This is a genomic window from Pseudomonas sp. GV047, from assembly GCF_003058245.1.
GTDB classification, from domain to species: Bacteria; Pseudomonadota; Gammaproteobacteria; order Pseudomonadales; family Pseudomonadaceae; genus Aquipseudomonas; species Aquipseudomonas marginalis.
In genome coordinates this window covers 1-56,431 of sequence record NZ_QCWA01000013.1, presented here as the reverse complement: position 1 = coordinate 56,431, position 56,431 = coordinate 1, and the positions used below count along the sequence as shown (strand labels likewise).

The 56,431-nt window shown below is 61.6% G+C and carries 49 protein-coding genes and 3 pseudogenes (1 of these 52 cut by a window edge); 22 read left to right on the top strand and 30 right to left on the bottom strand.

What is annotated here, in order from left to right; translation table 11 throughout:
• The 3 genes in view from C8K58_RS26525 to C8K58_RS26515 are tightly spaced (at most 4 nt apart) and all read left to right on the top strand, a layout consistent with a single transcriptional unit that may run on beyond the window.
• Window positions 1-362: the 3' portion of a class I SAM-dependent methyltransferase gene (locus C8K58_RS26525; protein WP_027605484.1), read on the top strand. Its footprint begins 319 nt before the window's first position; the window shows 362 of its 681 coding nt (coding positions 320-681); its start codon lies off the left edge, out of view; the stop codon is at window positions 360-362.
• 4 nt (window positions 363-366) lie between these two features.
• Window positions 367-1,086 (top strand): lipopolysaccharide kinase InaA family protein, encoded by a 720-nt coding sequence (locus C8K58_RS26520; protein WP_027605485.1) that lies wholly within the window; start codon window positions 367-369, stop codon window positions 1,084-1,086.
• Window positions 1,083-1,310, top strand: a complete 228-nt coding sequence (locus C8K58_RS26515) for a hypothetical protein (protein ID WP_027605486.1) — start codon at window positions 1,083-1,085, stop codon at window positions 1,308-1,310. Before C8K58_RS26520 ends, C8K58_RS26515 begins: the two co-directional genes overlap by 4 nt.
• Before the next feature lie 121 nt (window positions 1,311-1,431).
• Here C8K58_RS26515 and C8K58_RS26510 read toward each other — a convergent pair whose 3' ends face one another.
• Genes C8K58_RS26510 through C8K58_RS26500 form a run of 3 tightly spaced genes read right to left on the bottom strand, consistent with a single transcriptional unit; the run spans window position 1,432 to window position 5,067 of the window.
• Complete coding sequence (locus C8K58_RS26510; protein ID WP_027605487.1) at window positions 1,432-2,529, bottom strand: DUF1513 domain-containing protein; 1,098 nt, start codon at window positions 2,527-2,529, stop codon at window positions 1,432-1,434.
• A 2-nt stretch (window positions 2,530-2,531) separates the two neighbouring features.
• The gene (locus tag C8K58_RS26505; RefSeq protein ID WP_027605488.1) at window positions 2,532-3,596 is read right to left on the bottom strand and encodes an imelysin family protein; all 1,065 of its coding nucleotides are present in this window, start codon (window positions 3,594-3,596) and stop codon (window positions 2,532-2,534) included.
• A gap of 31 nt (window positions 3,597-3,627) precedes the next feature.
• Window positions 3,628-5,067 (bottom strand): di-heme oxidoredictase family protein, encoded by a 1,440-nt coding sequence (locus C8K58_RS26500; protein ID WP_027605489.1) that lies wholly within the window; start codon window positions 5,065-5,067, stop codon window positions 3,628-3,630.
• Between the two features lie 140 nt (window positions 5,068-5,207).
• Between C8K58_RS26500 and C8K58_RS26495 the strand changes: the two genes are divergently transcribed.
• Window positions 5,208-5,771 carry an NAD(P)H nitroreductase gene (locus C8K58_RS26495; protein ID WP_027605490.1) on the top strand — a complete coding sequence of 188 codons (564 nt, stop codon included), beginning with the start codon at window positions 5,208-5,210 and terminating at the stop codon, window positions 5,769-5,771.
• A 63-nt stretch (window positions 5,772-5,834) separates the two neighbouring features.
• Here C8K58_RS26495 and C8K58_RS33220 read toward each other — a convergent pair whose 3' ends face one another.
• The 8 genes and pseudogenes from C8K58_RS33220 to gap all read right to left on the bottom strand — a co-directional run bounded on the left by C8K58_RS33220 (window position 5,835) and on the right by gap (window position 14,812).
• Window positions 5,835-6,590: a methyl-accepting chemotaxis protein gene (locus C8K58_RS33220; protein ID WP_371263365.1), complete on the bottom strand. Its 756-nt coding sequence runs from the start codon at window positions 6,588-6,590 to the stop codon at window positions 5,835-5,837.
• 102 nt (window positions 6,591-6,692) lie between these two features.
• Window positions 6,693-7,700: pseudogene (locus C8K58_RS33215) on the bottom strand (HAMP domain-containing protein); the annotation flags it as partial.
• 412 nt (window positions 7,701-8,112) lie between these two features.
• The gene (locus tag C8K58_RS26485; RefSeq protein WP_027605492.1) at window positions 8,113-8,514 is read right to left on the bottom strand and encodes a YbaN family protein; all 402 of its coding nucleotides are present in this window, start codon (window positions 8,512-8,514) and stop codon (window positions 8,113-8,115) included.
• Window positions 8,515-8,682: 168 nt separating this feature from the next.
• Window positions 8,683-9,291, bottom strand: a complete 609-nt coding sequence (locus C8K58_RS26480; protein WP_027605493.1) for a biliverdin-producing heme oxygenase — start codon at window positions 9,289-9,291, stop codon at window positions 8,683-8,685.
• A 136-nt stretch (window positions 9,292-9,427) separates the two neighbouring features.
• The gene (locus C8K58_RS26475) at window positions 9,428-11,992 is read right to left on the bottom strand and encodes a TonB-dependent receptor (protein WP_108574626.1); all 2,565 of its coding nucleotides are present in this window, start codon (window positions 11,990-11,992) and stop codon (window positions 9,428-9,430) included.
• A 117-nt stretch (window positions 11,993-12,109) separates the two neighbouring features.
• Window positions 12,110-13,078, bottom strand: a complete 969-nt coding sequence (locus C8K58_RS26470; protein WP_098478837.1) for a FecR domain-containing protein — start codon at window positions 13,076-13,078, stop codon at window positions 12,110-12,112.
• A 74-nt stretch (window positions 13,079-13,152) separates the two neighbouring features.
• Entirely contained in the window at window positions 13,153-13,671 is a 519-nt protein-coding gene (locus tag C8K58_RS26465) for an RNA polymerase sigma factor (RefSeq protein WP_098478838.1), read from the bottom strand.
• A 139-nt stretch (window positions 13,672-13,810) separates the two neighbouring features.
• Window positions 13,811-14,812, bottom strand: coding sequence for a type I glyceraldehyde-3-phosphate dehydrogenase (gene gap, locus C8K58_RS26460; protein ID WP_065925864.1), 1,002 nt, complete (start codon window positions 14,810-14,812; stop codon window positions 13,811-13,813).
• A gap of 221 nt (window positions 14,813-15,033) precedes the next feature.
• Here gap and edd point away from each other — a divergent pair, with 221 nt between their 5' ends.
• The 4 genes from edd to C8K58_RS26440 are packed head-to-tail and all read left to right on the top strand — an operon-like array spanning window position 15,034 to window position 20,039.
• A complete protein-coding gene (gene edd / locus C8K58_RS26455; protein ID WP_027605498.1) occupies window positions 15,034-16,860 on the top strand; it encodes a phosphogluconate dehydratase in 1,827 nt (608 codons plus the stop codon).
• Window positions 16,857-17,813 (top strand): glucokinase, encoded by a 957-nt coding sequence (locus C8K58_RS26450; RefSeq protein WP_108574625.1) that lies wholly within the window; start codon window positions 16,857-16,859, stop codon window positions 17,811-17,813. The genes edd and C8K58_RS26450 overlap by 4 nt, the downstream gene beginning before the upstream one ends.
• A gap of 32 nt (window positions 17,814-17,845) precedes the next feature.
• Entirely contained in the window at window positions 17,846-18,580 is a 735-nt protein-coding gene (locus C8K58_RS26445) for a response regulator (RefSeq protein ID WP_024077192.1), read from the top strand.
• On the top strand, window positions 18,570-20,039 hold the full coding sequence (locus C8K58_RS26440; RefSeq protein WP_108574624.1) for an ATP-binding protein: 1,470 nt from the start codon (window positions 18,570-18,572) through the stop codon (window positions 20,037-20,039). The genes C8K58_RS26445 and C8K58_RS26440 overlap by 11 nt, the downstream gene beginning before the upstream one ends.
• Before the next feature lie 62 nt (window positions 20,040-20,101).
• Here the strand turns inward: C8K58_RS26440 and C8K58_RS26435 are convergent, their stop codons facing one another.
• Window positions 20,102-21,031 carry an AraC family transcriptional regulator gene (locus tag C8K58_RS26435; RefSeq protein ID WP_027605501.1) on the bottom strand — a complete coding sequence of 310 codons (930 nt, stop codon included), beginning with the start codon at window positions 21,029-21,031 and terminating at the stop codon, window positions 20,102-20,104.
• A gap of 328 nt (window positions 21,032-21,359) precedes the next feature.
• Between C8K58_RS26435 and C8K58_RS26430 the strand changes: the two genes are divergently transcribed.
• Window positions 21,360-21,701: an antibiotic biosynthesis monooxygenase family protein gene (locus tag C8K58_RS26430; RefSeq protein ID WP_065925866.1), complete on the top strand. Its 342-nt coding sequence runs from the start codon at window positions 21,360-21,362 to the stop codon at window positions 21,699-21,701.
• Window positions 21,702-21,743: 42 nt separating this feature from the next.
• Entirely contained in the window at window positions 21,744-21,989 is a 246-nt protein-coding gene (locus C8K58_RS26425) for a hypothetical protein (RefSeq protein WP_027605503.1), read from the top strand.
• A gap of 125 nt (window positions 21,990-22,114) precedes the next feature.
• Here the strand turns inward: C8K58_RS26425 and C8K58_RS26420 are convergent, their stop codons facing one another.
• Window positions 22,115-22,747 (bottom strand): flavin reductase family protein, encoded by a 633-nt coding sequence (locus tag C8K58_RS26420; RefSeq protein WP_027605504.1) that lies wholly within the window; start codon window positions 22,745-22,747, stop codon window positions 22,115-22,117.
• A 177-nt stretch (window positions 22,748-22,924) separates the two neighbouring features.
• On the opposite strand from C8K58_RS26420, the gene C8K58_RS26415 reads away from it, so the two are divergent.
• Window positions 22,925-23,680 (top strand): hypothetical protein, encoded by a 756-nt coding sequence (locus tag C8K58_RS26415; protein ID WP_108574623.1) that lies wholly within the window; start codon window positions 22,925-22,927, stop codon window positions 23,678-23,680.
• Between the two features lie 55 nt (window positions 23,681-23,735).
• Here the strand turns inward: C8K58_RS26415 and C8K58_RS26410 are convergent, their stop codons facing one another.
• The 4 genes from C8K58_RS26410 to C8K58_RS26395 all read right to left on the bottom strand — a co-directional run bounded on the left by C8K58_RS26410 (window position 23,736) and on the right by C8K58_RS26395 (window position 30,060).
• Complete coding sequence (locus C8K58_RS26410; protein WP_027605506.1) at window positions 23,736-25,055, bottom strand: MFS transporter; 1,320 nt, start codon at window positions 25,053-25,055, stop codon at window positions 23,736-23,738.
• Window positions 25,056-25,222: 167 nt separating this feature from the next.
• Window positions 25,223-26,557 (bottom strand): sigma-54 dependent transcriptional regulator, encoded by a 1,335-nt coding sequence (locus C8K58_RS26405; RefSeq protein WP_027605507.1) that lies wholly within the window; start codon window positions 26,555-26,557, stop codon window positions 25,223-25,225.
• Complete coding sequence (locus C8K58_RS26400; protein WP_108574622.1) at window positions 26,551-28,317, bottom strand: ATP-binding protein; 1,767 nt, start codon at window positions 28,315-28,317, stop codon at window positions 26,551-26,553. The genes C8K58_RS26405 and C8K58_RS26400 overlap by 7 nt, the downstream gene beginning before the upstream one ends.
• Window positions 28,318-28,536: 219 nt before the next feature.
• Window positions 28,537-30,060 (bottom strand): fumarate hydratase, encoded by a 1,524-nt coding sequence (locus C8K58_RS26395; protein WP_027605509.1) that lies wholly within the window; start codon window positions 30,058-30,060, stop codon window positions 28,537-28,539.
• 217 nt (window positions 30,061-30,277) lie between these two features.
• Between C8K58_RS26395 and C8K58_RS26390 the strand changes: the two genes are divergently transcribed.
• On the top strand, window positions 30,278-31,210 hold the full coding sequence (locus tag C8K58_RS26390) for an iron-sulfur-binding ferredoxin reductase (protein ID WP_108574621.1): 933 nt from the start codon (window positions 30,278-30,280) through the stop codon (window positions 31,208-31,210).
• A gap of 30 nt (window positions 31,211-31,240) precedes the next feature.
• Complete coding sequence (locus tag C8K58_RS26385) at window positions 31,241-31,990, top strand: enoyl-CoA hydratase-related protein (RefSeq protein ID WP_027605511.1); 750 nt, start codon at window positions 31,241-31,243, stop codon at window positions 31,988-31,990.
• Between the two features lie 98 nt (window positions 31,991-32,088).
• Here C8K58_RS26385 and pyk read toward each other — a convergent pair whose 3' ends face one another.
• Entirely contained in the window at window positions 32,089-33,540 is a 1,452-nt protein-coding gene (gene pyk / locus C8K58_RS26380) for a pyruvate kinase (protein ID WP_027605512.1), read from the bottom strand.
• A gap of 175 nt (window positions 33,541-33,715) precedes the next feature.
• Here pyk and C8K58_RS26375 point away from each other — a divergent pair, with 175 nt between their 5' ends.
• Together C8K58_RS26375 and C8K58_RS26370 are read left to right on the top strand one after the other, a co-directional pair.
• Complete coding sequence (locus C8K58_RS26375; RefSeq protein WP_025854787.1) at window positions 33,716-34,090, top strand: hypothetical protein; 375 nt, start codon at window positions 33,716-33,718, stop codon at window positions 34,088-34,090.
• Between the two features lie 225 nt (window positions 34,091-34,315).
• The gene (locus C8K58_RS26370; protein ID WP_098478843.1) at window positions 34,316-34,675 is read left to right on the top strand and encodes a PilZ domain-containing protein; all 360 of its coding nucleotides are present in this window, start codon (window positions 34,316-34,318) and stop codon (window positions 34,673-34,675) included.
• A 60-nt stretch (window positions 34,676-34,735) separates the two neighbouring features.
• On the opposite strand, the gene C8K58_RS26365 is transcribed toward C8K58_RS26370, so the two are convergent.
• From C8K58_RS26365 to C8K58_RS26340, 6 genes are read right to left on the bottom strand one after another with little or no spacing between them, the layout of a single operon-like run.
• On the bottom strand, window positions 34,736-36,067 hold the full coding sequence (locus C8K58_RS26365) for a DUF58 domain-containing protein (protein WP_027605514.1): 1,332 nt from the start codon (window positions 36,065-36,067) through the stop codon (window positions 34,736-34,738).
• A gap of 7 nt (window positions 36,068-36,074) precedes the next feature.
• Entirely contained in the window at window positions 36,075-37,070 is a 996-nt protein-coding gene (locus C8K58_RS26360) for a MoxR family ATPase (RefSeq protein WP_027605515.1), read from the bottom strand.
• The gene (locus tag C8K58_RS26355; RefSeq protein ID WP_108574620.1) at window positions 37,067-38,224 is read right to left on the bottom strand and encodes a DUF4350 domain-containing protein; all 1,158 of its coding nucleotides are present in this window, start codon (window positions 38,222-38,224) and stop codon (window positions 37,067-37,069) included. The genes C8K58_RS26360 and C8K58_RS26355 overlap by 4 nt, the downstream gene beginning before the upstream one ends.
• Window positions 38,221-39,741: a DUF4129 domain-containing protein gene (locus C8K58_RS26350; protein ID WP_092358378.1), complete on the bottom strand. Its 1,521-nt coding sequence runs from the start codon at window positions 39,739-39,741 to the stop codon at window positions 38,221-38,223. The genes C8K58_RS26355 and C8K58_RS26350 overlap by 4 nt, the downstream gene beginning before the upstream one ends.
• Window positions 39,728-40,708 (bottom strand): stage II sporulation protein M, encoded by a 981-nt coding sequence (locus C8K58_RS26345; RefSeq protein ID WP_027605518.1) that lies wholly within the window; start codon window positions 40,706-40,708, stop codon window positions 39,728-39,730. Before C8K58_RS26345 ends, C8K58_RS26350 begins: the two co-directional genes overlap by 14 nt.
• Entirely contained in the window at window positions 40,705-41,397 is a 693-nt protein-coding gene (locus C8K58_RS26340) for an RDD family protein (RefSeq protein ID WP_108574619.1), read from the bottom strand. The genes C8K58_RS26345 and C8K58_RS26340 overlap by 4 nt, the downstream gene beginning before the upstream one ends.
• A gap of 166 nt (window positions 41,398-41,563) precedes the next feature.
• Here C8K58_RS26340 and sbcB point away from each other — a divergent pair, with 166 nt between their 5' ends.
• Window positions 41,564-42,991 (top strand): exodeoxyribonuclease I, encoded by a 1,428-nt coding sequence (sbcB, locus tag C8K58_RS26335; protein ID WP_108574618.1) that lies wholly within the window; start codon window positions 41,564-41,566, stop codon window positions 42,989-42,991.
• An 89-nt stretch (window positions 42,992-43,080) separates the two neighbouring features.
• Here sbcB and mvaT read toward each other — a convergent pair whose 3' ends face one another.
• On the bottom strand, window positions 43,081-43,455 hold the full coding sequence (mvaT, locus tag C8K58_RS26330) for a histone-like nucleoid-structuring protein MvaT (RefSeq protein ID WP_003175830.1): 375 nt from the start codon (window positions 43,453-43,455) through the stop codon (window positions 43,081-43,083).
• A 348-nt stretch (window positions 43,456-43,803) separates the two neighbouring features.
• On the opposite strand from mvaT, the gene purU reads away from it, so the two are divergent.
• Entirely contained in the window at window positions 43,804-44,652 is an 849-nt protein-coding gene (gene purU, locus C8K58_RS26325) for a formyltetrahydrofolate deformylase (RefSeq protein ID WP_027605521.1), read from the top strand.
• Between the two features lie 88 nt (window positions 44,653-44,740).
• Window positions 44,741-44,926 carry a hypothetical protein gene (locus C8K58_RS32805; protein ID WP_108574617.1) on the top strand — a complete coding sequence of 62 codons (186 nt, stop codon included), beginning with the start codon at window positions 44,741-44,743 and terminating at the stop codon, window positions 44,924-44,926.
• Window positions 44,927-44,934: 8 nt separating this feature from the next.
• Here C8K58_RS32805 and C8K58_RS26315 read toward each other — a convergent pair.
• The 4 genes and pseudogenes from C8K58_RS26315 to C8K58_RS33205 form a co-directional block, all read right to left on the bottom strand.
• Window positions 44,935-45,672 (bottom strand): annotated as a pseudogene (locus tag C8K58_RS26315) (DUF2334 domain-containing protein); the annotation flags it as partial.
• A complete protein-coding gene (locus C8K58_RS26310; RefSeq protein WP_108574616.1) occupies window positions 45,665-46,786 on the bottom strand; it encodes a glycosyltransferase family 1 protein in 1,122 nt (373 codons plus the stop codon). The gene C8K58_RS26310 and the pseudogene C8K58_RS26315, both read right to left, overlap by 8 nt.
• Before the next feature lie 106 nt (window positions 46,787-46,892).
• Window positions 46,893-47,657 carry a methyl-accepting chemotaxis protein gene (locus C8K58_RS33210; protein WP_370671262.1) on the bottom strand — a complete coding sequence of 255 codons (765 nt, stop codon included), beginning with the start codon at window positions 47,655-47,657 and terminating at the stop codon, window positions 46,893-46,895.
• A gap of 93 nt (window positions 47,658-47,750) precedes the next feature.
• A pseudogene (locus tag C8K58_RS33205) lies at window positions 47,751-48,782 on the bottom strand (cache domain-containing protein); the annotation flags it as partial.
• Window positions 48,783-48,973: 191 nt separating this feature from the next.
• Here C8K58_RS33205 and C8K58_RS26300 point away from each other — a divergent pair.
• Entirely contained in the window at window positions 48,974-50,452 is a 1,479-nt protein-coding gene (locus tag C8K58_RS26300; RefSeq protein ID WP_051429346.1) for a helicase HerA-like domain-containing protein, read from the top strand.
• A gap of 4 nt (window positions 50,453-50,456) precedes the next feature.
• Here C8K58_RS26300 and C8K58_RS26295 read toward each other — a convergent pair whose 3' ends face one another.
• A complete protein-coding gene (locus C8K58_RS26295; protein ID WP_027605525.1) occupies window positions 50,457-50,912 on the bottom strand; it encodes a DUF721 domain-containing protein in 456 nt (151 codons plus the stop codon).
• A 294-nt stretch (window positions 50,913-51,206) separates the two neighbouring features.
• Between C8K58_RS26295 and secA the strand changes: the two genes are divergently transcribed.
• The 3 genes from secA to C8K58_RS26280 all read left to right on the top strand — a co-directional run bounded on the left by secA (window position 51,207) and on the right by C8K58_RS26280 (window position 56,246).
• The gene (gene secA, locus C8K58_RS26290) at window positions 51,207-53,942 is read left to right on the top strand and encodes a preprotein translocase subunit SecA (RefSeq protein WP_027605526.1); all 2,736 of its coding nucleotides are present in this window, start codon (window positions 51,207-51,209) and stop codon (window positions 53,940-53,942) included.
• Between the two features lie 123 nt (window positions 53,943-54,065).
• Window positions 54,066-55,283, top strand: a complete 1,218-nt coding sequence (gene argJ, locus C8K58_RS26285) for a bifunctional glutamate N-acetyltransferase/amino-acid acetyltransferase ArgJ (protein WP_027605527.1) — start codon at window positions 54,066-54,068, stop codon at window positions 55,281-55,283.
• 18 nt (window positions 55,284-55,301) lie between these two features.
• Window positions 55,302-56,246, top strand: coding sequence for a Nudix family hydrolase (locus tag C8K58_RS26280; protein ID WP_108574615.1), 945 nt, complete (start codon window positions 55,302-55,304; stop codon window positions 56,244-56,246).
• Window positions 56,247-56,431: the final 185 nt, after the last annotated feature.

Here is a 56,431-nt window from a genome sequence, read left to right as displayed (position 1 = left end):
CATCTGCCTTCGATATCGATTTGCCGGATAACTCGGTCGACAGCATTTTCTGTATGCGCCTGCTCCACCACATCGGTGATCCGGCGCACCGTCAGGCAATTCTGCGGGAGTTTCAGCGGGTTACCCGTGACAGCGTGATCATTTCGCTGTGGGTCGATGGCAATTTCAAAGCCTGGAAACGCAAGCGTCTGGAAGGAAAGCGTCGCAAGACAGGTGAGCAGGAAGGTTACCAGAACAGATTTGTGTTACCGGCTGCTACTGTTGAATCAGAGTTCGAGCAAGCCGGATTCCGTGTTCAGGAATCCCTGGACTTCATACCGCTCTACGCCATGTGGCGGGTGTATGTATTGCGCAAGAGGTAACAGGATGGCAGTTGAGTGCGTAGCAGGCAGTCACGTAGCTCCCGAAGAACGCTTCGATTATTTCTGGCGTCAGCAAGGCGAATGGGTCGAAGAGCCCAATCGCCGGCGTGGCGGTGAAAGTGGTGTACAGCGGGTCATGACCGCTAATGGCCGTTTGCTCTACAGCAAGCGCCAGACGGGCCATATCTACCGCAGTTGGCTGCACCCGTTCGGACGCCCCACGGTGCTGCGCGAGCGGGATGCCCTCAGGGGCCTGCGACTGCTGGATGTTCGCGTGCCCGAAATGGTCTTTTGTGAGGCGCGTCGTGACCCCGAGCACCGCTGGAAGGCGCTGCTGGTGACCGCCGCCCTCGACGGCTTCGACGAAATTGAAAACTGGTACGCCGCCGGTGGTCGCGAACAGTATGGCGAGCAGGTGCACGAGCGCTTGCTCAAGGCGTTGGCCGCTACCCTGGCCCGCATGCACAAGGGACGCTGGCAGCACGGTTGCCTGTACATCAAGCATATTTTCGTGCGGGTGACGGGCGAGGGCGACTCGGCCCAGGTGGAAGTGGCGCTGCTGGACTTCGAGAAATGCCGCCAGCGCTTGACCGCTTATCGGGCAGCCTCCCATGACATGTTGCAGCTGCGTCGCCATTCGTCGTGGAACAGCACCGACTGGGAAAAACTCAGCTACTTTTATGAAGCGGCGTTTGGCAGCGCTATCAAGGGTTTAACCAGATGAAGCTAGAAATAGCACGAGGTCTGTTCCTGGTCGGGGCGATGGGCATTGCCGCCCTGGCCCTGGCCGCATGGGAGCAACCTCGCACACAGGTACTCAGTGCGGTGCAAGGCGGCGGGCAATGCCTGCTGCCCCGGGTCGCCAAGGCGAGTGCGGCGGTCAAGCCTGATCATGAGTTGCTGTTGTTCATGTTTGGGATGTCCCAAGGGATGAGGCCGCAGAGTTGAAACGATTCAAACCCCCGAAGAAGGGCCTTGCGATGCGAGGCCCTTTTTTTTGCCTTTCAAACCTTATCCGCAACGCGGCTGCTACGGGGGCGCGGCGTTGGCTAGGCGGTATCTACGCAGCTCAGATCAGATGCAGGTGGTTATCCCAGAGCCCTGCCGGCAATTCCAACGGTTTGGCGACCAACTGTTTCTGGCGGCAATCGTAGTAGCGGCAACGCCCTTGGCCCGAGGTGACGACAAACCCGTCTGCCACTGCACCGACGCCTGCGCAGTCGGGCAGCGGTCCATCCAGGCGCAGCTCGGCAGTGTCCATGTCCCAGATAAAGAAGCGGTTGCCACGGGGTGCGGTCAACGCCACCAGGCGCAATTCGCTGTGCACGGCGACGCTGGCGGTGTAATGCCCCATGGCCTGCAACTGCTCATCGGCCACCGGGAACGCCATGAACGGCTCGCCCGGGCGCTTGATCGCCAGCAACTCGGAGCGCTCCTGGGACGGTCCCATGAACTGCTGGCCGGTGAGAAGGGTGCCATCGCTGGCGATGCCCATATGGCGCACGCTGTTCATCTGCTGGCCGAGGGTTTCCTTGCTGATCAGCGTGCCGTCACGGTGCATCAGCACCAGGCTCGGTTCCATCGCGTTGAGGTTCATCTCCACGCGGCTTTCGGCTTCGGTGCGAATGCCGCCGTTGGCCACCGCCAGGGTTTCGCCGTCGGGCATCCACGACACCTGGTGCGGGCCGATGCCATGGGTGGAGATCTCGCCGCTGTGCACCAGGCGCTCGCCTTCGAACTTGTACACACCGAGCAGGCCACGGCCGGGATCGGACGTGTCGTTCTCGGTGGCGTACAGCCAATCGCCGCTCTTGTGGATGACCGCATGGCCATAGAAGTGGCGGTTGGCGTTCGAGGTGAGGGTTTGCAACAGCGCGCCATCGCGCAGGTCGATCAGGTAACTCTCGGTGCCCGGGCGGCGGGCAACAAACAGCGCAATCGGCAGCGTCGGGTGGTTGATGATGTCGTGGCAGCGCTGGCCGACCTGGGTGGCGAACACCTGCTTGCCGTCCAGCTGAAAGCCCACGGCATAGTGCTTGCCGTCTGCATCATCGCGGGCCGACAGCAGCAGCGGGCGCTTGCCTTTCCCTTTGAACAGCGTCCAGCCACCCAACGTGAGTGCGCTGAGCAGCACGCTGCCGATCGCCAAAGCCTGTCGCCTGAGCATCATCAGTCACCGTCGTTGGCATTGAAGCCCAGTTGAATCCCCAGCGCCTTGGCCAGCTCGCCTTCGTGCAGGCGGTGGACGACGTTGAGGCTGTCGTAGATGTCGTTGAGCTGCTGGCGCCCGGCGTCATCGTTCAACAGTTCGTTGAGGGTACGCTGGTTGCTGGCGAACAGTTTCAGCGCGGCCGCATAGGCTGCGTCGATCTTGTCGGCCAACGGCTTCTGATCCGCCGGCAGCAAACCACGCAGGCCCTTGTTGTCCACGCCCACCCACACGGTCTGGGCGGCGGCGAGGCTGGCTTCCAGGCTTTGCAGGGACGACTGGCTACGCCATGCATCGGCCTGGAACGGCTGCGGGATGCCCTTGGTCTGGCGGCCCATGGGCGTGCCGAGTTTTTTCTTCAGGGTGTCCAGTGCGGTCACTTGTACGCGCAGCAGATCGGCGATGGCTTCGTGGGAATCAGCGTAGCGCTGGTTCGGGAACTTGCTCATCTGCGCGAGCATGCCGTCGGTGCTGTTCCAACTGGCCAGGATCTCTTCGGCCAGGGCTTTCTGGCGCTCACCGATGGCCACCAGCAGCGGGCAGTAACGGGCTTTCTGCGCCTCGTCGGCGATGTCGGTCCTGGCGTCGTAGAGGATGTATTCGTAGGCCGACAGGCCCTGCACCACCACGCTGGACTTGGCCAGTGCGGCACCGTCGATCTGCGGCTGGGCGGCGACCAGTTGCTCGACCTGGCGGCCCACCAGGTTCTTCTTGTCCGGCCAGAACTGCACCTGCCACGAGCGGTTGCCCTCGGCCAGCGGGCCGATCAGCAGCGGTTGCAACTCGGCCCAGGCTTTTTGCGCGTGGAGGAAGTCGGCGCGGGCAGTGTCCAGGCTTTCCTTGCCCTGGCAGTAGGCGAGGGCGCTGACGGCCAACTGACGGTCGGCTTCGACCCAGCGGCTGTAGGTCGGCAGGATCACCTGCTTGGCGATCGCCGCCGAGGTCACGGCTTGCGGGTCTTGTGGCGAGCAGGCGCCCAGGGCGAGGGCGGCCAGGCTGGTGAACAACAACTTGGGACGGAACATGTCGAGCTCCCTTCTGTAATTGGGGCGAAGCTTATAAAGAATTCAGGAACGCCAGCAACGCAGCGCGCTGCTCGGCATTGAAGGACAACACATGCTGCTGCGCCGCTTGTGCTTCGCCGCCGTGCCACAGCACGGCTTCGAGCAGGTTGCGGGCGCGGCCGTCATGCAGGAACTGGGTATGGCCACTGACGGTCTGCGTCAGGCCGATGCCCCACAACGGCGGCGTGCGCCAGTCGCGGCCACCGGCCTTGAATTCCGTGCGGTTGTCGGCCAGGCCTGGCCCCATGTCGTGCAACAGCAGGTCGCTGTAGGGGCGAATCACCTGGTTGGCCAACTCGGGTTCGGCGGCATTCGCAGCGGTGGTGAACGTCGGTTTATGGCAACCCTGGCAACCGGCCTGGTAGAACAGGTTTTTCCCGGCCAGCACCTGCGGCGTGTCGACGTCGCGGCGCACGGGCACTGCCAGGTTGCGCGTATAGAACAGCACCAGGCGCAGGATGTTGTCGCTGACTTCCGGCTCGCCATCGGGGCCATTGCCGTTGGGTGCCTGTTTGCAGGCGACTTGGGCGTCGGTGCAGTCATCGAAGGGTCTCAGGGAGGTGGTAAGGCCCATATCACCAGAGAACGCGTGAACATTTTGTTGATTGAGATTGGGTTGCCCGGCTTTCCAGCCAAAACGCCCGAGTACGGTTTTTTGCTCGGCGTCATCCCAGACCCGATTCGCGCGGCCGACGAGGGCTTCCTCGTCGGCGGTCTTCGGGTCGGTATTTCGCAGGATGTCCGCGTCGCTGATGGCTTCGAGCAGGCCCAGGCCGATCATCGGTGGGGCGATGCGTGCGGAGAAGCGCGTGTCCGGGTGCATCGGGCCATAGCCGAGCTGGGTGATTTGCAGGTCGGGCTTGCGCAACTCGACGACGGTGCCGTCCTTGAAGGTGACGTTGACCGGCGTGTAGTCGACGCGCACCTTGCCTTCCGGCGGCACGCCGGGCACCGCCATGTCCTGCAGTTGCCCGCCGTAGACGGGCTCGGGTACCACCCCGGCTTGCTCGATGAGCTTGGCGTAGGGCGGCTGGTCCTGGGTAGACAGGGGAATCGACAGGCGCACCAGCATCGACACCGCATTGGCCGCGTCGGGCAGCGGCGGGTGGCCACGGCCGTCCTTGATATGGCAGTTCTGGCAGGCGTTGGTATTGAACAGCGGGCCCAGGCCATCGCGGGCGGTGGTGGTGGACGGCGCGATCACCCAGGGGCTGCGGAAGAAGCTGTTGCCCACGCTGAAATCCAGGCGGCGCGTGGGCGACAGGTTGGCCGAGGGCAGGGAAAACGCATTCTGGTCGCGCTTGTTCACCGTCGTCGCGCCGCCCGCTCGCGCTTCACCCGGCTCGGCCTTGGTGAAGCGTGGGGCGTCGTCGCAGGCGGCCAGGCTCAAGGCCATCAACGCTGCGCACAGGCGAAAAAGCGAACGAAACATCGAGTTTCCCGGACCAAGGCTGAAAATAAGGTCGCAAAGTCTAACAGGGCGGGGCGGATTGAATAAGAGCAATTATCGTTTGGTGGCATCCCGATTCATTCCCGCTAGAATGACCGCACATTTTTTTCTGGAGGTGGCCAATGCAGGCTCTCGACGCTTTGCTCAACCGTGTTTCCGTGCCGCGTTTGCTGGAACCGGCACCGACCCAGGAGCAGCGCGATGTGCTGTTCGCCGCAGCCATGCGTGCGCCCGACCACGGCCAACTGCGCCCTTGGCGTTTCCTCACCGTGGAAGGTGCCGCCCGTGAGCAGATGGGCACGCTGTTGGCCGAAGCCGCTCGCCTGCAGGACGCCGATGCTCCCCAGGCTGTCATCGACAAGGCCCAGAACGGCCCGCTGCGGGCGCCGCTGGTGGTGGTGGTGATTGCCCGCCTGCAGGAACACTTCAAGGTGCCCAAGTCTGAACAACTGTTGGCAGCCGCCTGCGCGGCCCACGGTATTCTGCTGGCGGCCTATGCCCAGGGGATTGGTGCGGTGTGGCGCACGGGTGAACTGTCCTACTCGGCTCATGTCGCCAAAGGCCTGGGGCTGACGGCGGATGAGGAGGTGATTGGCTTCCTTTATTTGGGTACACCGCAGAACCCGCCGCGTACGGCGCCGAAGGAAGATGTGGCGGCGTTTGTGCAGGCCTGGACGGGTCTCTAAGCAGTAGGCGGTCAAAATGTGGGAGGGGGCAAGCCTCCTCCCACATTTGACCGTTGGTGTGTCTTACACCTTGAACTGATCCATGAGTTTCATCTGCTGGCTGGCCAACGCATTGAGCTGGCTGCTGATGGCCGCCGACTCGGTGGCCTGGCCAGTGAGGGTTTCGGTCACGGTGCGGATCGCCGAGACGTTGCGGTTGACCTCTTCGGCCACGGCGCTTTGCTGCTCGGCGGCGCTGGCGATTTGCAGGTTCATGTCGCTGATCACCGTCACGGCATCACTGATCTTGCCCAGGGCCTGCGCGGCTTGATGGATCTGCCCTGCGTTACTCTGGGCCTGGCTCTGGCTCGAGTGCATGGTTGCCACCACGCCACGGGTGCCGCTCTGGATACGTTCGATCACCTGGCGGATTTCCTCCACCGAATCCTGGGTGCGCTTGGCCAGGTTGCGCACTTCGTCGGCCACCACCGCAAACCCCCGGCCGCTTTCCCCGGCGCGTGCGGCTTCGATCGCCGCGTTGAGCGCCAGCAGGTTGGTTTGCTCGGCAATGCTGCGGATCACTTCCAGGACTGAACCGATCTGTTCGCTGTTGACCGCCAGGGCTTCGACTTCGCCCACCGCCTTGCTGACTTCTTCGGCGAGGGTGGTGATGTCGCGGGTGCTCTGCTCGATGATCGACATGCCTTCACGGGCCGAGTGGTCGGCGCCGCGTGCCGCGCTGGCGGCATTGGAGGCGCTGTTGGCGACGTCATGGGCGGTGGCGCTCATTTCGTTGGACGCCGTGGCCACCTGGTCGATTTCGCGGAACTGCACCTGCATGCCTTCGCTGGTCTGGCGTGCGATGGCCGAGGACTGGTCAGCCGTGCCACGGGCTTCGGTGATGCTTTGCTTGATCTGCGCGATGGTTGGTTGCAGTTTGTCGAGGAAGCGGTTGAACCAGTTCACCAACTCGCCCAGTTCATCTTTCTTGGCATAGGCCAGGCGCTGGGTGAGATCGCCGTCGCCGCTGGCGATGTCCTTGAGCATGGCGGCCACGCTGTTGATCGGGCGGGTCACGCCGGTGGCGGTGAGCCAGATCAGCAGCAAGCCGAGCAGGCCGGCGGCGGCGCCGACCAGCAAGGCCTTGAGCGTGCCGCTGGCCTGGGCGTCGTCGAGTACCGCCTGCAGCTTGACGTTATCGGCCAGCATCACGCTTTTGGGCAGTTTGATCACCACGCCCCATGGCTTGGCATCGGCGAGTGGCTTGACCGGGTACACGGCGCGAATGGTGTCGCCCTGTTCACGGATCATGCGGTTGTCACTGGCCAGCAATTGCACGATTTCCTTGCCTTCGGCGCCAAGGGTGTCGATCAGGTTCTTGCCGACCTTGTCCGGTTCGCCGCTGTAGGCGGCAATCAGGCCGGTACTGGAAAGAATCTCCAGGTGCGCCGCGCCGTTGAACAGGTCTTTCTGTGCGGCGTCGGTGGTGGCTTGCAGGGCGGTGAGGGCAATGTCCACACCGATGACGCCGATGAGTTTGCCGTCGACGATCAGCGGCGAAGCGATGGTGGTCATCAGCACCTTTTTGCCCCCCACTGTGTCTTCATACGGGTCCAGCAGGCAGGTAGTGCGGGTGTCCCGTGGGCAGGTGTACCAGATGTTGTAGGGCGTACCGTTGAGGGTGAGGGTGGTCTTGTTCAGGTCCTCTTCGACCATGACGGTGTTCAAGCCTTCGCCGCCGGCACGGCTCCAATAACTGGAGAAGCGCCCTTTTTCGTTGGAGGCGCGCGCTTTGTCATCGACGAATTCGCTGTCCTTGCCATCCAGGCTGTTGGGTTCGAACGACAGCCAGAAACCCAGCACTTTGCTGTTGCGATCGAACGTGGTTTTCAGGCTCTGGTTGATTTCTTCGCGCAGCGCGCCGGCGTCCAGGCCACGCTTGCTGGCCATGGTGCGCAGGTCCTTGACCTGGTCGGCCAGTGCGGTCAGCGCCAGCAGGCTGTCGCCGAAGGTTTTCTGCAGTTGCACTGCCTGTTCGGCCGCCCTGGCTTGCAGCAGTTGTTCCACGCCGTCGGTAAGCATGCGCGAGCTTGAGTCGCTGACCAACTGATCGTTCTGGTTGGTGTTGTAGATGTTGATGCCGACCACCAGCGCAATCACCCCCAACAGGCAGAGCCCGGACAGCAGCACGATTTTCAAGCGGATAGAGAGGGTGTCGAACATAGGTTCACTCACGAATGGGCATGTTGGAGGGCTCGCAGTGCAGGCCAAGTCCATTCAGCGCTATGTCTGAAACATCGGCGTAACAAATTAATTCATGAGAGGCAGGCGATGAGCGGTAGGAGAACGGCTACAGCCGGCGTCACACGGGCTGTGCGAGCCGTTCCGGGCGTGACCAGATCCATAGGTTGCCCAGGCTCATCCCGGCAATCGCCAGGTAGATCGGCCAGCCGTGGTCGAGCATCACCAGCATCAGGATGGCGCACAGCAGCATGCTCACGGTGGCACTGACTTTGGCCCGGCGCGCGATGATCCTGCCGTTGCGCCAGTTGAACAGGATCGGTCCGAACAGGCGGTGGTTTTCCAGCCAGGCACTGAGGCGCGGTGAGCTTTTGGTCGCGGCCCAGGCGGCCAGGAGGATGAACTCGGTGGTGGGCAAACCCGGCACCACAATCGCCACCAGCCCGATGCCCAGGCTGACGTAGGCCAGCAGGCCGAAGAGGATCTGTGCGATTTTCGAGGTGGATTGGGGTTTGCGGGTCATGGTGTGTGCAAAGTAGGGGATAACAAAAGAGTCGGCATTGAAATGCAATCAACTGTGGGAGGGGGCTTGCCCCCGATGGCGGAGGGTCAGGTACCTATTTGTTGACTGATGCACCGCTATCGGGAGCAAGCCCCCTCCCACATTTAAACCGCATTTCAATGTGGGCGATCAGGCCAGTTCAGGGGCGCTAGCGTACGCCTGTTCCAGCAGCACGGTGAAGCGCACAAATGCATCCACCGCGCCTTTTTCCGCTGCGGCTTCTTCCTCGGCGCTCAATTGCAACGCATCCAGGGTGCGAGTGAAGCTTTTCCAGCCTTCGGCGCGACCACCGGCCGGCTCACCCAGGTGGCGGGCACCGAAGGTTTCGCTCAGGCCCAGACCTACGGCGCGCTTGATCAGGAACGCCGCGCCCAGCTTGGAACCTTCGGACACGAACAACCAGCCCAGGGCTTCGGCCTTGCTCGGGTTTTTTAGCGCGCCGGGGAGCGGTGCTGGCACTTCGGTATCCAGGTCAGCCAGGTCCAGCCTGGCGGCTTCGGCGCGGCAGCGTTCGGCCAGGTCAGGCACGATCTTGATCAGTTCGGCATCGTTGTACAGGGCCACCAGTTCCGACTGGAACAGGTACTGCGCCACTACGAAACGCGCGAAGTTGGCCTGGGTTTCAAACGGCGCGTGGGCCTTCACCAACGCGTCCAGCCTGGTGTGTGGCTCGTGGGTAATCTGGTTCAGGCGCTGGGAGCGCAGGCTTGGGCGTTCTGCGGTAGAAGAAGCGGTCATGAAAAAGTCCTTGAGAAGGGGGAGCGCCTTATGGCCCTTAAAGAGAGCTGTTATCAACTAGACGAACAAGAAGACGCGGCACAGTAAAAAATCCTCACCTCGCCGCTGAAATTTCGACGAGGTGAGTCGGGTGTCGTCAGATGTCCCAGATCAGGTTGATCGCAACGTTGCGGCCCGGCTGGGTCAGGCGGTCGAGGTTGGCCGGTCCGGTCACCGCGGCTTCGCCGACACTGTCGTAGCTGCGTACGTCATCCCAGTTCCAGTATTTCTTGTCGGTGAGGTTGTAGAGGCCGCCGTTGATGGTCACGTCCTGGGTGACTTTGTAGAAGGCGGTCAGGTCGACAACCCCGAAGCCCGGGGTCTTGAAGGGGCCGCTGGTGTCGCCGTCCGGCGCGTGGAAGGTACTGCTGTCGACGCGATCCTGTTTTTTCACCAGGGTCCAGCTCAACAGACCACCGTAGTTGTCCTGATCGTAGCCCAGGCCAAATACGCCCTTGAGCGGGTTGACGCTGTTCAGCGGCTCGCCGTTATCGTCGTTACGACCGTAGGCATAGGACACCGAACCCTGGGTGTAGAGGCCCTGCGGGGCGCCGAATGCATCCAGGTTCAGGCGCCCTTTGGCTTCGGCCCCCTTGATGGTGGCGCGCTTGATATTGATGGCCTGGAACTGTTCGACCGTGCCGCCGACGACGGCGTTGTCCTCATCGATAAAGTCGCGGTACTTGTTGTAAAACACGGCGATTTCAAAGGATCCCTCGTCAAACTTGCCGCGAATCCCGGTTTCGATGCCCTTGCTGGTTTCTGGCTTGAGGTCGGGGTTCGGCTCGACGGTGTAGCCCAGGTTGAGGTTTTCAAAGCGGCCGTACAACGCCTTGGCGGATGGCGTACGGAAACCTTCGGCATATTGGCCGAACCAGGTGTATTGATCCGTCAGGGCGTAAGTCAGGCCGAACTTGGGCGTCACACGGTGCCAGGTTTTTTCCTTATCGCTCACCGGGTCCGCGCCAGTCGGGTTGACGGTGTTGAGGAACTCCTGGGTCAGCTTGGGTTTGAGCTGGGTGTAGTCGTAGCGCACGGCGGGCAGGAAGGTCCATTTGTCCCAACTGATCTGGTCCTGTGCGAACAGCGAGTAGGTGTTGATGGTCGGGTCGGGGAAGTCGCTGGACTTTTTCACACTGTCGGAGGCCATCGGGCTGGGGGCGCCGATGGCGGTGCAGCCACTGCCGACGGCCACACAGGTCGCGCCGCCCTCGCGCGAGCCGGTGACTTTCTGCTGCTTGAGGGTAGTGCCGTAGGTCACTTGGTGATCGGTTTCACCGAGGCTGAACGCTTTGTCCAACTGCGCATCGAAAATCCACTGTTTTTCCTGGTACAGCGTGTCGCGGGTGCGCAGGACACGACGACCTGACTGATAGATCTCGGCAGTGGTCTGGTCGGTCTTGGCGATCTGGTAGTTGAGGCTGGTCTTGATCCGGTCGGCAATCGGCGACTCAAGGGCGAAGCTGTTTTCCAGGCCGAAACGTTCGCGGGTAATGGTGTCGTTACCACGGCGATCACGGTAGAGGTTGAAGCCTCGGCCGCCGATGAACGGGCCGCCCACCGCGTTCTTCAGGTTGACGTCGCGATCATCCTTGTACTTCTCATAGGTCAGGCCCAGGCGGTTGTCATCGCCATAGTTCCAGCCGAGCTTGGCCAGGATGTTGGTGGTGCGCGCGTCCTCGGGGTTGGCGCCGGTACGGGCCAGGCCGGTGGCGTTGTTGCCGTCGTAGGATTCGGTCTCATGGCCATTGCGCTGGCTCAGGTGCAGCAAGCCATCGAAGTCCTGCACGCGGCCGGCGACGGTGCCGGAGGTCAGCCAGCTTTCGTCGGCGGAACTGTAGCCGGTCTTCAAGCGTGCGCCGACGTCCTGGCCGGGCTTGATGATGTCGTCCGGGTCGAGGGTGAAGTAACTCACGGCGCCGCCGATGGCGCTGCTGCCGTAGAGGGCCGAGGCCGGGCCGCGCAGGATCTCGACGCGCTTGACGACTTCCGGGTCGACGTAGTTGCGGCGGGTCTTGGCGTAGGGGCCGTTGAAGAAGTTGTCGGGCACTTCCACACCGTCCACCTGGGTAAGGATGCGGTCGCCGTCGATCCCGCGGATGTTGAACCCGGCATTGCCGGCGCGGGTGCCTGCGCCGCCTACCGAGACGCCGGGCTCGTAGCGCACCAGCTCACGGATGTTGTTGACGTTCTGGCGGTCCAGTTCTTCGCGATCATGCACGCTGACGGTGCTCGGTACGCTGTTCACATCCTGCGCGTTACGGGTAGCGCTGATGGTCACCTGTTGCAGGTTGAGGGTGCTGCCCGCCGTGCGCTTTTCCAGGACGATGTTGTTATTGCCCAGCTTGCGGTAGCTCAGGTTGGTCCCCACCAACAGCCGGTCCAGGGCTTTCTCCGGCGACAGGGCGCCGCGCACCCCAGGGGACGACACACCCTGGCCCAGCTCGGCGGGCAGGCCGACTTGCCAGCCGGTCACGCTGGTAAAAGCGTTCAGCGCCGAAACCAGTGGCTGTTGCTCGATGCTGAAGCTGTAGTTGCCGTGGCTGCGGGCGGCAGGTTCGGCGGCAGTGGCGGCCATCACTGGCGAACCGGCCAGCAGGATGGCGGCGGTCAGCAAGGACAGCACGGGGGAGGAGGACCGGCGGTTGAAACGAGAGGACATCGAGAGCGCTCCGGAAGGTACGAATCTTATAGTTGCGAACCGAACCAAATAGGAATCAGTTGCATTGGCTAAGACGAGACGTACCGCCGAAGGCTATCGAGTAAAAATAATTCTCATTTAGTTCAAAATCACCAGCGCGGGGTATTCCGACAACTTCGCTGAGGTGATGTGGGCCAGGGAGCGCACCACATCCAGGGGTTGGTCGAGGCGGTAGTTGCCGGTGACGGCGACGCTGGCGAGCTTGTCGTTGGTGTTGACGATCCAGCCGGGGTAGTAACGACGCAGTTCGGCGAGCACTTCGCTCATCGGGCAGTTTTCGAAAATCAGCCGGCCTTGCACCCAGGCCAGGTCCTTGCTGGCATCCAGCCGGGCCGGTTGGCCAAAGCCCTTGGGCCCGATGCGGATGCTTTCGCCGGCACTCAGGCGCACGCGGGCATCGTCGAAGGTATTGCTCAGGTCGACATCGCCGCGCTGCACCTGCACCTGGGCTTCGCCGTTGAGGTAGCGCACGGCGAAGGCGGTATCACGCACGCTGGCTCGCACGGGGCCGGCGTCGATTTCCAGGGGCAGGCCATGGCCGGGCATGATTTCGAAAAAGGCTTCGCCCTGGTACAGGCGAACGATCCGCTGGTGGTCCTTGATGCTGCTGGAAAACGCCGAATTGGTGTTCAGCAACACTTTCGAGCCATCGTCCAATTGCAGGCGCTGGCGTTCGCCCACCACCGTGAGATGGTCGGCTTGCAGGCGTACCGGCAGGTTGCTGAAGCTGAACAGGCCGATCAACAGCACGGCGGCGGTGGCCAGCGGTTTCCAGTGCGGCTTGATCCGGCGCCAGCCCCTGGGCTTGCGCGGCGCGGCCAGGGCGACGGCGGCGCTGTGCACCGGCGCGCCACCCCAGGCGGCCTGGGCCTTGCCGAAGGCGTGGACGTGGGCGGGGTCTTGGGCCAGCCAGGCTTCAAACTCGGCCTGCTGCCCGGGCGCTGGGCACTGCAAGGCGATCAGCCAATCGAGGGCCTGGTCCATAGCCGTATCTTGCAACACCTCATGAGCCAGCTCATGGGGGCGCAGTTTATTCGGGTCCGTCACGGTGTTCCTCGGGTCTTCGCCACGTTCTATTCATCTTTCCTACAGCTTGGGTCGACAATTCTGTCGGCTGAAGCTTAAGGCCGATCCAGTCTTTCGGCCACACCTACACAAATGGCCATGATCAATTTCAGTTCCTTTTGCACGGTGCTCAAGGACACGTCCAACTGATCGGCGATCTCCTGGTAGCTGCAACCGTGCAGGCGGCTGAGGATGAAAATCTGCTGCTGGCGCGCGCTCAACTGGCCGAGGCTGATGCTCAGGTGTTCAAGCAATTGCTCGGCCTGGGTTGCGTCTTCGGGGGTGCTGATGGGGGCGGCGACGCTTTGCAGGATCTCCAGCGGTACATCTTCCTGCAGGGTGCGCGCCTGAACCCTGCGCGAACGCAAATGATCCAGCGCCAGGTTACGCGCGGTCTGGTAGACGAAGGGTTCGAGGTGATCGATCGGCCGCTCGCTGAGGGCCCGGGTGACGCGCAGGTAGGTTTCCTGCAACAGGTCCTCGGCGGTGCTGTGGTTATTCACCATCCGCTGCAAGGTGCGTAGCAGAATCACCCGTTGGGTGAGAAAGACTTGGTTGAAGCGAGATTGGCTCACAGTGATACCAGACCGATTTGCAGTTAATGATAATGCTTATCATCAACTCAAATGGCAAGTGGCTATTCCTCTGTGTCTACATAGAACAATGTGGGAAGGGCGGTGCGACGATTCGACTTGCCCCTCCCACAGGACCGCATTACTCGGCGTTGCACAACGCCAGGCAGTTATCCAGCATGCGGTTCGAGAAGCCCCACTCGTTGTCATACCAGGCCAGCACTTTCAGCAGCTTGCCGCTGACCTTGGTGTGGTTGGCATCGAAGATCGACGACAGCGGGTTATGGTTGAAGTCACTGGAGACCAGCGGCAGGGTGTTATAGCCGAGGATCTTCGAGTGTTGGCTGGCTTCCTTGAGCAGTGCGTTGACTTCGTCGGCAGTGGCGTCTTTCTTCAACTGCACGGTGAGGTCCACCAGCGACACGTTGATCACCGGTACACGCACGGCCATGCCGGTCAGCTTGCCTGCCAGCTCCGGCAGCACCAGGCCCACCGCTTCGGCGGCGCCGGTCTTGCTTGGGATCATGTTCTGGGTGGCCGAACGCGCGCGGTACGGGTCGGTGTGGTAGACGTCCGTCAGGTTCTGGTCGTTGGTATAGGCATGAATCGTGGTCATCAAGCCGCTTTCGATACCCAATTCGCGATGCAGCACCTGGGCGACCGGCGCCAGGCAGTTGGTGGTGCACGAGGCGTTGGAGATGATCTGGTGGGATTGACGCAGGATGTCGTGGTTCACGCCGTAGACCACGGTCGCGTCCGCGCCTTTGGCCGGGGCGGAGATGATCACCTTGCGTGCGCCGGCGGTAATATGGGCGGCAGCCTTGTCACGGTCGGTGAACAGACCGGTGCATTCGAACACCACGTCGACCTTGTGCGCCGCCCACGGCAGGTCGGCCGGGTTGCGAATGGCACTGACGGCAATCCGGTCACCATTGACGGTCAGGCTTTCCTGATCGTGGGCGACCTCTGCATCGAAAGTGCCGTGCACGGTGTCGTATTTGAGCAGGTGGGCGTTGATCGAGCTGTCGCCCAAATCATTGATGGCGACGATCTGCAAATCCTGGCGATAGCCTTGGGTATACAGTGCGCGCAGGACATTACGGCCGATACGGCCAAAACCATTGATTGCGATACGAAGAGTCATTGGAAAGTGCCTGTCGTCGATTTGTTGTAAGAATTACAAGATTATTCGCATAAAAATAGAAAACAAGCCTTTTTAGTGGCAATATTTTGTTCAATCTACAACGAGTGACCTGAATCAACTGGTCCGATGATCCAAACGACTCTCTGCCATCCCATGAGCTGCGGGCGTTTGATCAGCATAGACACTCAGGTCGCCACATCCGTTAGCCTGGAGTTCTACACATGCATCCCCGCGTCCTTGAGGTCACCGAACGGCTTATCGCCCGCAGCCGCGCCACTCGTGAGGCTTACCTTGCGCTCATTCGCGGCGCAGCCAGCGACGGTCCGATGCGCGGCAAGCTGCAATGCGCCAACTTCGCCCATGGCGTGGCCGGTTGCGGCACCGAAGATAAAAATAGCCTGCGCATGATGAACGCCGCCAACGTGGCAATTGTTTCGTCATATAACGACATGCTCTCGGCGCACCAGCCGTACGAACATTTCCCGGAACAAATCAAGAAAGCCCTGCGCGAAGTCGGCTCGGTCGGCCAGTTCGCTGGCGGCACCCCGGCCATGTGCGACGGCGTGACCCAGGGCGAGCCCGGCATGGAGCTGAGCCTGCTCAGCCGTGAAGTCATCGCCATGTCCACGGCGGTAGCGCTGTCCCACAACATGTTCGACGCCGCGCTGATGCTGGGCATCTGCGACAAGATCGTGCCCGGCCTGATGATGGGCGCGCTGCGCTACGGCCACCTGCCGATGATCTTCGTACCGGGCGGGCCGATGCCTTCGGGCATCTCCAACAAGCAGAAGGCCGATGTGCGCCAGCGCTACGCCGAAGGCAAGGCCACTCGCGAAGAGCTGCTGGAATCGGAGATGAAGTCCTACCACAGCCCCGGCACCTGCACCTTCTACGGCACCGCCAACACCAATCAACTGCTGATGGAAGTGATGGGCCTGCATTTGCCGGGTGCCTCGTTCGTCAACCCGTACACGCCGCTGCGTGACGCCCTGACCCGCGAAGCCGCGCACCAGGTCACGCGCTTGACCAAGGCCAACGGCAACTTCACGCCGATCGGCGAGATCGTCGATGAGAAATCCATCGTCAACGCCATCGTTGCGCTCAACGCGACGGGCGGCTCCACCAACCACACCCTGCACATGCCGGCCATCGCCATGTCGGCGGGCATCATCCTCACCTGGGACGACATGGCCGACCTCTCCGAGGTGGTGCCGACCTTGTCCCACGTGTATCCAAACGGCAAGGCCGACATCAACCACTTCCAGGCAGCGGGCGGCATGTCGTTCCTGATCCGCGAGCTGCTTGAAGCCGGCCTGCTTCACGACGACGTCAACACCGTGGCGGGCAAGGGCCTGAGCCGTTATGTCCAGGAACCATTCCTGGTCGACGGCGAGCTGGTGTGGCGCGACGGCCCGATCGAAAGCCTCGACGAAACCATCCTGCGCCCTGTGGCGCGTGCGTTCTCGCCGGAAGGCGGCCTGCGTGTGATGGAAGGCAACCTCGGCCGCGGTGTCATGAAAGTCTCTGCCGTAGCGCCTGAGCATCAGATCGTCGAAGCGCCGGCGGTGGTGTTCCAGGACCAGCAGGACCTGGCCGATGCGTTCAAGGCCGGCCAGCTGGAAAAGGATTTTGTCGCCGTGATGCGCTTCCAGGGCCCGCGCTCCAACGGCATGCCGGAACTGCACAAGATGACGCCGTTCCTCGGCGTGCTGCAGGACCGTGGCTTCAAAGTCGCACTGGTGACAGACGGGCGTATGTCCGGCGCGTCGGGTAAGATCCCCGCCGCGATTCACGTCAACCCCGAAGCCCAGAGCGGCGGGCCACTGGCACGGGTCAAAGATGGCGATATCATTCGCGTGGATGGCGTGAAGGGCACCTTGGAGCTTAAGGTGGACGCCGAAGAATTTGCAGCGCGCACGCCTGCCACGGGCCTGTTGGGCAATAACGTGGGGGCCGGTCGCGAGCTGTTTGCATTTATGCGCTTGGCCGCAAGCTCCGCAGAGCAGGGCGCCAGCGCCTTTACCTGTGCCTTGGAGACGCTTAAGTGAAGCTAGCGCTGGTCGGTGACATCGGGGGTACCAACGCCCGTTTTGCGTTGTGGCGAGATCAGGCACTGCATTCGATCCGGGTGCATGCCACGGCTGATCACCAAAGCCCTGAGGACGCGATCAAGGTCTACCTCAAGGAAGAAGGCCTGCAAATCGGCGACATCGGTGCGGTGTGCCTGTCGGTCGCCGGGCCGGTGAGCGGGGATGAATTCAAATTCACCAACAATCACTGGCGCTTGAGCAAGACTGCGTTTTGCCAGGCCTTGCAGGTGGATGAGCTGTTGCTGGTCAATGACTTCTCGGCCATGGCCCTGGGCATGACTCGCCTCAAGCCCGACGAATTCCGCGTGGTCTGCGAAGGCACGCCGGAACCGTTGCGCCCGGCGGTGGTGATCGGTCCGGGCACCGGCCTGGGCGTCGGTACCCTGCTGGATCTCGGCGCAGGCCGCTTTGCGGCGTTGCCGGGGGAGGGTGGCCATGTCGACCTGCCCCTGAGCAGCCCACGGGAAACCCAGCTGTGGCAGCATATCTACAGCGAGATCGGCCACGTCAGCGCCGAAACCGCCTTGAGCGGTGGCGGTCTGCCGCGTCTGTACCGGGCGATTTGCGCGGTCGATGGCCACACACCCGTGCTCGACACCCCCGAAGCCATCACGGCGGCGGGCCTGGCGGGCGACCCGGTGGCCATGGAAGTGTTGGATCAATTCAGCATCTGGCTGGGCCGGGTGGCCGGCAACAATGTGCTGACCACCGGTGGACGCGGTGGTGTGTATATCGTGGGTGGGGTGATTCCGCGGTTTGCCGACTTCTTCATCCACAGCGGTTTTGCCAGGAGCTTCAGTGACAAAGGCTGCATGAGCGACTACTTCAAGGGCATCCCGGTGTGGCTGGTGACCGCGCCGTATTCCGGGTTGACCGGGGCGGGCGTCGCATTGGAGCAGGCGTTTGCCTGACCCGCACCCCCTATAACAACAAGGAGGACCCCGTGAGCGTAATCAGTAAATCGATTCTCCTCGTCGACGACGACCAGGAAATCCGCGAATTGCTGCAGACCTACCTCAGTCGCGCCGGTTTCCAGGTGCGTGGCGTGCCGGATGGCGCGGGGTTCCGCCAGGCGATGAACGAGGCGCCGTGCGATCTGGTCATCCTCGATGTGATGCTGCCGGACGAAGACGGTTTCAGCCTTTGCCGCTGGATTCGCCAGCACCCGCGCCAGGCGCAGGTGCCGATCATCATGCTCACCGCCAGTTCCGACGAAGCCGACCGCGTGATCGGCCTGGAACTGGGGGCCGACGACTATATCGGCAAGCCCTTCAGCCCCCGTGAGTTGCAGGCGCGGATCAAGGCCTTGTTGCGCCGCTGCCAGTTCGGCCAGGAGCGCAGCGGCAATGGCGATGTGCTGGTGTTCGATGAGTGGCGCCTGGATATGATCAGTCATCGGCTGTTCCACGTGGATGGCGAAGAGGTGATCCTCTCCGGTGCCGACTTTGCCCTGCTCAAGCTGTTTCTCGATCACCCGCAGCAGATTCTCGACCGCGACACCATCGGCAATGCCACCCGTGGCCGCGACCTGATGCCGCTGGACCGGATCGTCGACATGGCTGTCAGCCGCCTGCGTCAACGCCTACGCGACACCGAAAAACCCCCGAGGCTGATCCGCACCGTGCGCGGCAGCGGCTATCAACTGGCAGCCAGCGTGGTTGCCGGCAATGCCCACTGAGCCGCTGAGCGAACGCCGCCGGCGCTTCCCGGTACCGCGCTCGCTGCTGGGGCGCATGTTGTTGCTGACCTTGCTTGCAGTGCTGTTCGCCCAGGCGCTGTCCAGCGTGATCTGGGTCTCGCAGTTGCGCGCCACCCAGCTAGAAGGCCTGGTCACCAGCGCCCGTAGCCTGGCGCACTCGATGACCGCCAGCGTGAGTTATTTCCGTTCGTTGCCGGTGGCCTATCGGCCGTTGGTCCTTGACCAGCTGCGCAGTATGGGCGGCACTCGTTTTGTCGTGACCCTGAATGATCGGCCCCTCGACATGCAAGTGTTGCCGCAAACCCCGCGTAAACAGGCGGTGCTGGTGGCCGTGGATGAAGTCCTGCGCCAGACCCTGGGCGCCGAAGTGCCTATCTCGGTGGAGTTCGTCAGCGCCGAAGACCTGCGCATCTTCAACGCCGGCTTGAAACTGGATGAGTTGCCGCGCTCCTGGGCCCATTACGCGCTGACCCTGGAACCGGTCAACCCGCCGGTATTGGTGACCCAGATCGAACTCGCCCCCGGCGAATGGCTGTACATCGCTTCGCTGTTGCCCGAGCCCTACACCAGCCTGGAAGAACAGGGCCTGCCGTCCCAGCAGGTGTGGTTCATCGTGCTGACCAGCGGCTTCTTGCTGCTGTTCATCGGCCTGCTGGTGCACTGGCAAAGCCGGCCGCTCAAGCGCCTGGCGCGGGCGGCGCGAGACATGTCCCTGGGGGCCGATGTGGAGCCGGTGGCCGAAGGCGGCGGCAGTGAAGTGGTGGAAGTGGGCCGCGCGTTCAATGCCATGCGCGAACGCATCAGCCGTTACCTCACGGAGCGCAGCCAGTTGTTCAGCGCGATTTCCCACGACCTGCGCACACCGATTACCCGCCTGCGCCTGCGCGTGGAATTGCTCGAAGACGAGAACCTGCAAACCAAGTTCGGCCGTGACCTGGATGAGTTGGAGTTGCTGGTCAAAGGCGCGCTGCAATGTGTGAAAGACACCGATATCCACGAGAACATCCAGCCGGTCGACCTCAACCATGTGCTCGAATGCCTGGTGGAGCCTTATGTGGCCCCCAACGGCAACGGCCGGGTCACCCTGGACGGCGCAGCGGTGGCGGCTTACCCGGGCAAGCCGCTGGCGCTCAAGCGCTGCATCGGCAACCTGATCGACAATGCCTTGAAGTACGGGCAGAACGCCCATTTGCGTATTGAGGACGATGGCGCGGAGTTCATCCTGCACGTCGACGACGAAGGCCCTGGCGTGCCGGAACAGCGTTTGGAACAGGTCTTCGAACCGCATTTTCGCCTGGCCGGCCAGCAGCAGGGCTACGGTTTGGGCTTGGGTATTGCGCGCAATATTGCCCATAGCCATGGCGGTGAAGTGAGTTTGCAGAATTTGCGTGAGGGCGGCTTGCGGGTCACCCTGCAACTGCCCAGGACCCTGGACTGAAAACACCATTGGACAAATAGGGGAGGGGGCAAACCCCTTCCCACATTTTGATCGTCTGTGTGTCAGACGCTTTGGCGCAGTCGTGCCAAATCCCTCAGCGGCGGTGCCCCAAACAACCGGCTGTACTCCCGGCTGAACTGCGACGGGCTTTCATACCCCACCCGATACCCCGCCGCCGACGCTTCCAGCCCTTCGGCAATCATCAGCCGACGTGCCTCCTGCAAGCGCAGCTGCTTTTGGTACTGCAACGGACTCATGGCGGTAATTGCCTTGAAACGGTGATGCAGGGTCGAGACGCTGAGGTTCACTTCCTTGGCCAGGTCATCGATGCGCAGCGGTTGTTCGTAGTTGCCATTGAGCCACTTGATCGCCTGGCTGACGCGATGGCTCTGGCTGTTGGCCACGGCAATTTCATACAGGCGATAACCCTGGGGACCGCGCAGCAGGCGGTAGAGGATTTCACGGTTGATCAGCGGCGCCAGCATGGCAATGTCTTTGGGCGTATCCAGCAGGCGCGCCAGGCGCAGCACGGCGTCGAGCAACTGGGGATCGATGCGGTCCACATACATCCCGCGCGATGTCGGGCGCGTGGGCACGCCCATGGGGCCGGCCTCGGCGATCAAGGCAGTGAGCTGCGCCGGGTCGATATTGATGCGTACTGACAGGTTTGGATCTTCCGGCGTGGCATCGATGATCCGCCCGGCCACGGGCATCGCCACCGAGAACACCAGGTAATTGAGCGGGTCGTAGGCAAAGATTTCGTCGGCCAGGCGCACTTCCTTGCTGCCGTTGGCAAGGATGCACAACGCCGGCTCCACCAGCACCGGCATGAAGTCACGCGGTGTGTTGTGGCGGTTCAGGAACAGTGACGTAATCGCCGTGCCATAGGAGCCGTCTTCCCAGGTATGACGATGCACGATGCTCGCCAGCTCGGCGCGCTGTTTTTCCGTCTCGGCGTCGAGGGGCATGGACTGATGTTCGGGCGACGGCATAAGGCGTCCTCTGCATGCTTTTTTGATGGGCTCAGCTTAGCGGCGGCTTTTCAAGCAGTGTTAGGTCGATTCTGCACAATCCTTGCCTGATCCTGCGAAGCGTCGCGAATCAGGCAAGTTCTCGGGCTGTCATGTCCCTGAAACAAGGCGTTTGCCTGTGGAATCGAGTCGGCGGTCCCTCCGTCCTTCCTACGCTTCTCGCAGGATTGTGCAATAAGCCTGCAGGAATTGACTAACCGCGCCCGCACCCGCGCCGTTATCTTTGATCCTGTGGCAACACGCCTCCACAGTGCTTGCCGAGCATCACTTCTCAACGGGAGAGTCGAACATGTCCACCCCCATTCCCGCGAGCCATATGGCCTTTATCCGCGCCCGCACCGGGTGCAGCACCGAACTGGGTGCACGCTTGAGCAGTTTGATCGAACCGGGCCGCCAGGCTCAGGGTTGCCTGCAATTTTCGTTGCAGCATTCCCAGGTCGATCCCGATGTCTGGTTGATCTCGGGTTTCTGGAGCAGCGAGCAGGCGATGAGCGCCTACTTCAACTCGCCGGCCCTGATGATCTTCACCGAGCTGTTGAACGACATGGTCGTGCGCAGCATGGACTTCCAGACCTTCACCGATGCCTCTGCCGCCAATGCCTACGGCGAGTACCTGCAACTGGCCGGTTAGTGGTTAGAATGGCCCACTTTTCCATTGGCCAGGACCTGCAACATGGCACGTAAACAATTTGCCCACCACGAAGCCGTTTCCGCCGTAGTACCGGGTGAAGGGGGCTACAGCGCCGCCGTCGCCGTCAAGGCACTTGATGGCATGGGCGCCCCGCAGTTTCACAAGATCCTGGATGGACAGACGTTCAAGACCGCCTCCGATGCCGATGATGCAGCCACCGTGCAGCTCGAGCGGTTGATCGGCGTGGATGAAGAGGGTCAACTGACCTGGGCGAGCGCCGCCAGCTGAACAACGCCGACCCTCTAATGTGGGAGGGGGCTTGCTCCCGATAGCAGTGTGTCAGTCAACAACGATGTTGGATGTGCCATTGCCATCGGGGGCAAGCCCCCTCCCACTTTTTTGGTGTATTTCAGTCAGGGTTTGCTGGCGCCTGGGCGATACATCTTGAACAACGCCTCCGGCCCCAGCTGGAAGTAGTCTGCCGGGCCACCGCCACGCAAAATCGGCTCCGCGGCTGCGGTGTCGTACACCCCATCCTTGAGCAGCCACTTGGCAATGTGCACCGCGACCACCTCGCCCAGCACCAGCCAGCTGGGCACCAACTGCTGGTCGGCGCGCTGCAGCTGGATGATCTGCGTCACCTTGCACTCGAACGACACCGGGCTCTCGCCCACTCGCGGCACGCCGACGATTTTCGACGCCACCGGCGTCAGGCCGGACAACTCGAACTCATTCACCTCCGGCGAGACGGCCGCGCAGCTCTGGTTCATCTGCTCGGCCAGCGGGCGGGTGGCCAGGTTCCACACAAACTCGCCGGTCTGTTCGATGTTGTTCAGGCTGTCTTTGCGCCCGACGCTGGAAAACCCAATGATCGGTGGAATGTAGTTGAACGCATTGAAAAAACTGTAGGGCGCCAGGTTCAGGCGCCCGTTACTGTCGTGGGATGAAATCCAGCCAATCGGCCGTGGCCCGACAATGGCATTGAACGGGTCGTGTGGCAGGCCGTGGCCGTTGGCCGGTTCGTAGAAGTGGATATCGTCAGGCATGGCCGGGTTCCTGCTGCGGGGTTCTGGGAGGCCGTCATAGTGCAATCCACGGCGACGAATTTCCATCGGCCTTATGGAATTTTCATTCAGCGGCCACCTATTTTTCACAGCGGCCCGTTCAGTCTGCGCCCAAGGTCGATACCCCCTATAAGACTGAGCCTCGGAGCCTTCTACCGCATGAATAAACTTCCTCAGATCACCCTGGCGTTCTGGGTCATGAAAATCTGCGCAACCACCCTGGGCGAAACCGCCGGGGACTTGTTGTCGATGACCCTGAACGTCGGTTACGCCATCAGCTCGATGATCCTTATCAGCGTGTTCCTGGTCACTCTGGTGACACAACTCTGGTCGAAAACCTACAACCCGGTGCTGTACTGGATCGTGATCCTTTCCACCAGCACCGCCGGCACCACCATGTCGGACTTCATGGACCGCACCCTGGGCCTGGGCTACGCCACCGGGTCGATGATCCTGATCGTGATCCTGATGATCATCTTTGCCTTGTGGCACCTCAGTGGTGACTCGCTGAACGTGAACAAGGTGCAGACTTTCCGAGGCGAGCTGTTCTACTGGATGGCGATCCTGTTCTCCAACACCCTGGGCACTGCGTTGGGCGACTTCCTGGCGGACGATTCGGGGCTCGGCTTTGCCGGTGGCGCCTTGTTGATTGGCTCGACCATTGCCGCGGTGGTGGCGCTCAAGTACTTCACCCAAATCTCGTCGGTGCTGTTGTTCTGGGTGGCGTTTGTACTGACCCGGCCGTTTGGTGCAACCCTGGGCGACTTCCTGACCAAGCCCCATGAAAAGGGCGGATTGGATTTCGGCACCATTGGATCGTCGGCGGTATTGGCGGGGGTGCTGGTGGTGATGATTGTCGGGGCGTCGTATGCACAGCGACGGTATGGCCGGAGCCCGGTAGCAGAGGTGTCCTGATTCAACATGTGGGAGGGGGCAAGCCCGCTCCCACATTTGTTACTGCATCCAACCGTTAGTCCGTGGTGATGCGCGAATGCTTGCGTGTGTCCTTCATGGTCACATAGACCGCCAGCGACACTGCAATACACGCAGTCACATACCAGTAGTAACCGGTTTCCATGCCGATGCTCTTGAACCACAGCGCGATGTATTCAGCGGTACCGCCGAAGATCGACACGGTCAGTGCATAGGGCAGGCCCACGCCCAGGGCGCGGATTTCGGTTGGGAACAGTTCAGCCTTGACCACGGCGTTGATCGAGGTGTAGCCGCTGACGATGATCAGCGCGGCCATGATCAGGAAGAACGCGCCCCACCAGGTCTGGATAGTGTGCAGGGTGGTGAGGATCGGTACGGTGAACAGCGTGCCGAGGATGCCGAAGGCGATCAGGATCGGCCGACGCCCGACTTTATCCGACAGCCCACCGACGATCGGTTGCAGGCACATGAACAGGAACAGCGTTGCCGCCGAGATCGTGGTGGAGTCGGAAATGCTCATGCCGACGGTGTTCACCAGGTACTTCTGCATGTAGGTGGTGTAGGTGTAGAAGGCCAGGGTGCCGCCCATGGTCAGGCCGACCACGGTCATCAGTTCCTTGGGGTGGCGCATCAAGGTGCGCATGGCGCTTTCCTTGGCTTTTTCCTTCTTGGTGAACGACTCGGTTTCTTCCATGCCGCGACGCAGGTATAGCGCGACCACTGCGCACAGGGCGCCGATGGCGAACGGGATACGCCAGCCCCAGTCGTACAGTTGCTCGGTGGTGAGCACTTGTTGCAGCACGATCAGTACTGCCAGGGCGATAAGCTGGCCGGAGATCAGGGTCACGTACTGGAAGCTGGAGAAGAAACCGCGACGTTCCTTGGTGGCCATTTCACTCAGGTAGGTGGCCGAGGTGCCGTATTCGCCACCGACCGACAAGCCTTGCAGCAGGCGGGCGAACACCAGCAGGATCGGTGCGCCGACGCCGATGGTTTCGTAACCGGGGCTCAGGGCGATGATCAACGAGCCGAAGCACATCAGCAGGACCGACGCCATCAGTGCTGCTTTGCGACCCGCACGGTCGGCGTACAGGCCCATCAGCCAGCCACCGATGGGGCGCATCAGGAAGCCCACGGCGAAGATCGCGGCGGTGTTGAGCAATTGGGCGGTGGTGTCGCCTTTCGGGAAAAAGGCTTTGGCGAAGTACAGCGAGAACGCGGCGTAGACATACCAGTCGTACCACTCGACCATGTTGCCGACCGATCCGCTGAAGATCGATTTGATGCGGCTGGTGGTGGTACGTTCCTTGGCCGGCGCGGCCGCCGACCCCAGGGGCAAGGTGTTGGAGTTATCCATTGAAGGATCCTTCATCTAGTTGTTTTTATGGAGCGGCGCGAGCGCAGCCTGGCTGGGGCTATAGCAGGAGCTGTGCCAGGTAGATGAAGGCCCGGTCTAGAAGGGGCTGGGTTTTATTTTGGGCGGAAAGTCGCTGATGTTTTTGAGGGTGATGAGCGGAAATCCGCTCATTCGTCTTTCAGGAACATGTCCCTGGCCAACCCATGGCGCTGCATCTTTTCGTTGAAGGTGCGCCGTGGCAACTGCAACTCCGCCAGCACCGCCTTGATATCGCCTTTATACCGGGTCAATGCAGCCTTCAGGCAATGGGCCTCGAACGCCTCCTGCTGCGCGGCCAGCGATTGCCCGGCTTCGATCCCTTCCGGCTCCGGCTCGCCAAGGCCCAGCACCTGGCGTTCGGCGACGTTGGCCAGCTCACGCACGTTGCCCGGCCAGTCATGGCTGAGCAGGCGGCCCAACTGCGCGCCGCTCAGCGGTTCCGCGCTGCGGCCCAGGCGCTCGGCGGCGCTTTGGGCAAAGTGATCGAACAGCAGCGGGATGTCTTCGCGGCGCTCGCGCAGGGGCGGCAGGCGCAGTTGTGCAACGTTCAGCCGATAGGCCAGGTCTTCGCGAAAGCGCCCGGCGCGGGCTTCTTCCAGCAGGTCCGGCTTGGTCGCGGCAATGATGCGTAAATCCACATGAATGCTTTGATTGGAGCCCAGGCGTTCCAGCTTCTGATCCTGCAACACCCGCAACAGCTTCACTTGCTGGGCCAGGGGCATGCTTTCGATTTCATCGAGGAACAGGGTACCGCCATGGGCGTACTCCAGTTTGCCGATGCGCTTGCCCTGGGCACCGGTGAAGGCGCCGCTTTCGTGGCCGAACAGTTCGGCCTCGAACAGTTGCTCGGGAATCGCCGCGCAATTGAGCGCCACAAACGGTTTTTTCGCACGGGGGCCGAAGTCATGCAGGCAGCGGGCGACCAGCTCCTTGCCGCTGCCGGTCTCGCCACGGATCAGCACGTTGACCGGCAAGGTGGCCAGGTCGAGTACCTGCCGGCGCAGGTTCTGCAAGCCACGGGACACGCCGAGCAGGCTCGACTCCAACTGTGCCCGATGATCGGCCTGTTGGTGCAGGCGGCGGTTTTCGAGGATCAGCCCGCGCTTGTCCAATGCGCGGCGCAGGCTGTTGAGCAAGGCATCGGGGCTGAAGGGTTTTTCCAGGAAGTCGTAGGCGCCGTCGCGCATGGCTTCGACGGCCATCGGTACATCGCCATGTCCGGTCAGCAGGATGACGGGCAGGTCGGCGTCACGGCGCTGCACTTCGGCCAGCAGCTCCAGGCCGCTGAGCCCGGGCATGCGCACGTCGCTCAGGATCACCCCGGGAAAGTCCTTGGGCAGTTGCGCCAGGCAGGCTTCGGCGCGGCTGAACAACTGCACCTCGAACCCCGACAAGCTCAGCCATTGCTCGACGGCCGTACGAATGCTGGCTTCGTCATCGACCACAATCACCGCGTTCAACATAAGTCGGGTGTCTCCAGCGCGATAGGCAAGGTCAGGGTGAATACCGCGCCGTCGCCACGGTTACTGGCGCTCAGGCGCCCGCCCAATTCGTGCACGATAGCGTAGGAAACCGCCAGGCCCAAGCCGAGCCCGTCGCCCACCGGCTTGGTGGTAAAGAACGGGTCGAACACGCTGTTGAGGTGCTCTTCGGCAATCCCGCCGCCGCTGTCGCTGACCGTGAGTTGCCACAGTTGCTGGTCGGCATGCAGGCGGATTTCCAGGCGCTTGCGGGGTTTGTCGGCCATGGCGTCGAGGGCGTTGCGCAGCAGGTTGATCAGCACCTGTTCGAGGCGGATCGCGTCGCCGCGTACCCAGGCGGGGCGGGTCAGGTCCAGCACGGTGCCGATGGCTTCATCACGCAGGCGCGCGTCGAGCAGGTGCAGGGACTGGTCGACCACGGTGGCCAGGTCAAGGCGTTCGCGCAGGCCGCTGGGGCTTTTGCGCGCAAAGGTCTTGAGGTGGCCGGTCAGCGCGGCCATGCGTGTGAGCATATCGTCCAGTGGGGTCAGGGCCTTGTAGGCGTCGTCCACCCGACCGTGGTCCAACAGCAACCGCAGGGTCGCCAACTGCATGCGCTGGGCGGTCAGGGGCTGGTTGATCTCATGGGCGAGGGCGGCGGACATCTGCCCCAGCGCCGCTAATTTCGCCGATTGCACCAGGCCATCCTGGGCCGTGCGCAGGGCCTGGGTGCGCTCTTCCACAAGCTGTTCGAGTTCTTCGCGGCTGCGCTGGCGCAAACGGGCCAGGCGCCAGCGTTGGCTGAGGAACAGCACCAGGAACACCAGCGCCAGCCAGGAGCCGGCGGCGGCAAGGCCGGCGTTGCGCTGGTCTTCAAAGGCGAACTGGGGTTTGCGCAACAGGTGCAGGGTCCAGCCCTCGGCTTTCAGCGGCAGGGACTCCCAGATGTAGTTGGCGTTGCCTTCTGGGCCGTTGACGCGCATCAGGTGGCTGTTTTCGTCGAAGCGTTGCAACGTCTGGGTGTCCAGCGGCTGCAGTTGTTTCTTGTCGTATTGGCGGGTGGCCTTGAGTTCGACCAGGTCGCTGGCCGATAACGGGTGCAGGTTGCGATAACGCCAGCCCGGTTGGTTGGCGATAAACACGATGCCGCGTGCGTCGCTGACCAGCAACAGGTCATCGCCCTGGGCCCATTCGCGCTCCAGCTCAGGGAATTCCAGTTTCACCACCATGGCGCCAAGGAACTGCTCGTGTTCATCCAGCACGGCGCTGGAGAGGAAATACCCCGGGATCCCGGTGGTCACGCCGACCGCGTAAAAGCGCCCGGTGCCCTGGCTCTTGGTCTGGCTGAAATACGGCCGAAACGCGTAGTTGTGCCCGACATAACTGCTCGGCAAGTTCCAGTTGCTGGCGGCCACGGCCAGGCCGGTGCGGTCCATCAACTCCAGGGTGGAGGACTGCGCCGCTCCATTGATGCGTTCGAGCTTGCGGTTGAGCAGGTCCTGGGTGCCGGCGTCCAACGGGCCTTTGAGCGCGTTGATCATCTCCGAGTCCAGCGCCAGCACGGCGGGCAGGGCGCGGTAGCGTTCGATCAGGGTGTGCAGGGAATTGGCGTACAGCGCCAGCTGCTGGTTGGCGCGGGCCGCATCGTCCACCAAAGTCTGGCGTTCGGCATGGCGCGTGGCCAAGGCCGCGGCCAGCAGCGCACCGGCGATGATCAGCAGGGAGTAGAAGGTCAGGCGCAGCGGGCGAGGGATCACGATCATACGGTGATGGGCAGGCACGGTAAGGGGAGTGCACCATAGCATGAGCGGCTTGGGTCTTGTGGTGAGGGGCTGTCGTGGCTGAAGGGAGAGTGGGCTTCTTGTGGTGAGCGGGGCAAGCCCGCTCACCACAATAAACCCGCTTGCCATAGGTGAATCAGCAGGCAATAAAAAAGCGACCGGGCCATGGGCCGCGGTCGCCTCAGTCTTGGGGGAGGGTGCTTACTGCACTTCTACCGCCAGGCTTTCACTGATCTTTTTCTGCCAGATGGCAGGACCGGTGATGTGGACGGATTCGCCCTTGCTGTCCACCGCAACGGTGACCGGCATGTCTTTCACGTCGAACTCGTAGATCGCTTCCATGCCCAGTTCGGCGAAGGCCACTACACGCGACTTCTTGATGGCTTGGGCCACCAGGTAAGCGGCGCCGCCCACGGCCATCAGGTACACGGCCTTGTGGTCCTTGATCGCTTCGATCGCGGTAGGGCCGCGCTCGGATTTACCGATCATGCCCAGCAGGCCGGTTTGCTCGAGGATCTGACGGGTGAACTTGTCCATCCGCGTCGCGGTGGTCGGGCCAGCCGGGCCAACCACTTCTTCGCGCACCGGATCAACCGGGCCGACGTAGTAGATAAAGCGACCCTTGAGGTCCACCGGCAGGCTTTCGCCCTTGTTCAGCATCTCGACCATGCGCTTGTGCGCGGCGTCGCGACCGGTGAGCATCTTGCCGTTGAGCAGCACGGTTTCGCCCGGCTTCCAGCTCTGTACTTCTTCCGGGGTCAGGGTGTCGAGGTTGACACGGCGGGCCGATGGGCCGGCTTCCCAGACGATTTCCGGGTAGGCGTCCAGCGGTGGCGCTTCCAGCGACGCCGGGCCCGAACCGTCGAGCACGAAGTGCGCGTGACGGGTGGCGGCGCAGTTGGGGATCATGCACACCGGCAGCGAAGCGGCGTGGGTCGGGTAGTCCATGATCTTCACGTCGAGCACGGTGGTCAGGCCACCCAGGCCCTGGGCGCCGATGCCCAGTTGGTTGACCTTCTCGAACAACTCCAGGCGCATCTCTTCGATACGGTTCTGCGGGCCGCGCTTTTTCAGCTCGTGGATGTCGATGGATTCCATCAACACTTCCTTGGCCATCACCGCGGCTTTCTCGGCGGTGCCGCCGATGCCGATGCCGAGCATGCCCGGTGGGCACCAGCCGGCGCCCATGGTCGGAACGGTCTTGAGCACCCAGTCGACGATCGAGTCGGACGGGTTGAGCATGGCCATCTTCGACTTGTTCTCGGAACCGCCGCCCTTGGCCGCCACATCCACTTCCACGGTGTTACCCGGAACGATGGAGTAGTGGATCACGGCCGGGGTGTTGTCCTTGGTGTTTTTACGCGCACCGGCCGGGTCGGCCAGGATGGAGGCGCGCAGGACGTTTTCCGGCAGGTTGTAGGCGCGACGCACGCCTTCGTTGATCATGTCGTCCAGGCCCATGGTGGCGCCATCCCAACGTACGTCCATGCCCACGCGCACGAACACGGTGACGATACCGGTGTCCTGGCAGATCGGGCGATGGCCGGTGGCGCACATGCGCGAGTTGATCAGGATCTGCGCGATGGAGTCACGGGCTGCCGGCGATTCTTCGCGCAGGTAGGCCTCGTGCATCGCCTGGATGAAATCAACGGGGTGGTAGTAGGAAATGAATTGCAGGGCGTCGGCAACGCTCTGAATCAGGTCGTCTTGCTTGATCACGGTCATGAGTCGCGCTCCTCTATAAGGGAACATTCAATAAAGGTGGGCTCAGTGGGGTGCATCGGTCGGCTGAGTCCACCTTTCCAAGGCACGCCAAGTGGTGCAGGCGCGACGCTAAAAAGGCGCGGCAGTATAACCCGGCACGGTGGCCGATACACCCGACTATGGTCAAACTGTCGCAGGCATGATTCCCTGTGCGCGCCCCTTGTGATCGAGTCCTGCTATGCCTGAACTGTACGTCGGCGAACACCATTGGTCGGTAGCCACCGGCAGCAACCTGCTGGATGCCTTGAACCAGGCGGGTGTGGCCGTGCCTTACAGTTGCCGTGCCGGCAGCTGCCATGCTTGCCTGGTGCGGTGCCAGGGCGAGGTCGAGGACCGGCAGCCCGCTGCTTTGAGCCCGGCACAACGCCAGGAGGGCTGGCGCCTGGCGTGCCAGTGCCAGGTGATCGGCGATCTGCAGGTCGAGGCGTTCGACCCGCTGCGGGACGGCCTGCCGGCCCAGGTGGTGGGGGCCGATTGGTTGAATACCTCGGTGCTGCGCCTGCGGCTGCAACCGGAGCGTGGACTGCGGTATCGCGCCGGGCAGCACATGGTGTTGTGGGTCGGGCAGGTGGCACGGCCTTATTCCCTGGCCAGCCTGCCTCAGGAGGATGCCTTCCTGGAGTTTCATATCGATTGCCGCCAGCCCGGCGCATTCAGCGATGCCGCGCGCGCGTTGTCGGTGGGTGATCGCCTGCGCCTGGGAGAACTGCGTGGCGGAGCACTGCAATACGATCCCGACTGGCAATCCCGGCCGCTGTGGCTGCTGGCTTCCGGTACCGGTCTGGGGCCGCTGTGGGGTGTGCTGCGCGAGGCGTTGCGCCAGGATCACCAGGGCGCCATCCGTATGATTCACCTGGCCCATGATGCCGACGGTCATTACCTGGCCGAGCCCCTGGCCGAACTGGCTGCGCGTCATCCGAACCTGACGGTGGAGCTGTGGACTGCGGCGCAGTCGGCCCAGGCATTGGCGCAACTGCGGCTTGTTTCCCGGCAAACCCTGGCCTTACTCTGCGGGCATCCTGTCAGCGTCGAGGCCTTCTCCAAGCGCCTGTTCCTGGCGGGGCTGCCGCGCAATCAACTGCTGGCCGATGTGTTCCTGCCCCGTGGTTGAGTGCTGAATTCCACTGCCGTGAGATTCGCCATGACCGACGCCATCCTGCTGCAACGCGAGCGCGGGCTGCTGACCCTGCAGCTCAATCGCCCGGATAAGAAAAACGCCCTGACCCGAGCCATGTACAGCCAATTGGCCGAGGCGTTGGAGCAGGCCGATGCGGACCCGCAGATCAATGCCGTGCTGATCCAGGGCAGCAGCGAGTGTTTTACCGCCGGCAACGATATCGGCGACTTTCTTGAACAGCCGCCCGGCGACCTCGACAGCCCGCCGTTTCACTTTATGAAAAGCCTGCTCAACTGCCGCAAGCCGGTGATCGCAGCCGTAGCGGGTGCGGCGGTGGGGATCGGCACGACCCTGCTGCTGCATTGCGACCTGGTGTACATCAGCCGCGATGCACGGTTACGCATGCCGTTCGTCAATTTGGGGCTGTGCCCGGAGTTTGGGTCGAGCCTGATCCTCCCGCGTTTATTGGGGCACGCGAAGGCGGCTGAACTGCTGTTGCTGGGTGAGGGCTTCAGCGGCGAACAAGCGGCCGCGTGGGGGATTGCTACCGAAGCGTTGGGCAGTGGCGAGGCGGCGTTGGCCAAGGCGCGGGAGATGGCCGAGCGCTTTGAAACCCTGGCGCCGGGAGCGGTGCAGGTCTGCAAGCAGTTGATGAAGAGCGTGGACCGTGAGCAGTTGCGGCAAGTGATCGAGGAAGAGGGGGCGTTGTTTGTGCAGCGCTTGAAGTCGCCGGAAGCGATTGCGGCGCTGTCGGGGTTTATGGACAAGCGTTAACCCGATGTGGGTGCGACGATTCGACATGCTCCCTGCCACACGGAAAGCAAAAAGCCCCGCCATTCACATGGCGGGGCTTTTGGTTTTCAGCCTGTCACTCAGACCATTGGGTCGCCAACGTGCAGGATCTTCATGCCGTTGGTGCCGCCGATGGTGTGGTAGCTGTCGCCTTTGGTCAGGATGACCCAGTCGCCTTTCTCCACTACGCCGCGCTTGATCAGCTCGTCGATGGCCGCCTGGCTGACTTCATGGGGCGGCAACGACGCCGGGTCGAACGGCACGGTGTATACGCCACGGAACATGGCCGCACGGGCCTGGGTTTCGCGGTGCGGGGAGAACGCGTAGATCGGTACCGAAGAACGGATACGCGACATGATCAACGGCGTATAGCCACTTTCGGTCAGGGCAATGATCGCTTTCACGCCCGGGAAGTGGTTGGCGGTGTACATGGCGGCCAGGGCGATGCTCTGGTCGCAGCTTTCGAACACTTTGCCGATGCGGTGGCTGGAGGTCTTGCTGGTCGGGTGCTTTTCGGCACCGACGCAGATACGCGCCATGGCCTGCACGGCTTCCAGTGGGTACGGGCCGGCGGCACTTTCGGCCGAGAGCATCACGGCGTCGGTGTAGTCGAGCACGGCGTTGGCCACGTCGGACACTTCGGCGCGGGTCGGCATCGGGTTCTGGATCATCGACTCCATCATCTGGGTCGCGACGATCACCGCTTTGTTGTGGCGGCGCGCGTGCAGGATGATCTTTTTCTGGATGCCGATCAGCTCGGCGTCGCCGATTTCCACACCCAGATCGCCACGGGCAACCATCACCGCGTCGGACGCCTTGATCAGGCCGTCGAGGGTTTCGTCATCGGCCACGGCTTCGGCGCGTTCGATCTTCGCCACCAGCCAGGCGGTACCGCCGGCTTCGTCGCGCAGTTTACGGGCGTATTCCATGTCGGCAGCGTCGCGCGGGAAGGACACGGCGAGGTAGTCCACTTCCATTTCAGCGGCGAGCTTGATGTCGGCCTTGTCTTTTTCAGTCAGGGCTGGGGCGGTCAAGCCACCGCCGCGACGGTTGATGCCTTTGTGATCGGACAGCGGGCCGCCGATGATCACAGTGCAATTCAATTCAGTCGGGGTCGCGGTGTCGACGCGCATCACCACGCGACCGTCGTCCAGCAGCAGCTCGTCACCGACGCCGCAATCCTTGACCAGGTCCGGGTAGTCGATACCCACGACGTCCTGGGTGCCTTCGGTCAGCGGGTGGCTGGTGGAGAAGGTGAATTTGTCACCGATCTTCAGCTCGATACGCTTGTTGGCGAATTTGGCGATACGGATTTTCGGGCCTTGCAGGTCACCCAGCAGTGCGACGAAGCGGCCATGCTTGGCGGCCAGGTCACGCACCAGCTTGGCGCGAGCCTTGTGCTCGTCCGGGGTGCCGTGGGAGAAGTTCAGACGGGCAACGTCCAAACCAGCCAGAATCAGCTGTTCGAGGACTTCCGGCGAGTTGCTGGCCGGGCCAAGGGTGGCGACGATTTTGGTACGACGGACGGACATGCACAGACTCCTGAGTTCAAGCGCTGAGGAAGGCTACTATGCTCTTTGGTTGTAGTCATTGTTCGTTTGCACTACTTATCGACGATTCGCTTGTTTTCGCGCCGGTTGAATAGATGAACATCCTTGAAGATTTTTGACGAGGGGTCGATACACTGCACAAGACAGGAGAACCTTCATGCGAATTTTGCTCATTGCTGCCCTGGCCGTCAGTGTTGTCGGCTGCACCCGTTGGTCGATGGACCACCATTTGAACAATGCCTACCGTGCGTACAAGGTCGGTGATTGCGAGCGTGTCACTTTGGAACTATCCCAGGTCGACCGCGAGAGCCGTACCCGGCGTTATGTTCAGCCGGAAGTTTCGATGTTGCGCGGGCAATGCCTGGAACGCCAGAAACTGTTCGTCGACGCCGTGCAAACCTATCAATTCATCATTAACCAGTACCCGTCGAGCGAGTACGCCTACCGTGCCCGCGCGAGGCTGGATACCTTGCAGCAACTGGGCCATTACCCCGGTGCGAGCGTGGCACAGCCGCGGCCCGCCTCTTTGTAATGGCATTCGTCATTTAATAACTGGCCCGTTGCCAGTCTTGGGCTATTCTTTCAACGTTCGTTTGTACAAGTTTCTATTCGAACGGATGCAGGGCCCGGATTCGGCAGCTGTCGAGTGACAAAATGTTGTCCGTTGTCACACCGAGATCCAGGGAGAGCGAGCAATTGCGCTCGTTCCGAATCACTGGCACGGCCAGAGTCATGGCCACTGGATGGCGATCTCACCATGTTTACCGACCGACGGATCGAGCGGCATCAACTACCGTATTTCCTGCAAGTGTTTAACCGTGTCACCGACAAACCCATAGGTTTTTTGGGTAACGTCTCTGACGACGGGCTGATGTTGGTCAGCCAGTTACCCATGATGGTCGATGTGGACTTCGAGTTGCGTTTGAAGATACCCGGGGCTGACGACACGTTCCATGTCATTGACATCACGGCGACCTGCCTGTGGAGCCATGAAGATATCAACCCGCAGCACTATGATTCCGGGTTCAGCGTGCTTGAAGCCCCCGAGGAATATGGGCAACTGATCAACGTGCTGTTGCAGTACTTCAGTTTTGATTCCTTGCAGGCTTCGGCCTAGAAGCGGCGCGCTGTCGACGCGGCCGGGGTGCTGCCATCCCTGCCGCAGTCGTGCGCTTTTTTAGAATACTCCGGCTTTCTTCCAACCCAGGTAGCGTGTCACCAGGGCCGCCCCCATTTCTGATGGCAACGTATCCAACGCCGACAGACCGTGGGCGTTCATGCGGTCATGCAATTCATCCCGAGTATTGAGGTAGTCGACAGTACCGCTGTAGGCCAGGGCTTCGGGCAAGGTTTGTACGGGGGATTGGCGCAGTCGATCGAGTACTTCCTCACGCATGCTCGCCACCAGCACCCGATGTTGACGACTGATGCGCTTGACGGCGGAGAGCAGGGCTTCATCATCCTCATCCCGCAGGTTGCTGACAATAATGACCAATGCCCGCCGTTTTTGCCGGGCCAGCAGTTGGCTGGCCGCTGCCTGGTAGTCGGCGGTTCGGCGGCTGGTGTCCAGGTCATAGACCGTATTGAGCAACAGGTTCAATTGGCTGCTGCCCTTGACCGGTGCCAGGTAGCGTGGCTGGTCAGTGGCAAAGGTGCACAACCCCACCGCATCGCCCTGGCGCAGGGCCACGTAGCTAAGCAGCAGGCAGGCATTGAGGGCGTGGTCGAAATGGGACAGCTCGTCATCCTGGCTGCGCATGCGTCGGCCGCAATCGAGCATGAACACGATCTGCTGGTCGCGCTCGTCCTGATACTCCCTGGCGATGGGGGTACGTTGCCGCGCGGTCGCTTTCCAATCGATTTGCCGCAGGCTGTCGCCCTCACGAAACTCGCGCAGCTGATGAAACTCCAGTCCCAATCCTCGTCGTTGCCGTTGACGGACCCCCAGTTGGCTCAACCAGTTATCCACACCCAGCAGTTGTGCCCCGTACAGGCGGGCGAAGTCCGGGTAGACGCGGGTGGCATCCTCGGCTTCGATAAAACGCCGTGCAGACCAGAGCCCCAAGGGACTGGGCAGGTGGACTTCGCAGCGACTGAACGCGAAATGCCCACGCCGCAAGGGGCGCAGGCGATAACCCAGCTCACTGCGTTCACCAGGGTGCAGTTCGATGGACTGGGGCAGGTTTTCCACGCTCAGCCCGTCGGGGACGTGATCGAACACCTGCACTGTCAGCGCCTGTGGGTAGTCATGTTCCAGGGACAGGCGGACTTCGCCCCAGCGCCCCAGCGCCAGGCTGCCGGGCATCTGCCGGTGCACGCGTGGTGAGGGTCGGCGGCGCAGTCGCAGCGCGTCGAGCATGGCCAGCAGCAACAGCGCCAGGAGCAAGCCCCATGTTATTGAGTGCAAGGTCTCGGGTACCTTGAGCTGCAAGGCGGCCGCAGCGCCCAGCAGGATGCTCAAGCCCAGCAGTACGCTGAGCCAGGCTAATAACAGACGGGTCGGTTTCATGGACGGGTCATTGCCGGGGTGCCGGAATCTGGTCCAGCAGCTGCTTGAGCACCTGGTCGACCTCCAGCCCGTCTATATCCAGTTCTGGCGCAAGACGTACCCGATGACGCAGTACCGCCAGGGCACAGTCCTTGATGTCATCCGGTGTGACGAACTCGCCTGCACGTAACAAGGCCCGTGCGCGGGCGCCGCGTACCAGGGCGATGGAGGCTCGCGGGCCGGCGCCTATGGCCAGTCCCGGCCAGCTGCGGGTTGCTCGCGCCAGGCGCACGGCATAGTCGAGCACGTGTTCATCCAGGGCCAGTTCACTGGCGACCAGCTGCAGTTGCAGCACGTCCTCGGCCTTCAGCACGGTGCGCAACGGGTGCACGTCCAGCATGTCGGCCCGTGATGAGCGTGTCACTTCGCGCACCATATCCAGTTCCTGCTGCGCATCGGGGTAGTCCATGCGTACCTTGAGCATGAAACGGTCCAGTTCGGCTTCCGGCAGGGGGTAGGTGCCTTCCTGTTCGATGGGATTTTGCGTGGCAAGTACCATGAACGGCTGGCCAATGGGCAGCGCCTCGCCTTCGAGGGTGACTTGCCGTTCCTGCATGGCTTCGAGCAGGGCTGCCTGGGTCTTGGCCGGAGCGCGGTTGATTTCGTCGGCCAGCAACAAGTGGGTGAATACTGGCCCCTTGCGCAGCTTGAACTGTTCGGTGTGCAGGTCGTACACCGCGTGGCCGGTGACATCGCTGGGCATCAGGTCCGGGGTGAACTGGATCCGCGCGAATTCGCCGTCAAAGCAACGGGCCAGGGCACGTACCAGCAAGGTCTTGCCCAGCCCGGGGACACCCTCGAGCAATACGTGGCCGCCGGCGATCAGCGCGGTGAGTACATCATCGATTACCTGATCCTGCCCGATCACTGCCTTGCGCAGTTCAATGCGCAGGGCCTGGGCCTGCTGGCTGGCGCGTTGCAGAGAGTCGCCGGGCAGGGTGGTAGCGCTGGGAAATTCGCTCATAGGGCATTCCTGAGAGTTTGCAGGCACGCCACCTGCCGGCTGAAATCGGCACTGGAAAGCCGTTTCGTCGGGAGTGGGCCGAGGGCCTGGCTGATGACGTGGGAGGGTTGGCGCGTCAGGTGGGCAAGTACTCGCCCCTGTTCCGTGTTGTCGAGATGTTCAAAGCCGGGGTGACGCCGCCGTGCGGCGCGCAGGATGTCGCGCTGCAAGGCCTGCAACAGGGTGCCTTGGCCGCTGCGACGCAGCAGGAAGTCGGCGCTGGCTTTCAGGTGCTCCTGCAATTGCCGGCGTGCCTTGGGGGCGGGCGCCTGGATTGGGCCCTGGCGCATACCTGCCTGCCAGAGTGCCAGGGCAATCAGGGCAATAAGCGCCACCAACGCCTGGGGGAAATAACGCAGCAGCAGGGTGAACAGGTCATCTACATCGCCGTTGAACAACAAGGTTACGGCAGTGCCCTGGGTCAGATGCCACAGCAGCCAGGCATTGTCGTGTTTGCCAATGTCCGGCGTTTTCCACAGCTCGCTGTCGGTGATCACCGTTACGCGGCCTTGCCCGAGGTCGAGTTGCATCAAGTGGCTCGACCGGGCGCTATTGGCTGAAAATTGTGCCAGGTGCTTGGGGTCGATAAGGTTGAAGTCGGTCTCGAAACTGAAATAGACCGGGGCTGTGTCGTTGTCGACATACAGTTTGGTCAGGTCCGGTGCTTTATTTTTGCGGGCTGGGGCCGGGGCATCGGGTTCATCGCTGAGGACTTGGTGGATAGGCAGGCGATCGAGCAGCAGGTCGCCGCTCTTGCCGGTTTCTTCGTCCCACAGGGCCTCGGCGACCACCAGTAGATGGCCGCCGGACCTGGCCCAGTCCAGGAGTTGCCCTGCCTGGCGTGGCGACATGTTGCCGCGTTCGCCCAGCAACAGCAGGCTGTTGCCCTTGGCGGGCAGGCTCGCCAGGCGTTCCAGGCCATTGGCGCGCTCAACGGCCAGGCCTTGCAGGCGCAGAAAGTGTTCGGCTGCCAGGTAAGGATTGGCCAGGGCTTCCGGGGAGGGGCCGCGGTCCACCACTTCTTCATAGGGGATCGCTTTGCTCCATGCGTAAAAACCGCCCGCTCCAAGCAGGCACGCCAACAGCAGCCCCACCCACAGTAATGGCCGGTTCATCGGGCGCCTCCCGCACTGAACAGGGCACGCCAATCGTTGCACAATGTCTGCTGGACTGAGACCGGGGGCAGGTGATGGCCATAGGCGAGGTTTTGCCAGTGCCGCGTCAATTCATCACTGAAGGCCAGCAACTGCGGCTGCTGCAACTGGTGAACCCGTTGCAGGACCTCGCCTTCGGTGTCAGCGCTTCTAAGGGGCAGGTTGAAGTCATGCAGCAACCTGCTCAGCAGGCCACGATACAAAAGGCCGAGGGCCTCCCGTGGCTGGGTAGACCAGAGTTGCTCGGCGGCGCTGGCGATATCCTCGGGCAGGGTCTCGGCGCCCAGTTCCAGGCCGAACAATTGCGCGGGTGGTGGTTTCGCTGCTTTGGGTGTACGTGCCCCGCGCAGGCTGACAAAGGTGCGCAACCAGTCCCGATAACGCCAGGCCACCAGGGCCACGCCACCGATCAGCAGGCTCCATAACAGCACTTCCAGGCCTTGGGCGACAGGCTTGAACGTGTTGCTGTTGAGGTTGTCCAGCAGTGCCTGCAGCCACGCCGGAAGTTTGCCGTCACTGTGTGCCTTGTTTTTAACGACGGACTTTTCTTCGCCAAAGCGATAGCGGGTGACGGTTTCCGGATTTTTGAAGGGCGGCTTGTCCAGCAGCGACTTGATGGACTGGCTTGCGCTCTGGGGGGGCAGTGGCTTGGCGTCATCCGCCATGGCGGGCGGGTTGAATGGCAGCAAGGTCAGCCCGATCACCAGCACTAACAGTGGCGCCACACTGCTCAGACGCTGGCGCAGGCGGCGGAATACCAGCTCCAGGTCCCACGCCTCCAGCAGGGTGCGGCGATTGAGATAAAGGCTGAAACCACAGGCGACATAGATGGGCTCCCAAAACACCAGGATCAAGGCGTAGAAGGCATTGCTCAAGTGTTCCAGCCAGACCCCCTCGGAGCCCGTCGCCAGCGCCAACCGTTGCCAATCCCAATCCAGTTCAAGCTGTTGCGGAATGAATAGATAGAACAGCGCCATGCAGCCGAACCACAAGCCGATTTCCAGGTGCACCCCAACGGTGGTCAACCAGCGCGCTGCACCGGCATTGCGCTGCTGCAGCACGCCCAGGCGTTTCTGGCGCGCCTGGCCGTCCAGGCCTTCGAGCTGGCTGACCGGCATTATAAAACTGCGGCTGAGGCTAAGTCGGCGCCAGGTCAGGCTGGCCAGCAGTTGGTGGTTAAGCAGTCTTGGCCATTGGCGCACGGCCTGCTTAAGGCTGGGTGTTTCGCCGAACAGGGCTTTGGAGAGGATATATAAAGGCAAGCGGTCGAACGCCGGTTTGAGCCACCAGAACAGGAACACGGCTGTGGACGGGTATTTCCATAGCAACGCGGTAAGCAGGGCAAAAACCGGCAGGGTCACCAGCGCCCAACTGCTCATCAACAGCAGGCGATGCTCCCGGGCCATTAATACCCCAAGGTCCATGGCCTCCCATGCGGTACGCGGGCGAATCGCCACGCTGGCATTACTCAGGCGCATGGCGAGTCCGTCCGGCAAGGGTCAGGTAAGCCGCCACCAGTAGCCAAAGTGCAGCACCCACCAGGTATTTGATCCAAGGGGCGATCTGGGTGGTGGAAGACCAGTAGGCCTCGATAAATGCTGCGATCAGCAGGAACACCATGACACCGCACAGCAGTTGCACACTCTTGCGAGCGGCGAGCCGCAGGGATTCGCCACGGGTCAGTTGCCCCGGGGCGATCAACGCCCAGCCCAGTTGCAGGCCCGCGGCACCGGCGAGTGCAATGGCCGTCAACTCAAAGGCCCCATGGCCGATGACAAATGACCAGAAGGTCTGCCCATAGCCGATTTCGGTCAGGTGCCCGGAAATCGCGCCGATGATCAGCCCATTGAATATCAGGAAAAACACACTGCCCAGGCCGAACAGCAAGCCGGCGGCAAATGTCTGAAAGGCGATACCGATGTTGTGCATCACGTAGTAGCCAAACATCATCCAGTCTTCGCTCGAAGCACGTTCGGCAGCGCGCCCCAGCCGGCTGGCCTCGGGGTCATACATGCCCTGCATCTCTGCCACCTGCTGGGGGCTGACAATGCTGTAGATCAGGTCGGGAAACAGGTAGACCAGCAGGGCAATGCCCAGCAGGCTGCCAAAGAACAGCAGGCTGGCAATCAACACGAAACGCCACTGTTCTCGCACCAGACGCGGAAAATCGGCCAGGACGAAACTCAGCACGTTCGCGGCCAATTGGCTGCGGTGGCGATACAGTTGTTGATGGCCGCGCAATGCCAGTTGTTGCAGGGGATCCACCAGGTAACTGCTGTAGCCGCGCTCCTGGGCGAGGGCCAGGAGCTGGCATAGACGCCGGTATTGATGAGGGAAATCGGCCATATCACTGGCCTTGGCCTTGCCGTGTTCCAACTGCTTCAGTTGTTCGGCAAACGCTTGCCATTGGTGTTGGTAACGGCTTTCGAAAAGACTCTGCTTCATGTTGGCCCCAGCAGGCCGCGGGCCACACCGTTGAGTTGCTCCACGGCGCGGGCCGGGGACACCTGCAGCGGCGTCGCAAGGATCGAGGCGAGTTCGTGTACCCGTTCAGGGGACAGTTCGCCCTGGCGTTCGGCGAAGCCAAGAATCGCTCGCTGTTCACTCAGGTCCAGGGCAAACGGCAAGCGCAGGGCTGCAGCTTGGGGCACCTGGGGACGTGCCAGCGGCTGTTCGCGGTAGACCACCAGGGCGCCGGCGGCCAGGTCGCCAAGGCGTTTGAAGTGAGGATGTTGCAGGCAACTGATGGCGCCGAGAAAGTAGCCGAAAGGCAGCATGTCGACAAACCGCAGGAGGTTGCGGATCAGCGACGCCGACCAGCCTATGGGGGTGCCGTCGTCCTGCACGACCCGCAAGCCCATGACCTGTTTGCCCGGTGAGCAGCCCTGGTTGAGCACCTCGAACAGCACCATGTACCACCAACTGACCAGGAACAGCAGAAGCGATCCCAGGCCGATACCGATATTGCCGAGCAACGCCAATGGCACCAGCAGCACGCCCATGATCACTGCGCGTGCGCCGAGGTCGAAGGCAAATGCCAGCGCCCGTGGCACCAGGCCGGCTGGGCGCAGTGGCAGGTCGATGCCCTCCGGGGTCTCGATCTGGTAGAGGGTGTCCAATGGGGCTGATGGCATCGCGATCCTTGGCAGTGCAGAGCGGCTGGAGACACGGATGCTAACAGTGTCCGTGATGGAAGCAACTACTCAAGGTTTTGCTGGATGTTTGTACAGTGGAATTGGTGCTGGCCCCGAACACGGCTGAACGCCTAGACTTTGTCGATCTTCAGCACAGGAATAGCCCGTGACCACCATTTTCTGGTACGACTATGAAACCACCGGCATCAACCCGCGCAGCGATCGCCCACTTCAGGTTGCCGGCATTCGTACGGACCTCGATCTCAACGAGGTCGGCCCGCCGGTCAATCTTTACTGCCTGCCCAGCGACGACATCCTGCCCCATCCCGCCGCCTGTGCCATTACCGGTATAACCCCTGGAATACTGGCGGAAAAAGGCCTGGCCGAGGCCGATTTCATGACCCGTGTACATGCCGAACTGGCGGCCCCGGGGACGTGCGGCGCAGGTTACAACACCTTGCGGTTTGACGACGAAATGACGCGCTACAGCCTGTATCGCAACTTTTTCGACCCCTACGCGCGGGAGTGGCAGGGCGGTAACAGCCGCTGGGACCTGATCGATGTGGTTCGCACTGCCTACGCCCTGCGCCCGGAAGGCATCGAGTGGCCGCAGCAGGATGGGCGCGTGACCCTCAAGCTCGAGCGCCTGACCGCCGCCAACGGGATTGACCATGGCCAGGCCCACGATGCGTTATCCGACGTGCGTGCCACCATCGCCCTGGCGCGCCTGGTGCGCGAGAAGCAGCCCAAGCTGTACGACTGGCTGTTTCAACTGCGCAGCAAGCAACGGGTGATGGACCAGGTGCGCCTGCTGCAACCCATGGTGCATATCTCCGGACGTTTTTCCGCCGAGCGTCATTACCTGGGGGTCGTGCTGCCCCTGGCCTGGCACCCGCGCAACCGCAATGCACTGATTGTCTGCGACCTTGGGCTCGATCCCCAGGGGCTGCTGGACCTGGATGCCGCTGCCTTGCGCCAACGCCTGTATACCCGTCGCGAGGACCTTGCCGAAGGTGAACTGCCGGTGCCGCTCAAGTTGGTGCATATCAACCGTTGCCCCGTGGTCGCGCCCTTGAACGTACTGCGGGCCGAGGACCGTGAACGCCTGCAATTGGATATGGATATTTGCCAGGCGCGAGCCCTGCGGCTAACTGACGCACAGGCACTTTGGCGCGATAAGTTGGCGGTTATTTACGCCGAGGAAGATTTTGCCCCGAGCGCAGACCCGGAACAGCAGCTTTACGAAGGTTTTATCGGGGATCGTGATCGACGGTTATGCGAGCAAGTCCGGGCGGCGGAACCTGCGCAGTTAGCCAGCCAGCAGTGGCCTTTTGATGATCAGCGTTTGCCTGAATTATTGTTTCGTTACCGGGCGCGTAACTTCCCCGATACGCTGAACGGCGAGGAGCTACAACGTTGGAAACTTTTCTGTCAGCAACGTTTGGCAAATCCTGAATTCGGCGCGCCGAATACCCTGGAGGCATTTAATCACGCTCGGCAGGAGTTGGCCGTTAGTGCGACGCCGTTTCAGCAGCAGGTGCTGGAGCAATGGCAGAGATATGCCGACTCTTTAGCCGCTCGTGTGAATCGGTAATAGCGGTTTGTAGAAAAGACGGTCAATAAAAAACGCCAGCAAGCTGGCGTTTTTAATGGGTTGCGTATCAAGCGCAGACCGGGTGAGGCTTAGCCCAGCAGGGTAGCCCAGCCTTCAACCACGTCACCGCCCCACTTGGCTTTCCACTCTTTCAGGGTTTTGTGGTTGCCGCCTTTGGTTTCAATCACTTCACCGTTGTGCGGGTTTTTGTATTGCTTGACCTTGCGCGCACGCTTGGTACCGGTAGTTTTCACGGCGCCACGGGGTGCTTTAACTTTCGACTCTGGATCCAGCAGCGCGATGATGTCACGCAGGGATTTGGAGTATTCACCCATGAGGGTGCGCAGTTTGCCTTCGAATTCCAGCTCGGTTTTCAGTTTGTCATCTTGGGACAGGTTCTTCAAACGAGCTTGCAGCTCTTTGATAGCTTCTTCGGTGGCACGGTATTCGTTGATCAGAGACATGTGGACTACCTTATGTAGAACGCTGATTGACAGGGATAGTGGCCCAATAATAGTCAGGCGGTTTCCCCAAGTAAACATTTAAGCGCGTATTCAGGTGAATTACTTTGAATGTTTGTGAAGACGCTATGCAATCGAGTTAATTAGTAGGGGCTACCCCGAAAATAATCTCCTTGAAATTCGCATAATTGCTGCAGCGTGCGCTGTTCATTCATATAGCAATGGTAAAACCATGCGCTATTAAGGGATGTGGCCAGGGCAACGGATCAGAATAAGGCTCATCGAATACTGCAGTTTTTCTGCACAATCGCTAGAATGGCGGCCTTTGTGAAGTTCTGGAGTTCCCCCCTAATGCGCACTTTTCGGCTGGTGATTGCTTGCCCGGACCGGGTCGGCATCGTTGCCAAAGTCAGTAACTTTCTGGCCTCCCACAACGGCTGGATCACCGAGGCGAGCCATCACTCGGACAACCTCAGCGGTTGGTTCTTCATGCGTCACGAAATCCGTGCCGACACGCTGCCCTTTGGTCTTGAAGCGTTCCGCGAGGCATTTTCGCCCATCGCGGAAGAGTTTTCGATGACTTGGCACATCACCGACACCGAGCAGAAAAAGCGCGTGGTGTTGATGGCCAGCCGCGAATCCCACTGCCTGGCCGATTTGTTGCACCGCTGGCACAGCGACGAGCTGGACTGCGAGATTGCGTGCGTGATCTCCAACCATGACGACCTGCGCAGCATGGTCGAGTGGCATGGCATCCCTTACTACCACGTGCCGGTCAACCCGCAGGACAAGGAGCCGGCGTTCGCCGAGGTCTCTCGCCTGGTCAAGCAGCATGAGGCCGATGTGGTCGTGCTGGCGCGCTACATGCAAATCCTGCCGCCTGAGCTGTGCCGCGAATACGCAGGCAAGGTGATCAACATTCACCACAGCTTCCTGCCGTCGTTCGTGGGGGCCAAGCCTTACCACCAGGCTTCCCTGCGTGGCGTGAAGTTGATTGGCGCAACCTGCCATTACGTCACCGAAGAGCTGGATGCCGGTCCGATCATCGAGCAGGACGTGGTGCGTGTCAGCCACAGTGACAGCATTGAGGACATGGTGCGGTTTGGCCGTGATGTCGAGAAGATGGTGCTGGCCCGTGGCCTGCGCTATCACCTGGAAGACCGCGTGCTGGTGCACGGCAACAAGACGGTCGTATTCTGATTCAAGCGTCTTGGTTGAACAAAGAAGGGCCTGGGCGTTAAATCGCTGCAGGCCCTTTTTCATTCCCCGCACTTTTCAGGACCAGGCCATGACCGACCCACTTGATAAAGCCACGTCCAAGTCGCCTGCGACGTTGGGTGAGGGCTGCCTGAGTCGTTACGACCCGGATGCGCTGGAGCCGGAAGACGGTACGGACTTTCCGGGAGCCGCCGAGCTGTGGGAGCAATTGCAGGAGGCCGATGAATTGCCCGGAGCCCCTGGCCGAGGTGCTTGAGCGACCACCTGTTCAGCCAGCCAGGCAGCCTTGGTCTGCGGTGTTCGCCCTGCGTCGAGTAGGCGTTGTACGGTTTCAAGCCAATAGCCGCGAGAGAATGCGTGGCGCATGTCTACCGGGTGCACGCCCAGGCGAATCACCGGGGCGGCGTGCCAGCGCTGTTCGCGACGATCGCTGATGACTCTGGACACCCCTCGGCGCCATGCACTGCGCGCACTCCAGGTCAGGCCCGGGGCTTCGATCGGCGTGAAATCGGGCAGTCGATACAGATGCTGCGGGCTGCTGGTGTAGCTCAGCGGTAGTTGGCGCAGGGCCTCGCGAGTGCCTTGGCTCATTAACCAGGCGGGTGCGACGAAGCCGTGCAACGGCCAGTCATGACGCCGGAATACTTCAATGCCATCCTGAAGACGATCAAGGGCCTGGGCTTGAGACAGTTGATAGAACTCAGCCTCATGGGTGTAGAGGCGGCGCATGAACCAGTCTTTGGGTGTGCGCGGTGCCGGTTGGTCATCGCAATGGTAGTAACCGTGCAAGGCAAGTTCATCGCCCTTGGTCACGCGGCGATCCAGCAGGCGTTGAAAATCGCCGTGGGCAGTCAAGGCGTCGCGATGATGGAAGTCCGGCACCACCAACCATGTGATTGGCACGGCGCCCAGGGCATCGACGGCTTCGACAAAGGGCCGATAATCGGCCCAGTTGTGCGGCGCCACATCGTGCAGCACCAGTAATACCGAGCGCTCATGCATGGGAAGGCATCGGCTTGTGACTGCCCAGTACCGCGTGGTAGTGGCCGAGCAGGCTGTCGACCACCGTATACCAGGCGTAATGTTGTTCTACATGACGCCGAGCCTGCGCGCCCAGGCGCCTGCTGCCGAGGTTGAACAGCTCGCGCACCGTATCGGCCATCGCCCTTGGGTTGTTTGGTGCGCACAGCAGGCCGCAGCGTTCGTCGACTATCTCCGTGAACGCGCCAGCCGCCACCGCGATTACCGGTATGCCGCAAGCCATGGCTTCGAGGATGACCAGGCCAAAGGTTTCCTGGTCGCCGCCATGCAGCAAGGCATCGGCACTGGCCATCAGCCGGGCGACATGCTGTGCCGGGCGAAACCCCTCGATGACGGTGACATTGGCCGGCACGCTGGTCGGCATGCCGGAGCCCACCAGCACCAAGTGATAGCCGTCCCCCAGGCGTTTCATGCAGCGAAGCAGGATCGGCAGGTTTTTTTCCTTGGAGCCGCGCCCGGCAAAGATCAGCAGGCGGGTGTCTTCGCCGATCCCCAGCTCGGCGCGCAGGCCTGGGTCGCGGGCGTCAGGGGTAAAGGTTTGCAGGTCCACGCCCAGTGGTTGGACGAACACATTCTTCACGCCGAGCCCCATGAGCTTGTCGGCCATTACCTGGCTGGGCGCCAGTACTCGGTCGAAACTTCCATAGAGTTTGCTGATATAGGCTTCAACGTTCGGGGCAAGCCAAGACCCCATGCGGTTGCTCACCAGTAGCGGTAAGTCGGAGTGGTAAAAGCCGATCACCGGCACATCCAGCTGGCGCCGGGCATCCAGCGCGGCCCAGGCGGTGAGATAGGGATCACCTACCTCGATCAGATCGGGCTGTAAATCGTGCAGGACATTTCGCCAAGGGGCGAGGCGAAGGGGGAAGCGGTAGCCTTTGCCGAAGGGCAGCGCGGGAGCCGGTACCTTGAAGATGCCATCCTGGTTGCTCCATTGCGCGCCAGGAATCAACAGGCTATGGCGAATGCCGGGCTTAAGCCTCAGGCGTCGGTGCTTGGCGTCCAGGTAAGTGCGCACGCCGCCGCTTGTCGGGGCGTAGAACATGGTTATGTCAGCGATATGCACGATGAACATCCCTCCGATCCATTGCTCTCCTAACGTGGACCTGAGCTAAGGATAGATGTTCGGTTGGCGTTCATCGTGAAAACAGTGCGGGAGCCTGACCGGCTCCTGCGGTAGTTCAGATCCGGAAGCTGCCCACCAGCTGTTTCAACCGTGCCGCCTGCTGTTCCAGGTCGGCGCAGGCGCGCAGCGTCGATTGCAGGTTTTCCACGCCTTCCTGATTGAGGGTGTTGATCTCGGTGATGTCCATGTTGATCGACTCCACGACCGAGGTCTGCTCTTCGGTCGCGGTGGCCACCGACTGGTTCATGCCGTCGATCTCGCCAATGCGCTGGGTCACGCTGTTCAAGCGTTCGCCGGCCAGGTTGGCGATTTCCACGCTGTCATGACTGTGGCGCTGGCTGTCGCTCATGGTGCTGACCGAGTCACGGGCACCGATTTGCAGCTCCTCGATCATCTTTTGTACTTGCTGTGCCGATTCCTGGGTGCGATGGGCCAGGTTGCGCACTTCATCGGCGACCACCGCAAACCCGCGCCCGGCTTCCCCGGCGCGTGCGGCTTCGATAGCGGCATTCAGTGCCAGCAGGTTGGTTTGCTGGGAAATACTGGTGATTACCTCAAGAATCTGGCCGATATTCACCGTCTTGCTGTTAAGTGCTTCGATATTGCTGCTTGAGGCACTGATCATTGCAGACAGCTGAGTCATCGCCTTGATATTGCGTTCGACCACCTGTTGACCGTCTTCGGCCAATTGCCGTGCATCACTGGCCTGGTTGGAGGCCTGTGCGGCGTTACGCGCGATTTCCTGTGCGGCGGCGCCCAGTTCGTTGATCGCGGCGGCAACGCTGTTGGTGCGGTTGGCCTGTTCGTCGGAGTTGACCATCGACGAGTTGGACGCACTGACAACCCGCAGTGCGACTTCATTCACCTGTTGGGTGGCTGAGGACACTTCGCGGATCGATGTATGAATGCGCTCTACGAAGCTGTTGAATGCGTTACCCAGGGTGCCGAACTCATCGTGATTCTGGATGGCCAGGCGGCGAGTCAGGTCACCTTCGCCGTCGGCGATGTCCTGCATCGCGCGAGTCATCACGTGCAGCGGCTGCAGCAGCACGCGTATCAGCATGCCGAGCAGGGCGATGATGATCACCACGGCAATCACGGTGGCGATTACGGCGGAGGTGCGGAATTTGCTGAGCATTGCGTAGGCTTCGTCCTTGTCCACCGATACCCCGAGGTACCAGTTCACCGAGGGCAGCCCCTTGATCCGTGTGAAAGTAACGATGTTGTCCTTGCCGTTGGCTTCGACTTCGCTGAAGTCGCCGCTGATGGTGGGCGTGTGTTTTGGGTAGACATCGGAGAGGGACTTCATCACCAGGCTTTTGTCCGGGTGTACCAGCACCTTGCCGTCGGCACTGACCAGGAACGCATAGCCCATGCCACCGAAGTTCAGTGCACCGATGTTGTCCACCAGGGTCTGCAGGCTCAGGTCGCCGCCGACCACGCCGATGCTCTGGCTGCCCTTGGCGCTGGGGGTGGCGATGGAGATGATCAATTGCCCGGTGGCTGCGTCGATGTAGGGCTCGGTCAGGGTCGAACCGTTGCTGCTCTGGGCACCTTTGTACCAGGGGCGAACGCGTGGATCGAAGCCGTCCGGCATCTTGGTGTCGGGACGGATGGTGAAGGCGCCCTGACTGTCACCCACGTAGGTGGCCATGAACGATGACGTCAGGGTTTTCTGCTCCAGCAGGCTTGCAACCGCAGCGGGTTCAGGGTTGATGGCGATGTTCTGTGCGGCGTTTTCCACCAATGCGATACGTCCGGTCAGCCAGGTCTGGATACTGTTGGCGGTGACGTCGCCCATCTCGTGCAGGTAGCTATTGAGGTCTTCGCGTATCGCGTTACGTTGCAAATAGTCGTTATAAAGGGTGAACAGCGTAAATGCCGCGATGACGATAAGGGAGGCTGCAAGCAGGATTTTATGGCTGAAACGCAGATTTTTATTCATAGCTTGAAGGGTCCGCTAAGGTCTTAATATCCGAAGCGCGTCCTTGTGGAACACGCGGGAGGGTAGCGTCAAAAAAAGTTTGATATTTCCGTTGGTCCCTGTAGGAACTATCTGAGCGTTTTTTAGACTTTGTGGGTCTCACATCTGTCTTATCGACCTGGCGACATTAAAGATTAACCATGGGTGACGAAATGCCTGACTCCACGCAACTCCTTATCGGTGCCGGTCTTGACGGCCAGCCCATTGCCCAGGCCATGCGCCTGGCCAACCGTCACGGTTTGATCGCCGGCGCCACGGGCACAGGCAAGACGGTCACGTTGCAACGTCTGGCAGAAGCGTTCAGTGATGCGGGCGTCGCGGTATTTGCCGCGGATATCAAAGGTGACCTCTGTGGCCTGGGTGCCGCCGCCAACCCTCAGGGCAAAGTCGCAGAGCGCATCGCCGGCATGCCGTTCCTTAATTACACGGCCAAGGCGTATCCCGTCACGCTGTGGGATATCCACGGGCAGTCCGGTCATCCATTGCGCACCACCATCAGCGAAATGGGGCCGTTGTTGCTCGGCAGTTTGCTGGAACTCACGGACAGCCAGCAGTCGGCCCTTTACGCGGCGTTCAAGGTGGCGGATCGCGAAGGCCTGTTGCTGCTGGATCTCAAGGACCTCAAGGCCCTGCTCAACCACCTGCGTTATCACCCGGAGTTGCTCGGCGAGGATGCGGCGCTGATGACCACCGGCTCCAGCCAGGCGCTGTTGCGGCGTCTGGCAGTATTGGAGCAGCAGGGCGCCGAGGCGTTGTTTGGCGAGCCGGCCCTGCAGCTTGAAGACATCTTGCAGCCCACCCGCGAGGGACGCGGGCGTATCCATCTGCTGGACGCCAGCCGCCTGGTGCATGAAGCGCCGAAGGTGTACGCGACCTTCCTGTTGTGGCTGTTGGCGGAATTGTTCGAGCAGCTGCCCGAGCGCGGCGATGCCGACAAACCGTTGCTGGCGCTGTTTTTCGACGAGGCGCATTTGTTGTTTGCCGACACGCCCAAGGCTTTGCAGGAGCGCTTGGAGCAAGTGGTGCGGCTGATCCGTTCCAAGGGCGTGGGGGTGTATTTCGTCACCCAATCGCCGGGCGACCTGCCGGACTCCGTGCTGGCGCAACTGGGTTTGCGCATCCAGCATGGCCTGCGGGCGTTCACCACGAAAGAACAGAAATCCTTGCGAGCGGTCGCAGACGGGTTCCGGCCGAACCCGGCGTTTGATGCGTTATCGGTGTTGACCGAGTTGGGCACGGGTGAGGCATTGGTGGGCACCTTGCAGGAAAAAGGTACGCCTGAAGTGGTCCAGCGCGTACTGGTCGCGCCGCCGCAATCGCGAATCGGGCCGCTCAGCGTCGCTGAACGCGCTGCATTGGTGGCCGGTTCGCCCTTGCAGGGGCGCTATGACAAGCCGATTGATCGCGAGTCGGCCTATGAAGTATTGATGGCGCGCAAGGCGCTTGGACCGACCGAAGAGGCCAGGCAGGCCGACGAGGAGCCCAGCTTCACCGACAAGGCCGGGGCGTTTCTGGGAACCACCGCAGGCAAGGCGCTGAAGTCCGCGATGCAGCAGGCCGCCAATCAGATGGGGCGCCAACTGGTGCGTGGTTTGCTGGGGTCTTTGCTGGGCGGCAGTAAGCGCAAGTAGCGGTTCAGGGCTTGGGCTTGCCATGGGCGGCCAGCCGCTCAAGTGCCGCGCGCAGGCCCGGATCGCTGATGCCGTCGGCCGTGGCCTGAATCGTCTCGGCCGCCGTCTCCGACAAGTCCATCGTGTGGCCCGCCGCGCCTTGCTGCACGGTCGGCGGCTGCACCTTGAACTGGATGCGCGTCAAGCTGGCGAACTCATCGAACGCCATCAATTGACGCTGCAGGCGTTTTTGCTGATAGCGCAGGCGGGTCGCCCAGTGGCCATCTGTGACAATCAGCAGCAGGTTGCCTTCACGCCAGGACGCCACGTGGCAGTGCTCACGGGCCGCCGGTTGCAGTTGGCTTTCGAGCAGGCGTTGCAAATGGCCCAAGCGTTGCGCATGGCCAAAGATGGCTTTCAACGGCTTGGCTTCGCGAAGCAACACGCTGGGCGCGCGGGCTGTAAGAGGGCGAAATGCCATGATTGGACACCTTAAGTAACAGAGCGGCCATCTTAGCAGAAAGCGTCTACGCGGCCCCGGGCAATGCATTGCCGGGGCTTTATCCACAAAATCAATGAGCTCCACGGGTTGAAGTTCGCGCAAAAGCCCTTATTTTAAACAAGCCCTCTCACAGCCCCTTGCCCGCCTCGGGGAACAACGCCACTTTCCTCACCCACGATTCCGGGTAGAATGCGCGTTCGCATGCGGCCGTGAGGGCTGCTCGGGCCACTCACGGTGCGCCCTCCATCCCTATGTGTGGAAGAACCTGCCGATATGTTTGCGCCTTTGTTAAAGAAACTTTTTGGAAGCAAGAATGAGCGCGAAGTCAAACGCATGCTCAAGACGGTGCAGCTGGTCAATGCCTTCGAAGAGCAGATGGTTGCCCTTTCGGACGAGCAATTGCGCGCCAAGACCGAAGAGTTCAAGGCCCGCATAGCCAAAGGTGAAACCCTCGACAAGCTGCTTCCCGAAGCCTTTGCGGTTGCCCGTGAAGCCGGTAAGCGTGTCATGGGCATGCGCCACTTCGACGTGCAGTTGATCGGCGGCATGACCTTGCATGAAGGCATGATTGCCGAAATGCGTACCGGTGAAGGCAAGACCCTGGTAGCAACCCTGGGTGTTTACCTCAACGCACTGTCCGGCAAGGGCGTGCACGTTGTGACGGTGAACGACTACCTGGCTCGTCGGGACGCCAACTGGATGCGCCCGCTGTATGAATTCCTCGGCCTGACCGTCGGCGTGGTAACGCCGTTCCAGCCGCCGGAAGAGAAGCGCGCCGCCTACGCCGCCGACATCACCTACGGTACCAACAACGAATTCGGTTTCGACTACCTGCGCGACAACATGGCGTTCAGCATGGAAGAAAAATTCCAGCGCGAACTCAACTTTGCCGTGATCGACGAAGTCGACTCCATCCTCATCGACGAAGCCCGTACCCCGCTGATCATCTCCGGCCAGGCCGAAGACAGCTCGCGCCTGTACACCGAGATCAACAAGTTGATCCCGCGCCTTGAGCAGCACATCGAGGAAGTGGAAGGCGTGGTGACCAAAGAAGGTCACTTCACCATCGACGAGAAGACCCGCCAGGTCGAACTCAACGAAGCCGGTCACCAGTTCGTCGAAGACATGCTGACCCAGATCGGCCTGCTGGCCGAAGGCGAGAGCCTGTACTCGGCCCACAACCTGGGCCTGCTGACCCACGTGTATGCCGGCCTGCGTGCCCACAAGCTGTTCCATCGCAATGTCGAATACATTGTGCAGGATGGCCAGGTCGTACTGGTCGACGAACACACCGGGCGTACCATGCCGGGCCGTCGTCTGTCCGAAGGCCTGCACCAGGCCATCGAAGCCAAGGAAATGCTCAACATCCAGGCCGAAAGCCAGACGTTGGCGTCCACCACCTTCCAGAACTACTTCCGCCTGTACAACAAGCTGTCCGGCATGACCGGTACCGCCGACACCGAAGCGTTCGAATTCCACCAGATCTATGGCCTGTCGGTGGTGGTCATCCCGCCGAACAAGCCGCTGGCCCGTAAAGACTTCAACGACCTGGTGTTCCTGACCGCCGAAGAGAAATACGCGGCGATCATCAACGACATCAAGGACGGCATGGCCCAGGGCCGTCCGATCCTGGTAGGTACCGCCACCATCGAGACTTCCGAGCACGTGTCCAACCTGCTCAACAAGGAAGGCATCGAGCACAAGGTCCTCAACGCCAAGTTCCACGAAAAAGAAGCCGAGATCATCGCCCAGGCCGGTCGCCCGGGTGCGCTGACCATCGCCACCAACATGGCCGGTCGTGGTACCGACATCCTGCTGGGCGGCAACTGGGAAGTGGAAGTGGCTTCGCTGGACGATCCGACCCCTGAGCAGATCGCCCAGATCAAGGCAGACTGGCAGAAACGCCACCAGGCCGTGCTGGAATCCGGTGGCTTGCAGGTGATCGCATCCGAGCGCCACGAATCCCGTCGTATCGACAACCAGCTGCGCGGTCGTGCCGGCCGCCAGGGTGACGCCGGTTCCAGCCGTTTCTACCTGTCCCTGGAAGACAGCCTGATGCGTATCTTCGCCTCGGATCGGGTGAAGAACTTCATGAAGGCCCTGGGCATGCAGTCCGGTGAAGCGATCGAGCACCGCATGGTGACCAACGCCATCGAGAAGGCCCAGCGCAAGGTAGAAGGCCGTAACTTCGACATTCGTAAGCAACTGCTCGAGTTCGATGACGTCAACAACGAACAGCGTAAAGTGATTTATCACATGCGTAACACGTTGCTGGCCGCCGACAACATTGGCGAAACCATCGCCGATTTCCGTCAGGACGTGCTCAACGCCACTGTCAGCGCACATATCCCGCCACAATCGCTGCCTGAGCAGTGGGATGTCGCTGGCCTGGAAGCGGCGTTGAAGAGCGACTTCGGTGTCGACTTGCCGGTCCAGCAATGGCTCGACGAAGACGACCACCTGTACGAAGAAACCCTGCGCGAGAAGCTCATGACCGAGCTGCTGGCCGCGTACAACGAGAAAGAAGAGCAGGCGAGTGCCGAAGCACTGCGCACCTTCGAGAAGCAAATCGTACTGCGTGTGCTGGACGACCTGTGGAAAGACCACCTGTCGACCATGGACCACCTGCGTCACGGCATCCACCTGCGTGGCTATGCCCAGAAGAACCCGAAGCAGGAGTACAAGCGCGAGTCGTTCACGCTGTTCTCCGAGTTGCTGGATTCGATCAAGCGCGATTCGATTCGCGTGCTGTCCCACGTTCAGGTGCGTCGCGAAGACCCGATCGAGGAAGAAGCGCGCCTGCGCCAGGAGGCCGAGGCACTGGCTGCGCGCATGCAGTTCCAGCACGACGAGGCACCCGGTCTGGAAGCGCCTGAAGTATTGGGTGAAGAGGTCGATGTGGCCCTGGCCCAGACCCCGGTTCGCAACGAGCAGAAGCTGGGCCGCAACGAACTGTGCTGGTGCGGTTCGGGCAAGAAGTACAAACACTGCCACGGCGAAATCAACTAAGATTTTTGCCTGACGCTGCTACACCCCGCGCCGCGACCGGCCCCTGCCGTCGCGGCGTTTTGCCATTAACTTCACCGTCGATCACGACGGCACAGACATCACCTATTTTTAAGGAGCGCATTCATGGCTGTTGGTCTTGGTCCTTTGCCCACATTGCACCCGGTTGCCGGTTTTGAGCTCGGTATCGCTTCGGCCGGCATCAAGCGTCCAGGGCGCAAGGATGTGGTGGTGATGCGCTGTGCCGAAGGCTCGACCGTTGCGGGCGTGTTCACCCTCAACGCCTTCTGCGCCGCGCCGGTGATCCTGGCCAAGCAGCGTGTTGCCGGCTCGATTCGTTACCTGCTGACCAACACCGGCAATGCCAACGCCGGTACCGGTGAGCCTGGGCTGGTCGCCGCCGCACGTACCTGTGCCAAGCTGGCCCAACTGGCCGGCGTGGACGCCAGCCAAGTGCTGCCATACTCCACCGGCGTCATCGGTGAGCCGCTGCCGGTCGAAAAAATCGAAGGCGCCCTGCAAGCCGCGCTGGACGACCTGTCTGTGGATAACTGGGCGGCAGCCGCCACCGGCATCATGACCACCGACACCCTGCCAAAAGGCGCGAGCCGCCAGTTCGTGCACGACGGTGTGACGGTTACCGTGACTGGCATCAGCAAGGGCGCGGGCATGATTCGCCCGAACATGGCCACCATGCTTGGCTATATCGCCACCGACGCCAAGGTTTCCCGCGATGTGTTGCACAGCCTGATCCTGGACGGCGCCAACAAGTCGTTCAACCGCATCACCATTGATGGCGATACGTCCACCAATGACTGCTGCATGCTGATCGCCACCGGCCAGGCCAACCTGCCGGAAATCACCGAAGCCAGCGGCCCGCTGTTCGCGGCGTTGAAGCAGGCGGTGTTCGAGGTGTGCATGGACGTGGCCCAGGCCATCGTGCGTGACGGTGAAGGCGCGACCAAGTTCGTGACCGTTGAAGTCAACGGCGGCGGCAACCACCAGGAATGCCTGGATGTCGGCTACACCGTGGCCCACTCGCCGCTGATCAAGACCGCGCTGTTCGCCTCCGACCCGAACTGGGGCCGTATTCTGGCTGCCGTCGGCCGTGCCGGCGTGCCGGACCTGGACGTGAGCAAGATCGACGTGTTCCTGGGCGACGTATGCATCGCCAGCCGTGGCGCCCGTGCCGAGACCTACACCGAAGCCCAGGGTTCGGCGGTGATGCAGCAGGAAGAAATCACTATCCGCATCGAGCTCGGTCGCGGTGAGTGCAGCGAAACCATCTGGACCACCGACCTGTCCCACGAGTACGTGAAGATCAATGCGGAATACCGCACCTGATAGAAGAGGATAAGCGCGGTGAAACGAGTGCATGTAGCAGCAGCGGTGATCCGCGGTGTCGACGGCAGGATCCTGCTGGCGCGCCGTGCCGATACCCAGCATCAGGGCGGCCTGTGGGAGTTTCCCGGTGGCAAGGTGGAGGCCGATGAGTCGGTCGCCACGGCCCTGTCCCGTGAGTTGCAGGAAGAGCTGGGTATTCAGGTCTCCACGGCGCGACCGCTGATCAAGGTGCAACATGACTACCCGGACAAGCAGGTGTTGCTGGATGTCTGGGAAGTCTCGGCCTTTACCGGCGAGCCCCACGGCGCCGAGGGACAACCGCTGGAATGGGTGACCCCGCGCGATCTGCCCCACTATAAGTTCCCGGCCGCCAATGCGCCAATCGTGGCGGCTGCGCGCTTGCCGGCCGACTACTTGATCACGCCGGGCGAGCTGGAAACGCCCACGCTCCTGCGCGGGATCCAGAAGGCTATCGCCGGTGGCATCAAGCTGATTCAGTTGCGGGCGCCCAACGGTTACGACCCCAAATACCGCGATCTTGCGGTAGATGCGGTGGGCCTGTGCGCCGGTAAGGCGCAGTTGATGCTCAAGGGTCCGTTTGAATGGCTCGGGGACTTCCCGGCGGCCGGCTGGCATATGACTTCGGCCCAACTGCGCAAGTATGCGAGCAAGGGCCGGCCGTTGCCGAAGGACCGCTGGTTGGCGGCGTCATGCCATAACGCGGAAGAACTGGCGTTGGCGGAGTTGATGGACGTGGATTTTGTCACGCTGTCGCCGGTGCAGCCGACCCAGACCCATCCCGATGCGCAGCCGTTGGGCTGGGAACAGGCGGCAGAGTTGATCCGTGGGTTCAGCAAACCGGTGTTTCTGCTGGGTGGGGTAGGGCCTGCTGAGCGGGAGCAGGCGTGGGAAGCCGGCGCTCAAGGTGTCGCAGGGATTCGGGCGTTCTGGCCTGAGGCTTGATGGTGCTCTGAAGGGCCCTATCGGGAGCAAGCCCCCCACATTCGACCGGGTTCCAACTTTGGAATGTGATCAAAATGTGGGAGGGGGCTTGCCCCGGTACAAACCGGGGACATCGTTTACATTTCTAACCGGGGACATGGTTTACAGGCTAATACGCATGATCAGGAGGTAACTGATCATGCCCT

What these genes read in the sequence shown, in the direction of transcription:
- C8K58_RS26520 (WP_027605485.1), top strand. Translation starts at nt 367, where the DNA reads ATGGCAGTTGAGTGCGTAGCAGGCAGTCACGTAGCTCCCGAAGAACGC.
- C8K58_RS26515 (WP_027605486.1), top strand. Translation starts at nt 1,083, where the DNA reads ATGAAGCTAGAAATAGCACGAGGTCTGTTCCTGGTCGGGGCGATGGGC.
- C8K58_RS26510 (WP_027605487.1), bottom strand. Translation starts at nt 2,529, where the DNA reads ATGCTCAGGCGACAGGCTTTGGCGATCGGCAGCGTGCTGCTCAGCGCA.
- C8K58_RS26505 (WP_027605488.1), bottom strand. Translation starts at nt 3,596, where the DNA reads ATGTTCCGTCCCAAGTTGTTGTTCACCAGCCTGGCCGCCCTCGCCCTG.
- C8K58_RS26500 (WP_027605489.1), bottom strand. Translation starts at nt 5,067, where the DNA reads ATGTTTCGTTCGCTTTTTCGCCTGTGCGCAGCGTTGATGGCCTTGAGC.
- C8K58_RS26495 (WP_027605490.1), top strand. Translation starts at nt 5,208, where the DNA reads ATGCAGGCTCTCGACGCTTTGCTCAACCGTGTTTCCGTGCCGCGTTTG.
- C8K58_RS33220 (WP_371263365.1), bottom strand. Translation starts at nt 6,590, where the DNA reads ATGCAGGTGCAGTTCCGCGAAATCGACCAGGTGGCCACGGCGTCCAAC.
- C8K58_RS26485 (WP_027605492.1), bottom strand. Translation starts at nt 8,514, where the DNA reads ATGACCCGCAAACCCCAATCCACCTCGAAAATCGCACAGATCCTCTTC.
- C8K58_RS26480 (WP_027605493.1), bottom strand. Translation starts at nt 9,291, where the DNA reads ATGACCGCTTCTTCTACCGCAGAACGCCCAAGCCTGCGCTCCCAGCGC.
- C8K58_RS26475 (WP_108574626.1), bottom strand. Translation starts at nt 11,992, where the DNA reads ATGTCCTCTCGTTTCAACCGCCGGTCCTCCTCCCCCGTGCTGTCCTTG.
- gap (WP_065925864.1), bottom strand. Translation starts at nt 14,812, where the DNA reads ATGACTCTTCGTATCGCAATCAATGGTTTTGGCCGTATCGGCCGTAAT.
- edd (WP_027605498.1), top strand. Translation starts at nt 15,034, where the DNA reads ATGCATCCCCGCGTCCTTGAGGTCACCGAACGGCTTATCGCCCGCAGC.
- C8K58_RS26440 (WP_108574624.1), top strand. Translation starts at nt 18,570, where the DNA reads ATGCCCACTGAGCCGCTGAGCGAACGCCGCCGGCGCTTCCCGGTACCG.
- C8K58_RS26435 (WP_027605501.1), bottom strand. Translation starts at nt 21,031, where the DNA reads ATGCCGTCGCCCGAACATCAGTCCATGCCCCTCGACGCCGAGACGGAA.
- C8K58_RS26430 (WP_065925866.1), top strand. Translation starts at nt 21,360, where the DNA reads ATGTCCACCCCCATTCCCGCGAGCCATATGGCCTTTATCCGCGCCCGC.
- C8K58_RS26425 (WP_027605503.1), top strand. Translation starts at nt 21,744, where the DNA reads ATGGCACGTAAACAATTTGCCCACCACGAAGCCGTTTCCGCCGTAGTA.
- C8K58_RS26420 (WP_027605504.1), bottom strand. Translation starts at nt 22,747, where the DNA reads ATGCCTGACGATATCCACTTCTACGAACCGGCCAACGGCCACGGCCTG.
- C8K58_RS26415 (WP_108574623.1), top strand. Translation starts at nt 22,925, where the DNA reads ATGAATAAACTTCCTCAGATCACCCTGGCGTTCTGGGTCATGAAAATC.
- C8K58_RS26410 (WP_027605506.1), bottom strand. Translation starts at nt 25,055, where the DNA reads ATGGATAACTCCAACACCTTGCCCCTGGGGTCGGCGGCCGCGCCGGCC.
- C8K58_RS26405 (WP_027605507.1), bottom strand. Translation starts at nt 26,557, where the DNA reads ATGTTGAACGCGGTGATTGTGGTCGATGACGAAGCCAGCATTCGTACG.
- C8K58_RS26400 (WP_108574622.1), bottom strand. Translation starts at nt 28,317, where the DNA reads ATGATCGTGATCCCTCGCCCGCTGCGCCTGACCTTCTACTCCCTGCTG.
- C8K58_RS26395 (WP_027605509.1), bottom strand. Translation starts at nt 30,060, where the DNA reads ATGACCGTGATCAAGCAAGACGACCTGATTCAGAGCGTTGCCGACGCC.
- C8K58_RS26390 (WP_108574621.1), top strand. Translation starts at nt 30,278, where the DNA reads ATGCCTGAACTGTACGTCGGCGAACACCATTGGTCGGTAGCCACCGGC.
- C8K58_RS26385 (WP_027605511.1), top strand. Translation starts at nt 31,241, where the DNA reads ATGACCGACGCCATCCTGCTGCAACGCGAGCGCGGGCTGCTGACCCTG.
- pyk (WP_027605512.1), bottom strand. Translation starts at nt 33,540, where the DNA reads ATGTCCGTCCGTCGTACCAAAATCGTCGCCACCCTTGGCCCGGCCAGC.
- C8K58_RS26375 (WP_025854787.1), top strand. Translation starts at nt 33,716, where the DNA reads ATGCGAATTTTGCTCATTGCTGCCCTGGCCGTCAGTGTTGTCGGCTGC.
- C8K58_RS26370 (WP_098478843.1), top strand. Translation starts at nt 34,316, where the DNA reads ATGTTTACCGACCGACGGATCGAGCGGCATCAACTACCGTATTTCCTG.
- C8K58_RS26365 (WP_027605514.1), bottom strand. Translation starts at nt 36,067, where the DNA reads ATGAAACCGACCCGTCTGTTATTAGCCTGGCTCAGCGTACTGCTGGGC.
- C8K58_RS26360 (WP_027605515.1), bottom strand. Translation starts at nt 37,070, where the DNA reads ATGAGCGAATTTCCCAGCGCTACCACCCTGCCCGGCGACTCTCTGCAA.
- C8K58_RS26355 (WP_108574620.1), bottom strand. Translation starts at nt 38,224, where the DNA reads ATGAACCGGCCATTACTGTGGGTGGGGCTGCTGTTGGCGTGCCTGCTT.
- C8K58_RS26350 (WP_092358378.1), bottom strand. Translation starts at nt 39,741, where the DNA reads ATGCGCCTGAGTAATGCCAGCGTGGCGATTCGCCCGCGTACCGCATGG.
- C8K58_RS26345 (WP_027605518.1), bottom strand. Translation starts at nt 40,708, where the DNA reads ATGAAGCAGAGTCTTTTCGAAAGCCGTTACCAACACCAATGGCAAGCG.
- C8K58_RS26340 (WP_108574619.1), bottom strand. Translation starts at nt 41,397, where the DNA reads ATGCCATCAGCCCCATTGGACACCCTCTACCAGATCGAGACCCCGGAG.
- mvaT (WP_003175830.1), bottom strand. Translation starts at nt 43,455, where the DNA reads ATGTCTCTGATCAACGAATACCGTGCCACCGAAGAAGCTATCAAAGAG.
- purU (WP_027605521.1), top strand. Translation starts at nt 43,804, where the DNA reads ATGCGCACTTTTCGGCTGGTGATTGCTTGCCCGGACCGGGTCGGCATC.
- C8K58_RS32805 (WP_108574617.1), top strand. Translation starts at nt 44,741, where the DNA reads ATGACCGACCCACTTGATAAAGCCACGTCCAAGTCGCCTGCGACGTTG.
- C8K58_RS26310 (WP_108574616.1), bottom strand. Translation starts at nt 46,786, where the DNA reads ATGTTCATCGTGCATATCGCTGACATAACCATGTTCTACGCCCCGACA.
- C8K58_RS33210 (WP_370671262.1), bottom strand. Translation starts at nt 47,657, where the DNA reads ATGGTCAACTCCGACGAACAGGCCAACCGCACCAACAGCGTTGCCGCC.
- C8K58_RS26300 (WP_051429346.1), top strand. Translation starts at nt 48,974, where the DNA reads ATGCCTGACTCCACGCAACTCCTTATCGGTGCCGGTCTTGACGGCCAG.
- C8K58_RS26295 (WP_027605525.1), bottom strand. Translation starts at nt 50,912, where the DNA reads ATGGCATTTCGCCCTCTTACAGCCCGCGCGCCCAGCGTGTTGCTTCGC.
- secA (WP_027605526.1), top strand. Translation starts at nt 51,207, where the DNA reads ATGTTTGCGCCTTTGTTAAAGAAACTTTTTGGAAGCAAGAATGAGCGC.
- argJ (WP_027605527.1), top strand. Translation starts at nt 54,066, where the DNA reads ATGGCTGTTGGTCTTGGTCCTTTGCCCACATTGCACCCGGTTGCCGGT.